The sequence below is a fragment of the Marinobacter sp. HL-58 genome (genome assembly GCF_001314605.1).
In the GTDB taxonomy this organism is placed as follows: Bacteria; Pseudomonadota; Gammaproteobacteria; order Pseudomonadales; family Oleiphilaceae; genus Marinobacter.
The window spans coordinates 1-57,671 of the sequence record NZ_LIHP01000002.1 but is presented as its reverse complement, the minus strand read 5'-3'; the positions used below and the strand labels follow the sequence as shown (position 1 = coordinate 57,671).

The 57,671-nt window shown below is 54.0% G+C and carries 50 protein-coding genes and 3 pseudogenes (1 of these 53 running past the window's edge); 13 read left to right on the top strand and 40 right to left on the bottom strand.

The window, feature by feature from the left end; all coding sequences use genetic code 11:
* From sodB to HLUCCO03_RS02400, 4 genes are all read left to right on the top strand, one after another.
* Positions 1–194, top strand: partial view of a superoxide dismutase [Fe] gene (gene sodB / locus HLUCCO03_RS02415; protein WP_027832589.1) — the final stretch only. The gene continues 385 nt to the left of window position 1, outside the view; the window shows 194 of its 579 coding nt (coding positions 386–579); its start codon lies off the left edge, out of view; it ends in the stop codon at positions 192–194.
* Positions 195–449: 255 nt separating this feature from the next.
* Complete coding sequence (locus tag HLUCCO03_RS02410) at positions 450–2,516, top strand: bifunctional diguanylate cyclase/phosphodiesterase (RefSeq protein WP_027832590.1); 2,067 nt, start codon at positions 450–452, stop codon at positions 2,514–2,516.
* Between the two features lie 44 nt (positions 2,517–2,560).
* A complete protein-coding gene (locus tag HLUCCO03_RS02405) occupies positions 2,561–3,148 on the top strand; it encodes a LemA family protein (RefSeq protein ID WP_027832591.1) in 588 nt (195 codons plus the stop codon).
* A gap of 11 nt (positions 3,149–3,159) precedes the next feature.
* Positions 3,160–5,112 carry a M48 family metallopeptidase gene (locus HLUCCO03_RS02400; RefSeq protein WP_027832592.1) on the top strand — a complete coding sequence of 651 codons (1,953 nt, stop codon included), beginning with the start codon at positions 3,160–3,162 and terminating at the stop codon, positions 5,110–5,112.
* A 20-nt stretch (positions 5,113–5,132) separates the two neighbouring features.
* Here the strand turns inward: HLUCCO03_RS02400 and gspD are convergent, their stop codons facing one another.
* From gspD to HLUCCO03_RS02370, 6 genes are all read right to left on the bottom strand, one after another.
* Entirely contained in the window at positions 5,133–7,085 is a 1,953-nt protein-coding gene (gspD, locus tag HLUCCO03_RS02395) for a type II secretion system secretin GspD (protein ID WP_027832593.1), read from the bottom strand.
* Positions 7,086–7,117: 32 nt separating this feature from the next.
* Positions 7,118–7,972 (bottom strand): type II secretion system protein N, encoded by an 855-nt coding sequence (locus HLUCCO03_RS02390; protein ID WP_367142332.1) that lies wholly within the window; start codon positions 7,970–7,972, stop codon positions 7,118–7,120.
* Positions 7,969–8,763, bottom strand: coding sequence for a polymer-forming cytoskeletal protein (locus tag HLUCCO03_RS02385; protein ID WP_027832595.1), 795 nt, complete (start codon positions 8,761–8,763; stop codon positions 7,969–7,971). The genes HLUCCO03_RS02390 and HLUCCO03_RS02385 overlap by 4 nt, the downstream gene beginning before the upstream one ends.
* A gap of 169 nt (positions 8,764–8,932) precedes the next feature.
* Positions 8,933–10,585, bottom strand: coding sequence for a chaperonin GroEL (groL, locus tag HLUCCO03_RS02380; protein ID WP_027832596.1), 1,653 nt, complete (start codon positions 10,583–10,585; stop codon positions 8,933–8,935).
* A gap of 65 nt (positions 10,586–10,650) precedes the next feature.
* Entirely contained in the window at positions 10,651–10,938 is a 288-nt protein-coding gene (gene groES, locus HLUCCO03_RS02375; protein WP_007155569.1) for a co-chaperone GroES, read from the bottom strand.
* A gap of 161 nt (positions 10,939–11,099) precedes the next feature.
* Positions 11,100–11,660 (bottom strand): FxsA family protein, encoded by a 561-nt coding sequence (locus tag HLUCCO03_RS02370; RefSeq protein ID WP_027832597.1) that lies wholly within the window; start codon positions 11,658–11,660, stop codon positions 11,100–11,102.
* Between the two features lie 96 nt (positions 11,661–11,756).
* Between HLUCCO03_RS02370 and HLUCCO03_RS02365 the strand changes: the two genes are divergently transcribed.
* Together HLUCCO03_RS02365 and HLUCCO03_RS02360 are read left to right on the top strand one after the other, a co-directional pair.
* Complete coding sequence (locus tag HLUCCO03_RS02365; protein WP_027832598.1) at positions 11,757–12,518, top strand: SDR family oxidoreductase; 762 nt, start codon at positions 11,757–11,759, stop codon at positions 12,516–12,518.
* Positions 12,519–12,582: 64 nt separating this feature from the next.
* Positions 12,583–12,894, top strand: a complete 312-nt coding sequence (locus HLUCCO03_RS02360; RefSeq protein WP_027832599.1) for an MGMT family protein — start codon at positions 12,583–12,585, stop codon at positions 12,892–12,894.
* A 135-nt stretch (positions 12,895–13,029) separates the two neighbouring features.
* Here the strand turns inward: HLUCCO03_RS02360 and HLUCCO03_RS02355 are convergent, their stop codons facing one another.
* From HLUCCO03_RS02355 to HLUCCO03_RS02345, 3 genes are all read right to left on the bottom strand, one after another.
* Positions 13,030–13,551 (bottom strand): transposase, encoded by a 522-nt coding sequence (locus HLUCCO03_RS02355; RefSeq protein WP_027832600.1) that lies wholly within the window; start codon positions 13,549–13,551, stop codon positions 13,030–13,032.
* A 248-nt stretch (positions 13,552–13,799) separates the two neighbouring features.
* The gene (locus HLUCCO03_RS02350) at positions 13,800–15,137 is read right to left on the bottom strand and encodes an MFS transporter (protein ID WP_027832601.1); all 1,338 of its coding nucleotides are present in this window, start codon (positions 15,135–15,137) and stop codon (positions 13,800–13,802) included.
* 139 nt (positions 15,138–15,276) lie between these two features.
* Complete coding sequence (locus HLUCCO03_RS02345; RefSeq protein WP_027832602.1) at positions 15,277–15,759, bottom strand: YajQ family cyclic di-GMP-binding protein; 483 nt, start codon at positions 15,757–15,759, stop codon at positions 15,277–15,279.
* 157 nt (positions 15,760–15,916) lie between these two features.
* Between HLUCCO03_RS02345 and HLUCCO03_RS02340 the strand changes: the two genes are divergently transcribed.
* Both HLUCCO03_RS02340 and HLUCCO03_RS02335 read left to right on the top strand, forming a co-directional pair.
* Positions 15,917–16,885, top strand: a complete 969-nt coding sequence (locus HLUCCO03_RS02340) for a response regulator (RefSeq protein ID WP_027832603.1) — start codon at positions 15,917–15,919, stop codon at positions 16,883–16,885.
* 465 nt (positions 16,886–17,350) lie between these two features.
* Positions 17,351–18,373 (top strand): AraC family transcriptional regulator, encoded by a 1,023-nt coding sequence (locus tag HLUCCO03_RS02335; RefSeq protein ID WP_027832604.1) that lies wholly within the window; start codon positions 17,351–17,353, stop codon positions 18,371–18,373.
* A gap of 260 nt (positions 18,374–18,633) precedes the next feature.
* Here the strand turns inward: HLUCCO03_RS02335 and HLUCCO03_RS02330 are convergent, their stop codons facing one another.
* The 6 genes from HLUCCO03_RS02330 to HLUCCO03_RS02305 form a co-directional block, all read right to left on the bottom strand.
* A complete protein-coding gene (locus tag HLUCCO03_RS02330; RefSeq protein WP_027832605.1) occupies positions 18,634–19,845 on the bottom strand; it encodes an argininosuccinate synthase in 1,212 nt (403 codons plus the stop codon).
* A 75-nt stretch (positions 19,846–19,920) separates the two neighbouring features.
* Positions 19,921–20,694 carry an ABC transporter substrate-binding protein gene (locus HLUCCO03_RS02325; protein WP_027832606.1) on the bottom strand — a complete coding sequence of 258 codons (774 nt, stop codon included), beginning with the start codon at positions 20,692–20,694 and terminating at the stop codon, positions 19,921–19,923.
* 104 nt (positions 20,695–20,798) lie between these two features.
* Positions 20,799–21,200 (bottom strand): flagellar export chaperone FliS, encoded by a 402-nt coding sequence (fliS, locus tag HLUCCO03_RS02320; protein WP_027832607.1) that lies wholly within the window; start codon positions 21,198–21,200, stop codon positions 20,799–20,801.
* A 40-nt stretch (positions 21,201–21,240) separates the two neighbouring features.
* A complete protein-coding gene (gene fliD, locus HLUCCO03_RS02315) occupies positions 21,241–23,223 on the bottom strand; it encodes a flagellar filament capping protein FliD (RefSeq protein ID WP_027832608.1) in 1,983 nt (660 codons plus the stop codon).
* 182 nt (positions 23,224–23,405) lie between these two features.
* On the bottom strand, positions 23,406–23,843 hold the full coding sequence (locus HLUCCO03_RS02310) for a flagellar protein FlaG (RefSeq protein ID WP_027832609.1): 438 nt from the start codon (positions 23,841–23,843) through the stop codon (positions 23,406–23,408).
* Between the two features lie 83 nt (positions 23,844–23,926).
* Entirely contained in the window at positions 23,927–25,318 is a 1,392-nt protein-coding gene (locus tag HLUCCO03_RS02305) for a flagellin (protein ID WP_027832610.1), read from the bottom strand.
* Positions 25,319–25,698: 380 nt separating this feature from the next.
* Here HLUCCO03_RS02305 and HLUCCO03_RS02300 point away from each other — a divergent pair, with 380 nt between their 5' ends.
* Together HLUCCO03_RS02300 and HLUCCO03_RS02295 are read left to right on the top strand one after the other, a co-directional pair.
* Entirely contained in the window at positions 25,699–27,255 is a 1,557-nt protein-coding gene (locus HLUCCO03_RS02300) for a flagellin (RefSeq protein ID WP_027832611.1), read from the top strand.
* A gap of 277 nt (positions 27,256–27,532) precedes the next feature.
* Entirely contained in the window at positions 27,533–29,530 is a 1,998-nt protein-coding gene (locus HLUCCO03_RS02295) for a hypothetical protein (RefSeq protein ID WP_027832612.1), read from the top strand.
* A 126-nt stretch (positions 29,531–29,656) separates the two neighbouring features.
* On the opposite strand, the gene sbcB is transcribed toward HLUCCO03_RS02295, so the two are convergent.
* The gene (gene sbcB / locus HLUCCO03_RS02290) at positions 29,657–31,102 is read right to left on the bottom strand and encodes an exodeoxyribonuclease I (RefSeq protein ID WP_027832613.1); all 1,446 of its coding nucleotides are present in this window, start codon (positions 31,100–31,102) and stop codon (positions 29,657–29,659) included.
* A 51-nt stretch (positions 31,103–31,153) separates the two neighbouring features.
* Positions 31,154–32,014: a hypothetical protein gene (locus tag HLUCCO03_RS02285; RefSeq protein WP_027832614.1), complete on the bottom strand. Its 861-nt coding sequence runs from the start codon at positions 32,012–32,014 to the stop codon at positions 31,154–31,156.
* Positions 32,015–32,163: 149 nt separating this feature from the next.
* On the opposite strand from HLUCCO03_RS02285, the gene HLUCCO03_RS02280 reads away from it, so the two are divergent.
* Both HLUCCO03_RS02280 and HLUCCO03_RS02275 read left to right on the top strand, forming a co-directional pair.
* Complete coding sequence (locus HLUCCO03_RS02280; RefSeq protein ID WP_027832615.1) at positions 32,164–33,180, top strand: response regulator; 1,017 nt, start codon at positions 32,164–32,166, stop codon at positions 33,178–33,180.
* Between the two features lie 2 nt (positions 33,181–33,182).
* A complete protein-coding gene (locus tag HLUCCO03_RS02275) occupies positions 33,183–34,148 on the top strand; it encodes a sensor domain-containing diguanylate cyclase (protein WP_027832616.1) in 966 nt (321 codons plus the stop codon).
* Between the two features lie 57 nt (positions 34,149–34,205).
* Here HLUCCO03_RS02275 and HLUCCO03_RS02270 read toward each other — a convergent pair whose 3' ends face one another.
* The 21 genes and pseudogenes from HLUCCO03_RS02270 to HLUCCO03_RS02180 form a co-directional block, all read right to left on the bottom strand.
* The gene (locus HLUCCO03_RS02270; protein WP_027832617.1) at positions 34,206–34,574 is read right to left on the bottom strand and encodes a histone-like nucleoid-structuring protein, MvaT/MvaU family; all 369 of its coding nucleotides are present in this window, start codon (positions 34,572–34,574) and stop codon (positions 34,206–34,208) included.
* A 164-nt stretch (positions 34,575–34,738) separates the two neighbouring features.
* A complete protein-coding gene (tviB, locus tag HLUCCO03_RS02265; RefSeq protein WP_027832618.1) occupies positions 34,739–36,001 on the bottom strand; it encodes a Vi polysaccharide biosynthesis UDP-N-acetylglucosamine C-6 dehydrogenase TviB in 1,263 nt (420 codons plus the stop codon).
* 34 nt (positions 36,002–36,035) lie between these two features.
* A complete protein-coding gene (locus tag HLUCCO03_RS02260; RefSeq protein WP_027832619.1) occupies positions 36,036–37,514 on the bottom strand; it encodes an MBL fold metallo-hydrolase in 1,479 nt (492 codons plus the stop codon).
* Between the two features lie 36 nt (positions 37,515–37,550).
* Positions 37,551–38,378, bottom strand: coding sequence for a nucleotidyl transferase AbiEii/AbiGii toxin family protein (locus tag HLUCCO03_RS02255; protein WP_036197608.1), 828 nt, complete (start codon positions 38,376–38,378; stop codon positions 37,551–37,553).
* Entirely contained in the window at positions 38,375–39,016 is a 642-nt protein-coding gene (locus tag HLUCCO03_RS02250) for a hypothetical protein (RefSeq protein WP_027832621.1), read from the bottom strand. The genes HLUCCO03_RS02255 and HLUCCO03_RS02250 overlap by 4 nt, the downstream gene beginning before the upstream one ends.
* Positions 39,017–39,335: 319 nt before the next feature.
* A complete protein-coding gene (locus HLUCCO03_RS02245; protein ID WP_027832622.1) occupies positions 39,336–41,105 on the bottom strand; it encodes an SLC13 family permease in 1,770 nt (589 codons plus the stop codon).
* A 6-nt stretch (positions 41,106–41,111) separates the two neighbouring features.
* On the bottom strand, positions 41,112–41,732 hold the full coding sequence (gene cysC / locus HLUCCO03_RS02240; protein WP_027832623.1) for an adenylyl-sulfate kinase: 621 nt from the start codon (positions 41,730–41,732) through the stop codon (positions 41,112–41,114).
* A gap of 228 nt (positions 41,733–41,960) precedes the next feature.
* Positions 41,961–42,212 carry a DUF2442 domain-containing protein gene (locus HLUCCO03_RS02235; RefSeq protein ID WP_027832624.1) on the bottom strand — a complete coding sequence of 84 codons (252 nt, stop codon included), beginning with the start codon at positions 42,210–42,212 and terminating at the stop codon, positions 41,961–41,963.
* Positions 42,196–42,438: a DUF4160 domain-containing protein gene (locus tag HLUCCO03_RS19375; RefSeq protein ID WP_081813570.1), complete on the bottom strand. Its 243-nt coding sequence runs from the start codon at positions 42,436–42,438 to the stop codon at positions 42,196–42,198. Before HLUCCO03_RS19375 ends, HLUCCO03_RS02235 begins: the two co-directional genes overlap by 17 nt.
* Before the next feature lie 186 nt (positions 42,439–42,624).
* On the bottom strand, positions 42,625–44,565 hold the full coding sequence (locus HLUCCO03_RS02230) for a nucleoside-diphosphate sugar epimerase/dehydratase (RefSeq protein WP_027832625.1): 1,941 nt from the start codon (positions 44,563–44,565) through the stop codon (positions 42,625–42,627).
* 2 nt (positions 44,566–44,567) lie between these two features.
* Positions 44,568–45,119 (bottom strand): sugar transferase, encoded by a 552-nt coding sequence (locus HLUCCO03_RS02225; protein WP_027832626.1) that lies wholly within the window; start codon positions 45,117–45,119, stop codon positions 44,568–44,570.
* 1 nt (position 45,120) lies between these two features.
* Positions 45,121–46,062: an NAD-dependent epimerase/dehydratase family protein gene (locus HLUCCO03_RS02220; RefSeq protein ID WP_027832627.1), complete on the bottom strand. Its 942-nt coding sequence runs from the start codon at positions 46,060–46,062 to the stop codon at positions 45,121–45,123.
* Positions 46,059–46,889, bottom strand: a complete 831-nt coding sequence (locus HLUCCO03_RS02215; protein WP_027832628.1) for a glycosyltransferase — start codon at positions 46,887–46,889, stop codon at positions 46,059–46,061. The genes HLUCCO03_RS02220 and HLUCCO03_RS02215 overlap by 4 nt, the downstream gene beginning before the upstream one ends.
* Positions 46,889–48,163: a hypothetical protein gene (locus HLUCCO03_RS02210; protein WP_292016602.1), complete on the bottom strand. Its 1,275-nt coding sequence runs from the start codon at positions 48,161–48,163 to the stop codon at positions 46,889–46,891. Before HLUCCO03_RS02210 ends, HLUCCO03_RS02215 begins: the two co-directional genes overlap by 1 nt.
* Positions 48,164–49,075, bottom strand: a complete 912-nt coding sequence (locus tag HLUCCO03_RS02205) for a glycosyltransferase family 2 protein (RefSeq protein ID WP_081813571.1) — start codon at positions 49,073–49,075, stop codon at positions 48,164–48,166.
* 51 nt (positions 49,076–49,126) lie between these two features.
* Positions 49,127–49,285 (bottom strand): annotated as a pseudogene (locus HLUCCO03_RS02200) (IS3 family transposase); the annotation flags it as partial.
* A gap of 221 nt (positions 49,286–49,506) precedes the next feature.
* Positions 49,507–50,649: a glycosyltransferase gene (locus HLUCCO03_RS02195; RefSeq protein ID WP_081813573.1), complete on the bottom strand. Its 1,143-nt coding sequence runs from the start codon at positions 50,647–50,649 to the stop codon at positions 49,507–49,509.
* The gene (locus tag HLUCCO03_RS19370; protein ID WP_197025685.1) at positions 50,612–51,397 is read right to left on the bottom strand and encodes an O-antigen ligase family protein; all 786 of its coding nucleotides are present in this window, start codon (positions 51,395–51,397) and stop codon (positions 50,612–50,614) included. The genes HLUCCO03_RS02195 and HLUCCO03_RS19370 overlap by 38 nt, the downstream gene beginning before the upstream one ends.
* 413 nt (positions 51,398–51,810) lie before the next feature.
* A complete protein-coding gene (locus HLUCCO03_RS02190; protein ID WP_027832633.1) occupies positions 51,811–53,007 on the bottom strand; it encodes a glycosyltransferase in 1,197 nt (398 codons plus the stop codon).
* Between the two features lie 189 nt (positions 53,008–53,196).
* Positions 53,197–53,354 (bottom strand): annotated as a pseudogene (locus HLUCCO03_RS02185) (IS30 family transposase); the annotation flags it as partial.
* A 134-nt stretch (positions 53,355–53,488) separates the two neighbouring features.
* The gene (locus HLUCCO03_RS02180) at positions 53,489–54,115 is read right to left on the bottom strand and encodes an IS30 family transposase (protein ID WP_081813574.1); all 627 of its coding nucleotides are present in this window, start codon (positions 54,113–54,115) and stop codon (positions 53,489–53,491) included.
* Between the two features lie 228 nt (positions 54,116–54,343).
* Here HLUCCO03_RS02180 and HLUCCO03_RS02175 point away from each other — a divergent pair.
* Positions 54,344–55,291 (top strand): annotated as a pseudogene (locus tag HLUCCO03_RS02175) (IS5 family transposase).
* A 65-nt stretch (positions 55,292–55,356) separates the two neighbouring features.
* On the opposite strand, the gene murB reads toward HLUCCO03_RS02175, so the two are convergent.
* Both murB and HLUCCO03_RS02165 read right to left on the bottom strand, forming a co-directional pair.
* Positions 55,357–56,301 (bottom strand): UDP-N-acetylmuramate dehydrogenase, encoded by a 945-nt coding sequence (gene murB, locus HLUCCO03_RS02170; protein ID WP_027832635.1) that lies wholly within the window; start codon positions 56,299–56,301, stop codon positions 55,357–55,359.
* Positions 56,289–57,548 carry a UDP-N-acetylglucosamine 1-carboxyvinyltransferase gene (locus HLUCCO03_RS02165; protein WP_027832636.1) on the bottom strand — a complete coding sequence of 420 codons (1,260 nt, stop codon included), beginning with the start codon at positions 57,546–57,548 and terminating at the stop codon, positions 56,289–56,291. Before HLUCCO03_RS02165 ends, murB begins: the two co-directional genes overlap by 13 nt.
* Positions 57,549–57,671: the final 123 nt, after the last annotated feature.

Sequence of the window (57,671 nt, the reverse complement as noted above, 5' to 3'; positions counted from 1 at the left end):
AAGCCGATGGCAGCGTAGCCATCGTGAACACCAGTAACGCCGAAACGCCGCTGACCACAGCAGACAAGCCGGTGCTGACGGTTGATGTCTGGGAGCATGCGTACTACATCGATTACCGCAATTCCCGCCCGAACTACCTGGATGCGTTCTGGAAGCTCGTTAACTGGGATTTTGTTAACGACAACCTGGCGTAACAGCGATTCGTAAGTAGCGCAGTATCACCTGCACCTGAACGCCCGCAAATTTGCGGGCGTTTTTGTATCCGGCATGCGCACCTGCATTACAAAATGATACACCTGAACCCTGAAATATCTGGAAAAATTGCCGATACTGAATGCAGTAACTGAAATCTGATCCATACTTGTAACACAACAACAGACCGGGAGTGCCCCCACCACAGGAATGCGGTGCCGGGTCTCATTCAGTTGAAATAAATCACACAGGCCTTCATGCAAAATTCCTTTGAGGTAGAACATCGCCTTGGATACCGAGTACTGCGATGGGTATTGGCTGTTGCGCTGATCAGCGGAATTGTCGTCAGCACCATTCAGGTAATCCTCGATGCAAGGCGCGTTTCTTCCTCGCTTGATGAGCAGGCAAAACAGACCATGGCACTGGTCAGGGACGCCTCTACCCAGGCCGTTTTCAGTATTGATTCCGACCTGGCCCAGCAGGTAGTCGACGGCCTGTTTGCCCAGGAAGCCATTCGCCTGGCACGGATTACCCATCCTGACGGTGAGGCCCTCGGCCGCCGTGACCGACCACTTCAGGAAAGCCCCTTCCGGCCCATTACCGACCCGATTTTCGGCGCCGAGCGTGATTATCGCCAGGAACTCTCCCGCAGCGGTAACGCCAGTGGCAGGAATGTGTATGGCTATCTTGAACTGCATTATGATACTGGCCCGGCCGCCGGCACCTGGCTTGAACGTGCCTCGGTCACTTTCGGCTCCGGTATCGCCATTGCGGTTATCCTCGGAATGGTGCTGTTCATTGTGTTTCATCTTCTGCTCACCCGCCCGCTGTTGCGGATTGTCCAGTCGGTAAAGCAGGTAAACCCGGAACATCCGGACGATAACCTTATCCATCTACCCCGGGGCCACCAGAACGACGAGCTGGGGCTCTGGGTAAATGCCACCAATAACCTGCTGGTAGCCATTGGGGACAGCCAGACCCGACATCGGGAAGCAGAGGACCGGGTCAACCGGCTTGCCAGGTACGACCAGCTCACCGGCCTGCCAAGCCGGGATACGTTTATGGAGCTTCTTCAGTCGGACATCGAGGAGGCCCGGGAAGACAAGTCCGTGCTGTCCCTGATCTGCTGTGGCATCGACGATTTCAAATCCATCAATGAGCAGTGTGGTTTCCGCACCGGTGACCTGATCCTTCAGACAGTTGCCGATCGCCTTACCCAGACGCTGGGTGGCACCCGTTTTACCATCGCCCGGCTTGGCAGTGACCAGTTCGTGATTGTGGAAAAAGGCCTGAGAGACGGTTTCCAGGCCGCCAACACCGCCGACCGGATTCTGGCAACTCTGAGCAGCCCGATGATCTTTGAAGACCAGACGGTTACCATGACGGCAACCCTGGGCATTGCCCTGTTTCCGGGCGATGCCGAAAAGGGCGACCGGTTACTGCAGAGCGCAGAGCAGACCATGGCGCTGGCCAAGGAAAGCGGACACAACTACTTCCAGTTCTACGTGGCCAGCGTTGACCAGGAGATCCGTGAGCGTAAACAGCTCGAGAAAGACCTCTCCGCAGCCCTGAACAGTCACCAGTTCCATCTGGTATACCAGCCCCAGATCAACCTGCAGACCCGTCGCATTATCGGTGCAGAAGCCCTGATCCGCTGGGAACACCCGGAAAAGGGCCTTGTTCCGCCCGATCATTTCATTCCCGTTGCCGAGATGAATGGCAGCATTGTAGAAATCGGCCAATGGGTCCTGGACCAGGCCTGCTGGCAGGCGGCCCGCTGGGCTACTGACGGAATGCCACTGAGGATTGCCGTCAACCTGTCGGCCGTGCAGCTTCGCCAGGACGCCATCGTGGACGACATCCTGGACACCCTGAAACGGCACAATATTCCCGCCGGCCGGCTTGAACTGGAAGTCACAGAAACCAGCTTCATGACCAACCTGGAAGATGCCGTGGACAAGCTGAAGCGCCTCCACAGGGCCGGTATCAGCATCGCCGTGGACGATTTCGGAACCGGCTACTCGTCTCTGACCTATCTCAAGCGTATGCCGGTGCAGCACCTCAAGATCGACAAGCAGTTCATCCGTGACCTGCTGATCAACGAAGAAGACACCCGGATTGCCAATACCATCATCGACCTCGGCAAGAGCCTGAACCTGACCGTTGTCGCTGAGGGCGTGGAAACCGCAGAGCAGGAATATTACCTCGCCCAGAGAGGCTGCCAGCTGGCGCAGGGGTATTTCTTCAGCAAGCCACTCAAACCCCACGATTTTGAGAGGTTCGTCGCCGGCTTTCACGATAAAATCGTGGAGAATAACGCCTGAGCACCAGGCACCCAACCTGATCCCCCAGCACGCAAGGAGTCGCCATGGGAACCACGCTGATTGGTCTGATCGTAATTGCGGTTTTCGTTGTCTATATCGTTTTTATCTACAACCGCCTGGTATCACTGCGCAACCAGTTCAAGAATGGCTTTGCCCAGATCGATGTGCAGTTACAGCGCCGCCATGACCTGATTCCCAATCTGGTGGAATCCGCCAAGGCCTACCTCTCCCACGAACGCAACACCCTCACTGAAGTGATGCAGGCCCGCAATAATGCCGTCAGTGCCCAGAAAGACGCCGCCGGCGACCCGGCCGATGGCGGCAAGATCCAGCGCCTGGGCAGCGCCGAAAACATGCTGTCCAAAGCCCTTGCCAATTTTTACGCGGTTGCGGAAAACTACCCGGAACTGAAAGCCAACGAGACCATCCAGCAGTTGATGGAAGAGCTGTCCAGTACGGAAAACCGCGTTTCGTTCGCACGCCAGGCCTACAACGATGGCGTCATGAGCTACAACATCTTCCGCGAGCAGTTCCCCAACAATATCGTGGCCGGGCTGTTCGCCTTCAAACCGTCCTCCCAGCTGGAACTGGAATCCCCTGAGGCCCGCCAGGCACCGAAAGTCGCCTTCTGAGGCCGGTTACCATGGCACATCAGGGATTTTTCCAGCGCCAGGCCAGCGCCCGCCGGAACACAGGGGTACTCGTTATCCTGTTTCTGGCGGCGGTCACTCTTATCACCCTTTGCGTCTGCCTCGTGGGCTATATGGTAACCCGCAGCGAATCCACGGGCCTGGCATTTGCGGACTGGCTCATCAGCCGGCACGGCCTGTATACGGCACTGGCAGTGGTTGGCCTTATAGGTGCCGGCTCGCTGATCCGCTGGGCTGACCTGGCCGGAGGTGGTGACCGGGTGGCTAAGATGGTCGGCGCCCGGCCCATCGCCCCGGATACCGGGGACGCGGACGAACGCAAATTGCGCAATATCGTCGAGGAAATGGCAATCGCCAGCGGCGTGAGCGTGCCGGAACTCTACGTAATGGACCACGAAACCGGCATAAACGCCTTTGTGGCCGGCTATACACCCGGCGAGGCGGTTATGGTGGTCACCCATGGCGCCCTCACCCAGTTAAGCCGTGACGAGCTTCAGGGCGTGGTAGGCCATGAATTCAGCCATGTTCTCAATGGCGACATGCGCCTTAACGTCCGCCTTATTGCGATTCTGGCCGGCATTCTCATGATCGGTCAGATTGGCGCCTTCCTGCTGCGAATTTCCTTCCACCGCACTGCCCTGTCCGCCAGAGCATCCCGGGACCGGCGTGGCCAGGCCATTTTCGGGCTGGTGGGGCTGGCGCTGCTGGTGATCGGCTATGTGGGCGTATTCTTCGGGCGGCTTATACAGTCTGCTGTCTCGCGCCAGCGGGAAATGCTGGCAGACGCCTCTTCGGTGCAGTTTACCCGCAATCCCGAAGGCATTGCCGGCGCCCTGTTCAAGATCGGCCTCAAAGGGGGTTACCTTGAAACCACCAGCCATGCCAGCGACATGAACCACATGTGTTTTGGCGAAAGCACGCGGATGAAATTGTCCGCCCTGCTGGCATCACACCCGCCGATACAGGAACGCATCGAGGCAATCCAGCCGGGTATGTTTGCGCGGCTTCGCAGCCGCCTGCGGGACACCGAGCCGGGGGCGGCGCTGCGATCCGCAGGCGCACCCTCTCCTGTTCCGGAGGCGGCAGCCGGTTTCAGCGCCGGAAGCACTGGCAGTACCTCGCCACTGGCCAGTCGGTCTCCGCAGAAGCTGTCAGACACGGTGGGCACGGTCAATCAGCGCAGTGAGGACTATGCTGTCACCCTTCTGAACAGCCTGCCATCCACCTTCCGCAACCTGCTTTACACCCGCGCGGGCGCTGTCCAGCTATGCTATGCGCTTCTGCTTTACCAGTTGCCACCCCGGACGCAGCAGCAACGTCTGGCGCTGGTTGAGGCCGGCTCGATCCTTGCCCCCAATCCGGAATTGCTGGGCAAGCTGCTACCGGCACTGGCATCAATGGGCACGGGTGTGCGATTCCCGGCACTGGAACTGGCCATGCCTGCCCTGCGCAAGCTGGACCCGGACGAGCGCAGCCTGCTGATTGCCGGCACCGAAACACTGATCAGGGCCGACAACCGCCTGAGCCTCTTTGAGCTGGCCATGCATACGTTTCTGCGCCGCCACCTGGCCGCGGACTCCGCGCGGGTGGTTCCGGTGCGTTACCGCAGCTACCGGCCGGTTACAGCCCAGTTGCAGGTGGTGTTCAGCCTGATGGCGAGAGCCGGTGCGGACGATGGCCGTAACAGGGAAGCCCTGTTTGACGAGGCCATGGCAGGATTCACAACGGGACGGGAAAAACCGGAGCTGCTTACGGAGGTGTCGGTAACACGTTTACGGCAGGCACTGATGACACTCAACAGCCTGTCACCGGTGCTCAAACCCGGCATTATCGATGCCTGTGGCCACTGTGTACTCGCAGACGGACAGGTTAAAACCACGGAGTATGAGCTGATCCGCCTGGTGGCGGACCAGCTGGATTGCCCGATGCCGCCACTTCAGGCCTGAAGTGGCGGACCCACCGGCGGTCAGTCAGTCCGCTGCTGGAACAGGGAGTCCTTGGTCGGCGGGTTTTCCGGGTCCGGAAGGCCCAGCTTCTTGCGCACACTCAGGTTGATATCCCAAAGGCTCTTGAACTTCTCATCCGTGGCAGCCACGGATTCAGCCTTGCCAAGCATAATGGTCGGGCGCAGGAACACCAGCAGATTGCGCTTTACCCGGCGCTCCGACTCTGAAGAGAACAACCGTCCCAGAACCGGAATATCCCCCAGAAACGGCACCTTGCTCTTGTTCACCTGAAGGTCATCCGTTGTCAGGCCACCGAGGACGATGGTTTCACCGTCGTCGGCCAGCACCGTGGTCTTGATCTCGCGCTTGTTGGTGATGATATCCGAAGCCGATTCCACGCTATCACCAATGTTCTCGGTGGTCTGCTCGACAACCAGACGCACAAGCCCGTCGGAGCTTATGGTCGGCGTAACCTTGAGAGTCAGGCCGATATCACGGCGCTCAATGGTGGTAAAGGGATTGGTTGCACCGTCACCCGTTACCGTGGACTCCCCTGTCCGGAAAGGCACGTTCTGGCCCACAATAATCTCGGATTCCTGATTGTCGAGGGTGATGATGCTGGGTGTCGACAACAGATTGGCCGCCGCGGATGTTGACAGCGCCTGCAACAGCACACCCCAGGAAACCCCGTTCTCATTGCGCTCGCCAGCACCGATCGTGATACCACCGGTTGCCGGTTCAATAATTGAATCCGACAGAATAGCGCCAAGGACATCCCCGAGGCTTCTACCCACATTATTGAAATTGGTCCCCGCTACAGGTGTTGACCCACCGGATTCATCACCGACAGCAAGCTGCACGCCCAGGTCCTGCCCCGCTTCATCGCTGATCTCGACAATTGCCGCCTCGATCATCACCTGGGCACGGCGCACGTCCAGGGCCTCTACGATCATTTCCGCTTCCTGCATCATCGAGGGCTCTCCACGTACAACAAGCGCATTCAGCCCTTCATCGGCGAACACCGAAAAACCGGTTTGATTTCCACTTCCCGAGCCGCCTCCGGAGCCGCCGCTTCCCCCGGACTCCTCCCTGGCAAGCTCACCCATCACGCCCTTGAGCAGTTCCGTCAGGTTCTCAGCATCCGCATGGCTGAGACGGATCACCTTGGTGGTACCGCCGGTGGCTGAAGGCTGATCAAGCTTGGAAATCAGGGCACGCATCTTGTCCCGGAAGGTTTCGTCACCGCGAAGAATCAACCGGTTGCTGCGCTCATCCGCGGTCACACTGTACTTGCGGGCGGCATTCTCACCGCCGCCATCACCCAATTCGTCCGGTGCAAGCTCCTGTAGCAGCTCCACCATGTCGCCAACCCAGGCTTCCTCCAGCTGAATCACTTCCACTTCATACTTGGAGGGGCTGTCCAGCTCCCTGACGATCTGTTCAATGCGGCGAATATTGGACGAATGATCACTGATAATCAGGGCATTGGCCGCCGCCACGCCGGCAAGGTGGCCATATTTGGCAACCAGCGGCCGGAGGATGGGAACCAGCTCAAGGGCATTGGCATTATCAATCTGGATGACACGGGTGATCAGTTGTTCCGAGGGCGTTTCCCGGAAACGCTCCAGCGATTCGGCAGATTGCTTGGCATCCACCTGCTGCACCACCTTGATCACCTCCTCCCCGGGGATGGCCGTAAAGCCGTGAACCTGCAACACCGACAGGAACAGATCGTAAATCTCGTCCTTGTTCATGGGAGCACTGGACAGAACCGTTACTTTCCCCTTGACCCTCGGGTCTACCACGAAGCTGTAGCCGGTGATATCCGCCACCTGGGTCACGAAAGCACGGATGTCAGCATCCTTCAGGTTCAGCCGCCAGGTTTCATCATCCTGGCCGTAAGCGACAGACATGAGGGGCAACAACAGGGCCACAACGAAAGCCCGGAATAGATTGGATCTGTGGTTCAGCATCTGGCGTTATTATCCTGTATCGATTGTTCCGTTCAGCGCCACTGTTCGGGTATGGCATAGTTGACGGTCAGAGTGGATCCGTCCCGTTCAATTTCAATTTCCAGCTGCGGCTCGGACCGCCAGCTTTCCAGAAGTGTCATGTCCTCATTCAGGTTCCCCAGGCGCTGTCCATTGACGGCAGTAATCACGTCACCAGACCTCAGGCCGACAGCGTTCAGCATCGAACTCGAACCATCGTAAACATAACCTTCGCTGCCGTCATCGCCCGCCGGGCTCAGACCATAGGGGGTGAGCGCCGCCACACCCTGGGAATCAAGCTGTTCGCGGGCCTCATTCAGGAACTGCTCGGGGGAGTCCGCGACCTGTTCGTCCTCTACGTCTTCAACCATATCGGCTGATGAGTCTTCATCAAATGTCAGGCTTTCATATTCCCCGTTCCGACGGATAAGGATACGGCCGGGTTCCACTTCCGACAGTTCGGCGTTACCAGGCAATACATCCCCCACCCGATAGTGCTCTGTTACACCATTGCTTCCCGCCACTATAGCACCGGAGTCTTCCGGGCGCTCTGCTACCAGCACCCCTTCAAGCCTGAGGTCAAGCCGGGTTTCCGGTGCTGATCGGCGAACCACCTCGGCCACTCTCTCCTGCTCCGCGGCCCTGCCGAAGACCTGATGGGCAGCCATGGACTGCAGGCGCCGGGATGCAGTATCCATTTCGCCGCTGTCAGCCGACGAAGCGATGGCGACTGGCCGGTCATCCCAGGCAATCAGCCAGGTAGTCTGCGCCAGTATCCAGGCAACATAAACCACCAGACCCACCAGCAACACATTGGCCAGCAGACGCGGCAGTCTCTGGCTGCCAGACAGTGATGCCGCAGCGATCAAAGGGCACCTCCGGGAATCAACGGTTGCCTGACCCTGAATACCACATCGTCGGGCCCGGCCGACTCCGACCATGGTTGATCGGCCAGGTCCACCATACGTTTATACACCCGCAAATCCATCATGCCATTCCAGCGAATTTCCGCATCGGCCGCAGGGCCGTCCCCTCCCTGCTCCTCGACCACCAGTGCAACACCGTTGGAGGTGCTGTCGAGGATGGCCCGCATCGGCGGAAAATCCGCACGCTCCATCCTATCGCCCATGGGCCAGCTAACCTCACCGCCGGCCCAGCGGCCCTCACCGTCGGCTCCGGTGATACGGCCCTCCTGCCAGGAAAGCAGTAACCTGTCGATGGTGACATCTCCTTCAATCACCGCACCGCCACTGCGCCGGATCAGATCCTCGAACTCCGCAACTGTGAGCCTTCCTTTTGCCTCCAGCGTGCCCGCTCCCTGCCAATCGAGGCTAACACGACCATCGACCGAGGATTGTGACGAGGTAAGGGAAAAACTCACCGGCAAAGACAGACCGGAAAACGAAGGGGTGCCCAGCTGCCATTCCATGCGAACCGGGTAACCGGCCACGACAGCGCCGGCAACGCCTGCCCAGGCCTTGCCGGACACCTGCCTGACCTGCACTTCCGGTGGCAGCTGTATATGAGCGGACGCCTGGTGCCACAACCATCCGGCCGGAACGAGAGCAACGAGCGCAACCAGATAAACCAGAACACCGGCAAGCGTCAACAGGAACACTTTGCCTGGTCTGAGGAAGGCTTTTGCAGGGGTTTCGCTCATAGAGTTTCACAAAGATAAATGACCGGTTGCCGAGTCTAGCAAAGCCATTTCGCAAGTTCATGACAAAAAAACAAAAAACCCCGCGTCAGTGTGAACCAACGCGGGGTTTTTTATGGATTGACGGGGCCATTTCTCAAAAAATGAGAAACAGTCCGGGTCAGGCCGGCATTTACATCATGCCGCCCATGCCACCCATTCCGCCCATGCCACCCATGTCCGGCATACCGCCGCCGGCGCCTTCTTCTTCCGGCTCATCCGCAACCATCGCCTCGGTGGTGATGATCAGGGAAGCCACGGAAGCGGCAGCCTGCAGTGCAGAGCGGGTGACTTTGGCCGGGTCCAGGATACCCATCTCCAGCATGTCACCGAACTTCTCGGTAGAGGCGTTGTAGCCATAGGCGCCTTCGCCTTCCATGATCTTGTTGACAACAACGGAGGCTTCACCACCGGCGTTGGTCACGATCTGGCGCAGCGGAGCTTCCATGGCACGGCGCAGGATGTTCACGCCAGCCTTCTGCTCTTCGTTGATGGCATCTACCTTGTCCAGCGCCGCGATGGCACGGATCAGGGTCACGCCGCCGCCCGGTACGATGCCCTCTTCAACCGCAGCGCGGGTAGAGTGCAGGGCGTCTTCAACGCGGGCTTTCTTCTCTTTCATTTCCACTTCGGAACCGGCGCCAACCTTGATAACGGCTACACCGCCAGCCAGCTTGGCAACGCGCTCCTGAAGCTTTTCCTTGTCGTAGTCGGAAGAGCTGTCTTCGATCTGCTTGCGAATCTGCTCAACGCGGGCTTCGATATCACCCTGGGCACCGGCACCATCAATAATGGTGGTGTTTTCCTTGGTGATGTTCACACGCTTGGCAGTACCCAGATCGTCCAGAGTGGTGTTCTCCAGGGTCAGGCCGACCTCTTCGGAAATCACGGTACCACCGCTCAGGATGGCGATGTCCTGCAGCATTTCCTTGCGACGGTCACCGAAGCCAGGCGCCTTCACGGCCGCTACCTTCACGATACCGCGCATGTTGTTCACAACCAGGGTGGCCAGTGCTTCGCCTTCGATGTCTTCGGCGATGATCATCAGCGGCTTGCCAGCCTTGGCAACGGATTCCAGCACCGGCAGCAGTTCGCGGATGTTGGAGATCTTCTTGTCAACCAGCAGGATGTACGGGTCATCCAGCTCGGTGGACATGTTTTCCTGGTTGTTGATGAAGTACGGGGACAGGAAGCCACGGTCGAACTGCATGCCTTCAACCACGTCCAGCTCGTCTTCCAGGCCACGGCCTTCTTCAACCGTGATGACGCCTTCCTTGCCAACTTTTTCCATCGCGTCTGCAATCAGCTGACCGATGGTTTCGTCACCGTTGGCGGAGATGGTGCCTACCTGGGCAATGTTACGGCTGTCGTCGCACGGCTTGGACAGGTCACGGATGGCCTGAACCGCTGCGATGGTTGCCTTGTCGATGCCACGCTTGAGGTCCATGGGGTTCATGCCGGCCGTAACCGCCTTGATACCCTCTTTAACAATAGCCTGCGCCAGAACGGTCGCGGTGGTGGTACCGTCACCGGCGGTATCGTTGGTCTGGGAAGCCACTTCCTTGACCATCTGGGCACCCATGTTCTCGAACTTGTCTTTCAGCTCGATTTCCTTGGCCACGGATACGCCGTCCTTGGTCACGGTAGGAGCACCGAAGGACTTGTCCAGAACCACGTTACGGCCTTTCGGGCCCAGGGTTACCTTAACTGCGTCTGCCAGAACGTTAACGCCCTGAACCATACGTTTACGGGCGTTGTCACCGAATCTAACGTCTTTTGCTGCCATGTCTTCTATTCCTGTTCGTTAAACCCAATTTGATCGTTCAATCGGATTGCTGCGTAACCGAGCGTTTACTCGAGAACGCCGAAAATGTCGTTTTCGCTCATGATGAGCAGGTCTTCGCCGTCAACTTTCACGGTATTACCGGCGTACTGGCCAAAGACCACGGTGTCACCCACCTTGACCGCCAGTGCACGGGTTTCGCCATTGTCGAGAATACGGCCATTACCTACGGCGATCACTTCGCCCTGGGACGGCTTCTCCTTGGCATTGCCCGGCAGCACGATGCCACCAGCTGTTTTCTCTTCTTCTTCCTTACGGCGCACGACAACACGATCGTGTAGCGGACGAATTTTCATTGCTCGATATCTCCAATGTCAGGTTAGGTTTGGCAATGATGGTTGCGTTAAAAGCCGGGGCTTTTAACCAACTGTTTTACAGCGGTTATTGGCCCGCAGCGAACTTGTGAAACCTATGTGGGGGTGGTGTATCGGTTTTCAATAGTTGGCGAAAAAAATTTTCACTTTTTTTCCTGTGAATCGTCATCCCGGCGGTCCAGGCGCTGATAATCACGCTCGGTTTCGTCCCTGTACTCCCCCTCAATGATGTCGTCATTGCGGTCAAACGGGTTCTGGCGCCCGAACGGACTGTCCCGGCCGCCAAATGGCCCCTGCCCGTCAAAGGGCCCACGCTGGCCGGCTGTGAAGGTGAAACTGCTGGTCTTGCCTGTAACCACCATGCGCTTGAGAGCCTGGGCCGCAAGCCAGTGGCGGGAGCCGGGAATCAGGCACAGAAAACCGATGGTGTCGGTCACAAACCCGGGAGTAAGCAACAGGGCCCCACCCACAGCCAGGATCAGCCCCTCGGCCACTTCTTTCGCCGGCAGTTCCCCACTGTTGAGCCGCTGGTTGGCCCTCAGCAACGTAGCGAGACCCTGCTGCCGCAGCAGAGCCGCCCCGATGACAGCCGTCAGCAATACCAGGCCGATGGTGTTCAGTGCGCCAATGACGGTTCCGACCTTGATCAGAATCGTCATCTCCACGATCGGCATGACAATGAATAAGAAAAGAAAAACGCCCAAAAGAGCCTCCCGGGATGTGCTGTGTCTGATTACGGCGGCGGCAAAAAGCTCTGGTATACTCGCGCCCCTTGTTCATTCATTACCTTAGGGCGAAACATGAAACTTCAAGATTCCGTGATTGCGATTACCGGTGGCGGCCAGGGCCTGGGCCGTGCCATGGCTGAATATCTCGCCACCAAAGGCGCCCGCCTGGCGCTGATCGACCTGATGCCGGAAAAACTGGAAGAAGCCGCGGCTGCATGCGACAAGGCCGGTGGCGACGTCAGAACCTACGTCTGCAATGTGGCAAAGGAAGAGGACGTAGAAAGGACTTTTGAAGCCATCGTATCCGATTTCGGCCAACTCAACGGGCTGATCAACAATGCCGGTATCCTGCGGGATGGCCTGATGGTCAAGGGAAAGGATGGCGAGGTAGAGAAGCGCATGGAGCTGTCCCAGTGGCAGGCGGTGATTGACGTGAATCTGACCGGAGTTTTCCTCTGTGGCCGTGAAGCGTCCACCCAGATGATCAAGAACGGCGACAAGGGTGTAATCATCAACATCGCCTCTATTTCCCGCGCCGGCAACATGGGCCAGAGCAACTACTCCGCAGCCAAGGCCGGTGTATCGGCACTGGTTCCGGTCTGGGCCAAGGAACTCGCCCGTTACGGCATCCGCTGCATGGGCATCGCCCCGGGCTTTATCGAAACGGAGATGACCGCCTCCATGAAACCGGAAGCCCTGGAGAAAATGACCGCCGGCATCCCCCTCAAGCGCATGGGCAAGCCGGAGGAGATTGCATCTGCTGCGGCGTTTATCTTTGAGAACGACTATATGTCGGGGCGGATCATCGAGGTTGACGGGGCGCTTCGGCTGTAGGTCGGATTAGGCAAAGCCGTAATCCGACAGTCAGGCTAAAACTGAACCCGAAAACTGAACCCCTATGACCGAACCCACCAAAGACCAGAGAATCTGGCAAGTCGTAGCCGCCATCCCCGCAGGCAAAGTCGCCAGCTACGGCCAGATTGCCGATATGGCGGGCCTTGGGCGACAGGCTCGATACATCGGCAAGGCCCTCGGCAAACTCCCCGAGGGGCATTCCATCCCGTGGTATCGCGTAATCAGAAGCAACGGCCAGATTGCCTTCCCCATCGGCAGCGAGGCGTTTGAGGTGCAGGCCCAGAGTCTGCGGGAGGAGGGGGTTGTGGTGGTTGATGGGAGGGTTTCCATGCGCCAGTTTGGATGGCGGCCGTAGGCTCGATGGGTATTGGTGGGTGGGTGTCGGATTACGGCTTCGCCTAATCCGACCTACCGCTATGGGTCTTTCTGGGTGTGTAATACACGTAGGTCGGATTAGGCTCAAAGAGCCGTAATCCGACAAATCCCACACCTACTCCCTCCCAATTCCCTCAAGCTCCTCCGGTCCTATCGCCCAATCCGCTGGCAAAATCCCCTCACGTACAAACCGGTGAAAACTGGAATACGGCCAGTCCAGGGCCCGGGCAACATAACCGTGTTTAACTGGATTGAAATGAATGTAATCAACATGCCGGTTGAAGTCGTTATCGCTCCTGATGGTGTGTTCCCAGTAGCGTTTCTGCCAGAGTGATTTGAGCTTGCCAGTTCTGTCCTGGGAATGCTGTTGAAAACGTTTGGTGAATCCGCCTTTAATCAGTCGCCAGCGGGTTGGGTAGTCGGTGTCATCGACGGGGAGGGTCCAGATGCAGTGGATGTGATCGGGGAGGACGACCATGGCGTTGATGGTGAATGGGTGGCGGTTCATTACCGATCGAAGGGTGGTTCGCAGGCGTTGGACGGCGGTGGGATTGCTGAAAATTGGGTTCCGGGCGGCGGTTACAACGGTGAAAAAGTAGGTGCCGCCGGGGAGGCGGTTTCTTCGGTAGTTCATCATACGTCCTTGTATGGTTTGGTTTTGGTTGTTTGGTTGGGGCTATTTGTCGGATTAGGCCAACCAGGCCGTAATCCGACAAATCCCGGTGTTGACGCCAAAGTCGGATCGGTCTGGGGGTGGGGGTATTTTTTCTGCCAGAAAAAGGTGTCTGAGCGAAGCGAGTTCTTTTTCCAAAGAAAAAATACCCCCACCCCCGGACCAGCCACAAAACCCGTAGGCAAATGTTGTCGGATTACGGCTCTTTGAGCCTAATCCGACCTACTGGGATCTTCCTCGATTTCTTCGTTTCGCGGCGCCAGGGCATCCAGGCGTTCGCCTTTCCGGATCATGAACCAGGCCAGCAGTATGGCGGGTATCCCCATCAGCCCGGCCACCAGGAAAAACTCTGCGTAACCAAACCCTCCCACCACAATTCCGGAAAAACCGCCCAGAAACTTGCCGGGCAGGGTCATCAGCGAGCTGAACAGCGCGTACTGGGTTGCCGTGAACGCCGCGCTGGTCATGCTGGAGAGCCAGGCAATAAGCGCCACATTGGCGATACCGCCGCTCAGGTTATCAGCACTCACCACCAGCGCCAGTGTCACGATATTGGGAGGATATTGGGCCAGCACCACGAACAGCAGGTTGGTAGCCGCGGTCATGATCGCACCGGTCAGCAGGATTTTACGCACCCCATAGCGCACCACCAGCACGCCACCCGCCAGTGAGCCTGCGATGGTCATGAAGAAGCCAAAGATTTTGGTCACGTCTGCCACCTGGGTTTTGGAGAAGCCCATGAAATCCAGGTAAAAAGGATTGGCCATCACGCCCATGGCTATGTCGGAGATGCGGTATACCGCCACCATCACCAGAATCAGAATCGCCAGTTCCCGGTAACGCCGGAAGAAGTCCAAGAACGGGCCGGCAACAGCGGCATAGAACCAGCCGACAAAGCGCGCCAGCCGGGGATTCAGGTGGGTGCGCTTGCTGGCTTCGTGTTTGACCTTGTCAGCAATGTCCTGGGCCGCGGCAAAATGGTTCACCGCCGGTTCCCGCACAATCAGCACCGTCGCCATACCGACACCGACCAGCAGTGCCATCACCTCGTACGACACCTGCCAGGACCAGAACTCCGCCAGGTACAGGGCGCCCGCGCCGGCGACCAGCAACGCCAACCGATAGCCAAAGATATAAGTGGCCGCCAGTGCCGCCTGCAGCCGTTCGTCGGCAATCTCTATACGGTAAGCGTCGATGGCCACATCCTGGGTAGCAGAGGAAAACGCCACCAGCAGCCCAAACAACGCCATCATTTCCGGTGCAAGAATGGCATCCACATGAGCCATCAGATAAAGGCCCGTGGCAATACCTGCCTGGGCCATCAGGATCCAGCTGCGGCGCTTACCCAAAAGCCTGTCGAGCACGGGCAGCTTTACCCGGTCCACCACCGGGGCCCAGAACACCTTGATGGAGTAGGTTATACCCAGCCAGCTGAAAAAGCCGATCGTGGCCGTTTCCACCCCCACATCCGCCAGCCGCGCATTCAGCGTGGAAAACACCAGCAGAAAAGGCAACCCGGCTGAAAACCCCAGGAAAAGAAGCGCAATCACCTGCCAACGGGTGTAGGTGTAAAGAGCATCCCCGATCAGCGCACGCCATTGACCAATGCTGATAACCCTGCCTCCCAATTTGGGGTCAGACCCCTGTGGATAACTTATTTTTATCCACAGGGGTCTGACCCCAATTCATTCAGTCGCGGAAATTGTTGTATTGCAGCGGTACGTCCAGCTCGGCTTCTTTCAGAAGCGCAATTGCTGTCTGCAGGTCGTCACGCTTTTTGCCTTTGACGCGCACCTTGTCGCCCTCGATGCTCGTCTGGACCTTCAGTTTCGCGTCCTTGATCATCTTGACGATCTTTTTGGCCATGTCGGTTTCGATACCCTGCTTCAGCTGCAAATGCTGCTTGACCAGTTTGCCGGATTTACTCTCGCCATTTTCAGACAGCGCCCTGCTGTCGATATTGCGCTTGGCAAAGGCCATCCGCAGCATGTCCATCAGTTGCTCCAGCTGGAATTCCTGCTCGGCACTGATGGTAATGCCCTTGTCGTCCAGCTCGATATCCGCTTCCACGTTCTTGAAGTCCCAGCGGTTACCCAGCTCACGTTTGGCCTGGTCCACGGCGTTGGTGACTTCGTGCATGTCGATTTCAGAAACTATGTCAAAAGAAGGCATGATGTGTTCTCACTTTTTACAATTATCCACGTCAGGGCAGGCACAAAACGCTATACTGATGCCCTTCTGGTTGCACTCTGGTTTCGCAAGGTGCCAAAGCATATCAAGACCGGGGCGGCACCGCATCTGACAATGGACTGGTGAGTAGTAGATAACAATGCCAAATCTTGACCTTCCCATCCTCGTGGTAGACGACGCAAAATTCAGCAGTATGGTGGTGGGCCGCACCCTCCGCAATGCAGGATACCGCGACGTGCGAATTGCTAACAATGCACCTGCCGCCCTCGAGTTTATCGACCAGCGGCCGGTGAGTGTACTGATCGCTGACTGGCTGATGCCGGAGATGGACGGGCTGGAGCTCACCGACCAGGTGCGCCAGCAGGACGAGCAGAACAATCACTACACCTATGTAATTCTGCTCACCGCCCGCGAGAGCGTGGAAGCGCTGTCGGAAGCCTTTGACCGTGGCGTGGACGATTTCATCTACAAATCGGACATGACCAAGCAACTGATCCCCCGGATTTTCGCTGCCGACCGCATGGCAGACCGCCAGAACACGCTTCTCAAAGCCAATTCCCTGCTGATCGAGAATAACCGGGAGCTGGAGAACAGCAGCATCATTGATCTGGAAACCGGCCTGTGCAACAACCGCTATTCCCGGGATAAACTCGGCAAGTGCCTGCGCCAGGCGGAATCCCGCGGCGGAGCCTCGGCCTATGTGCTGTGCGGTATCCGCAATTGGCAGGAGCTCAAGCGCAAGCATGCGCCCTCGGTGATGAGCGAACTGGCCGTGGGCATTGCTCGCCGCCTCAGCCACCTGATCCGCCCCATGGATTCCCTGTGCCGCGTGGGCGACAACCAGTACGCGATCATCGCCCACTTTCCCAACAGTGACCACTGCTCTACCACGGCGTTTCGTCGGGTGTTTGATGGCATCAACCACAAGGCCCTGAAAACCACGGCCGGCTACATTTCCGTTGAAGCCGGCATGGTGCTTTGCCGGGCGGATGCCCAGAACGGCACGCCTTCGGTCCAGGAGATGGAGCGTGCGGCGGTGCAGGGGCTGGTGGATGCCTATGAGACGCGGCGGTTTACCGAGACAACACCGGAGCTGGAGAAAGCCTGAATCACACTCCGTAACACTGCGACACACATCACAAACAGACTTCCCGGAGCGAAGGCCCTATTCTGACATTGTGGATTCAAGCAGTATCCCCCATGGCGGAGGAGCCGAGTAGTACCTCCGCCGCCATATGGGAAAAGTCCACTGAATTAACGAATTTTTCAGGCACTTTCGTTCTTTCCTTGTTTTTAAGCCAGCTTTTTAGCTGGCTTTTTTATTGTCTCGAATTTGTCTCTCCGGGCTTTGGAGTTCCGCGGCGTCGGCACTGGGGAGGCTTCTCCAGAAAACGCCCGTGAATACGTCCGTGTAGGGCTTGGTCGCGCCATCCATGACGCTCCACATTTCTGGAGAAGCCTCCCCAGTGCCAACACTGCTTGCCGAAGTTTGAAGTTGCCCCCGCGCTTCTCTTTTATTGCTCCGATTCCGTTATACTTCCGGCAACAATAATCCCAAGATGTTGCCGTAGCCATGAAAACCCTCGGAACCGCCTCTGTTGCTGCCCTGCGCCAGTACGTTCGTGCCGCCCAAGCCGCCGGTATTGATACCCGTGCGCTGTTCGAAAAAGCCGGCCTCGATGCCGGCATTCTGGAGACCGACGACGGACGCATCAACGGCGAGCAATTCCAGGACTTCATCCGCCATCTCAGCGAACAATCCAGCAACCCCATCCTCGGGCTGGAAACCGGGGACTTTGTGCAACCGGGTTCGTGGAGTGTGCTGGGCTACATCACCATGAGCTGCGCCACCCTGGGCGAAGCGGTGGCGAGAATTGCGCCGTTCGAGAAGCTGGTGGGTGACATGGGCACAACGCACCTGACCACCAGCGGCGACCATATCAAGCTGGCCTGGGCCTGCAACTACACCGACCCGGTGGTCCGGCCCCACATGGTCGATAATGTGTTCGCGTCCTGGATCAACTACGCCCGCTGGTTGGCGGACGACAACACCTCTTCCCCGCTGGAAATATGTCTGGAGCGCCCATCACCCGGCCAGCAACTGGAAAACGCCTACACCGAACGCTGGGACTGCCCGGTCCGTTTCGGCGCCGGCGAAGATGCCATCGTGCTGCACAAAGGCCTGCTGAACAGCCCACTCCGCCAGCCAGACCCCCTGCTCCGCAAAACCCTGGAGGCCCACGCCCTCAGCCAGTTGGCATCCCTGGATACGGACACACCACTGACTACCCGGGTCAAACACAGCATCCGTAAACAGCTCATGCACGGCATCACCCGGCAGGACATGGTGGCAGACAACCTGGGAATGACCAGCCGGACACTGCAGCGAAAACTCAGCCAGGAAGGGGTTTCCTATCAGAAGTTACTGGACGAGGTCAGGCAGGCAATGGCGGAAGATTTTCTGGCAAACAGCAACCTGGGAATACCGGAGATTGCGTTGAGGTTGGGATATAGCGAAACAACGTCGTTCCACAGGAAATTCAAGGCAGAAACGGGAAAGACCCCGGGTGAGTTTCGTCAGTTAAAAGCGGTATAAACCTGGCTGCTACAGCTTTCAGGACTGCCGTCACCCAAGGCCAGAACGAGCAAGGCCGGTGCAGGCTTTCAGAAACGTGGAGCGCCTTGGCTGGCTGGGCAACACCGAGCTTAAAAGAGCCAGGCAGGAACCGCTTTTCAGGACTGTCGTTGGCCAAGGATGGCCAACGTCAAGCGCACATGGATGTGCTCGTAGCGTGTCCTGAAAAGCGGTTCCTGCCTGGCGACTACTCCGAAACCATCAGGCACGGAATGAAAGCTTTAAAGCTTGCGCCCCTTTCCTGCAGCAATCCGCAACCGAAGGGCATTCAACTTGATAAAACCTTCCGCGTCTTTCTGGTCATACGCCCCCTGATCTTCCTCAAAGGTCGCAATCTTCTCATCAAACAGCGAATCTTCGGATTTACGGCCAACCACATCCACATTGCCCTTGTAGAGCTTCAGCCGCACCGTACCGTTCACATAAGTCTGGGTCTGGTCGATCAGCGCCTGCAGCGCCTCACGCTCCGGCGACCACCAGTAACCGTTGTAGATCACCTCCGCATAACGCGGCATGATGCTGTCTTTCAGGTGCGCCACCTCACGGTCCAGAGTAATGGACTCAATGGCACGGTGGGCACGCAGCATCACGGTACCGCCCGGTGTTTCGTAACAGCCGCGGGACTTCATGCCCACATAGCGGTTCTCAACGATATCCAGTCGACCAATGCCATTCGCGCCGGCAACCTTGTTCAGATGCTCCAGCACCTCGTGGGGCTTCATGGCCTGGCCATCGATCGCGACGATATCACCCTTCTCGTAAGTCACCTCAATGTAGGTCGCAGTTTCAGGCGCCGCTTCCGGAGACACACTCCAGCGCCACATGTCTTCCTCGGCTTCCGCCCAGGGATCTTCCAGGTTCATGCCTTCATAGGAAATGTGCAGCAGGTTCGCATCCATGGAATATGGGGACTTGCCCTTCTTCATCTCCACAGGAATATTGCGCTCGTCGCAGTAGGCCAGCAGCTTCTCGCGGGAATTCAGATCCCACTCGCGCCAGGGGGCAATCACCTTCACACCCGGCTTCAGGGCATAGGCACCCAGCTCGAAACGCACCTGGTCGTTACCTTTACCGGTAGCGCCATGGGAAATGGCATCCGCGCCGGTTTCGTTGGCAATCTCGATCAGGCGGCGGGAGATCAACGGACGTGCGATGGAGGTACCCAGCAGGTACTCACCTTCATATATGGTATTGGCACGGAACATCGGGAACACGTAATCGCGCACAAATTCCTCGCGCAGGTCCTCGATGTAGATTTCCTTCACCCCCAGCGCCTTGGCTTTTGTGCGCGCCGGTTCCACTTCCTCGCCCTGGCCGATGTCGGCGGTAAAGGTCACCACCTCACATTCATAGGTATCCTGCAACCAGCGTACGATTACCGAGGTATCCAGGCCACCGGAATAGGCCAGCACCACCTTTTTAATATCAGACATGCCCTTGCTCCAGACTGAACAGAATGGATGTATCGAAAATAAGGCGCATATTGTACGGGACAGCGCGGGGAATGGCTATTGGACAGGGGCAGGCTCAATATCCCGGGCCTCACCGTAGAAGATCTCGTCCAGCTCTCCTTCGGCATCCATTTGTTCAATAGCAGCGCTGAACTTGCGGGCCACCTCGGGCCGCCTGGATTCCCGGGACATGTAAAGGGCTCCTTGCTGACCCGGCACATGCTGGCGGTACCTCAGCATATCCTGGGGCTGGCTCCGGGATGACAAAGTACGGTAAATATTGTGGTCACTGGCCAGTATGGCCGAAATTCTACCCAGGGAGAGCAGTTCCACAGCCTGACCGATGGCATTCACGGGCACTTTTAAAACCTCGGTATCGTCTTCAAAAGCCTGTCCGAGATAAGTCCCGCGAATGTAGGCCACTCGCTTCCCTTTCAGGTCCTCTAGCGTAAGCGGGTAATCAGAATAAGCCATGGCGGCCAGCAGGATGTTCACCCGGGTAACAGGCGAAACATTGATCGCCTCAACGTCCAGCTCCGGGCTTTGAAACAGGATAGTGAAATTTACGGCGCCGGAGCGCAGCTCCACAATGGCCCTGCGCAGCGGCCGCAGATGAGGCTCTACCGGAATGCCGGTTATCTCGGAGAGGCGCTCGGCAACTTCGATCAGGCTGCCCCGCAACTCGCCGCTGTCAGCTTCGTAAGCCCAGGGCCACACATCGGGAATGGCAAAAGTAACAGATTCGTCGGCAAACGCGGAGGTAATCAGTAAACTAACGGCAAGAACACACCTGGCCATAAAAACCAGAAACCGGGAGGCGACATACTGCATTGGCGAAAAGTTCCAGACGTTAGGTCAGTCTTGTTTTACAGAGCATAACCGATCAACCAAAAAAATGGCCCGCAACCGGGCCACTTCTGGAAACGGGCTCTGGGTCAGACCGCCTGCTGTTGCTGGGCAGTTGCCTGCTCCCGGATGCCGTCCCAGCCTTCCTTGATGGAACGAAGCAGGTCCGCCACTTCATCAAGCTTGGCCACATCGTTCTTCAAGTTGGCTTCGAACAGCGTGCGCTCCATATAGTCATAGAGCGACTCCAGACGCACAGCCAGATCACCGCCCTTCTCGAAATCCAGGAAACCGCGCAGGCCACCGATGATTTCAATGGCCTTGGAAATCAGCTTACCCTTGCCCTCATAGTCCTTTGCCTGCATCCGGGCCTTGGCCATGTTGATGCGCTCCAGGGCTCCGTTGTAAAGCAGCTGGATCAGCTTGTGGGGGTCTGCATCGGTGATGCTGGTCTGGGCATTGACCCGTTGATAAGCCTGTAAACCGTTCATAATTGACCTCGTTTCCCGTTATATCCTGTTCCGTACGGCCTTACTGACCCTGCTGGCTGTTACCGCTCATTCCGGCAAGCTGTTGTGTCAAGTAATCCCCAGTCTGGTTGAACTGCCCCACCAGCGAGTCTGCAGCACTGAACTGCTTGACCAGTCTTTCCTGATACGACTCGATCCGCAGATCCAGTCTTTCCCGTTGTTCGTCGATGCGGTCCAGCTCACGATTCAGGGAGTTGGTGCGGGCATCAAACTGACCACTGGCCCCCAATATCCCGGTGATCGCATCCACCGTCCGGTCACTGACCCCCTTGATAAAGTCAACGGAACCCCGGGCGCCGGTTTCACCACCAGCTATACGCACCTGCAGACCAGAAGCCGGGCCACTATCCTCGCCGAGGTATAGTACCTGGCCATCACCACGGGCCTGTTGCCCATTGATGGTCCCGGCCACGTCGGTGCCGGCGGTGCCGTCCTGGGTGCTCAGCCCCAGATCATTGGTGGTCTGGTCATCCACTGCAATCAGGTCCACCGACGATTCGCTGGCATAACGGCCAGAGGTGAACGTCAGCGCACCGGTATCGGGATCCACCCCCACAGACACGGAGCGGTCTGCGGAATTCAGCGCGGGGTTGTCCTTCAGTTGCTTCTCAATTTCGGCCGCCAGGTCTTCACGGGTGTCGTAAGTGCCGGCGGTGAGTGTGATGTCAGCGCGGGTTTCACCATCTATCAGAAAACTCAGCTGGTCGTTGCTGTCGTCAATTGTGGCCCCGTCAGCCAGCGGAGACGCGGTCTGCAGCGCTCCCCGTGTGGCCATCTCGGTCACGTTGATAGCGTACTCGCCGGCTTCGGTGTTATTTCCGCTGCGGACAAACTCCACCTGGGAATCCGACGCCCTGCCCTGCTCCGCGAACAGCGCCGTCACATCATCAGGGTTCTCCAGCAGCTGCTGTTGGAATTTCTGGCTGTCGAACTGCAGCTCACCACTTTGCCAGTCGGTGGTGATACCCACATCCGCCAGGCTGCGCACATTGGCGTCTTCCAGGCCAGGCACCATGTCAGTGAGCACGCGCTTGAGCTGGTTCTGGATGCTGCGCACCGTGGAATCGCCGGTCAGGATACTGGCCTGACCTTCTTCGGCATCAAAATCGGTCAGCTCACCGATCGTGCTCTGCACCGCGTTGAACTTGTCGACGAATTCCTGAACACGCTCGGCAACCTTTCCCGTGTCCTGATCCACCGCCACGCTGGACGAGCCGGTGTCCTTGATGTTGAACGTCAGCCCGTCAACCACATCTTCCACGGTATTGCTGGCACTGGTCACTTCAATACCGTTGATAGAAAGCAGCGCATCCTGAGCAGGCGTGGTTTCATCAAGGTTCTGCACATCATCGTTCATCACGAACTGCGACAGACCACCGGCATCGGTATTGTTGCCATCGGAATCGGTGGCAGTGATGTTGATGCGATTGGCCTCGCCGGTTTCGTTCGCTGACATCACCAGGCGGTAACCATCACCCGTATTGATGATGGATGCCGACACACCCGCATCGGAATCGTTAATGGCGTTGGCCAGGCCCTGAAGCGTGTCGTTGTTTTCATCGATCTCGATGTTGGTGGTTTTGTCCCCAACCGCGAACGAGAGGGTGCCACGGCCAACGCTGGTTGAATCCCTGTCGTCAAAGGTACCTGAGGCCAGCGCCTGCGCCGAGGCCTTGCGGTCCACCTCAATATTATAGGTGCCACGGCTTGCCTGGCTGCTGTCCACAGAGACATCCACACTGCTGCCGGAGACATCCGCAGAGAACGACCGCATAGCATCTGCGGAGCCCAATTGGCGCATGGGCAGACGCAGCTCCGTTACCGCGCTTTTTAACTGCCCGTATGCGGACAGCTTGGCCTCGGCCTGCTCTGTTTTAAGGTCAAACTGCTGAACCTTGGGATCCCGCTCAGCAGAAACCAGCTTGTCCACCAGATCCTGGTTGAGAACGCCCGAGCCAATACCCAACGATGAAATACTTGCCATAACCATGCCTCCTCAAGGGGGCGAAAATCGCTACTGATCAGTTTATCGGCAAAAGGCGGCAAAACTTTGCCTTTTTAACCAACCGATTTGTAACACTCTGTAAACAGAAACACCGCCTGCCCCTCTCGGGTGCGGCGGTGCTGAAAACCCGTTATCTGTATCAGGCCAAAAGCGGCAAACCTTTACACCTTGATATTGAATAACGTCAGCGGTTCATCCTGTTGCAAGTTTTCTGCCAACCTCAATGCAACCTCATCCGGAATCTGGCGAATGACTTCCTGGGTAGACTGGTCAACCACTTTCACAATCGTCTGCCCCAGATCATCATTCACCTCGAACTGCAGATCCCGCTGGACCGTCTGAACAAAATCGTTCAGTTTTGATACTGCGTCGTCCAGCTGCTCCCTCTGGTCCTCACTTCGCCTTTCAAGCCGTTCAGCTTTCGAAGGCTCCTGAGCCCGTTCGGAAGACGGTACCGCATTCCCGCCAGCGGCTGAAGATGCAACCTGGGCTGAGGCATTCCTGCCTTCGGCCTGAGATGACGACATTGCCCTTGCCGGAGCTTGCTCAGTGGAGCGAACCAGCTTCAAGTCCGGGCTGTTCAGGTTAACGTCATTCATAGCTCACCTCGCTATCCTCAAACGGCGTTAAACCGGGGCTTCTCTTTATCAGACAAGCCCCGGCTTGTACCGCTATGCCCCAATTACTGCAGGAGGGACAGAACCTGCTGAGGGCGGGCGTTCGCCTGCGCCAGTACAGAGATACCAGCCTGCTGCAGTACCTGGGACTTGGACAGGTTCGCGGTTTCCGCTGCGAAGTCCGCGTCCAGGATACGGCTGTTGGCGGCGCTCAGGTTCTCGGTTGAGGACGCCAGGTTGGAGATGGTGGACTCGAAGCGACTTTGCACCGCACCCAACTCTGCGCGAAGCGAGTTAACTTGATCAAGCGCCTGGTCAATAGTTCCAATAGCTTTTGACGCTCCATCGCGGTCGCTGATATCGACATTAGTTAAAGTATTTGAATCAGTAGCCAGACCTCCAGAGTTACCAGTGCCCAAAACTGCTTCCACCAGGTCCGTATCGGTACTACTTACATTTATGGTTCCATCAACGTCCGTGCGAAGCTCAATGCCAGCATCGTATTTTTCTTCGGAAGTATCGAGGCCTGTAAGCTCGGTAGCATCACTCACCTTGATACTAATTGTTCCGCCAGTGGAGTCCGTTAACTCCAGCTCGTCAGCATCATTGATACGCGCTTCGACACCTGTCTGAGTCGAAAATTCGTTAATCCGGTCTGCAATGGCCTGATCATCCGCGCCACTTGTGATGTCAATTTCAACATCATTGAGAGTCAAAGTACGGTCGGCGCCCAAGTCGGCGCCGACTGCCGTCGTCACCACTGTTTCGTTCGACTTTACTGCCTCAACGCCCGTAGTACCGGACTCAGCATTAATCGCCTTGACCATGCTGTCCATGTCGGTTACATCGGTATCATCAATAGCGACGCCGTTGATAGTAAGATCATCCCCAGCCATTGCCACGATGTCTGCTTGGGTGGCTCCAGTTTCCATTGAGAAAGTTTCTGAGCCGAGCTGTGAACCCCTGGTGTCAACGCCGGACACTCCAATAGTCTGACCGGCATTCGCACCGACCTGAAACTGCAGATCTTCCAGAGAACCGTCCAGAATGTTCTGGCCATTGAACTGGGTAGAGTCAGCAATCCGGTTGACTTCGCTGATCAGCGCCTCGGTTTCCTGGTTCAGAGCTTCACGATCTGAGGCGGAGTTAGTATCGTTGGCAGACTGAACGGCCAGGTCACGAATCCGCGACAGGGCGTTGGTGATTTCGCCGAGTGCGCCTTCTGCGGTCTGAGCGTATGAAATACCGTCGTTGGCATTGCGCTGGGCGACGTTCTGGCCCGAGATCTGGGCCGAGAAGCGAGTGGAGATGGCGAGGCCTGCAGCATCGTCCTTTGCGGAGTTGATGCGAAGACCGGAAGACAGACGCTCCAGCGCTGAATCGTTCTGTTGCTGAGACTTATTCAACTGATTCTGTGCGCTCAATGAAGCTACGTTAGTGTTAATACCGAGAGCCATATTGCTTCTCCTTCGACTGGTGTCGTTATTTCATGGAAAAGGTGTGGCGCCCGTTTCTGGTTTGGGAGCGCCTCCCTGTTGCAATGCTTAACGGCGCTTGATTTGGTTCCTTTAGAAAAAATTATCAAAAGTTTGTAATGGAATGTAAAAGCGGCAACGTTATTCCTGTTTTCACGCCATAAAAATGCCAAAAACTATTCATCAGACGCTTAATAGCGAAACTTATTCCCATATTTTCAAGCTGTTAAATCATATTTTTAAGAACTGGCACACCCTTCGCTTCTCTCCCTGCAAAACGGCAATTTAACGAATTACAGCCGGCAAGGCGTCCAATTGATCGGGCACCGGGTTACCGGCATCTCTGAGCAGGGAGAAAAGATATGCCTCAGGTCATCAACACAAACATTGCGTCGCTGAATGCTCAGCGGAACCTGAATACCTCACAGGGCGACGCCAACACCGCATTGGAAAGATTGTCTTCTGGTCTGCGGATCAACTCTGCAAAAGATGATGCCGCGGGCCTGGCCATCTCTACTCGATTTCAGGCGCAGATCAGTGGTCTGAATATGGCTCAACGCAATGCCAACGACGGCATCTCACTGGCTCAAACAGCCGAAGGCGCGTTGGATGAGGTCACCAACAACCTTCAGCGGATTCGCGAGCTGGCAGTGCAATCAGCCAACGCCACGAACAGCACGTCTGACAGGCAGGCCCTGAATCAGGAAGTACAACAGCGGATTGCGGAGATCAACAGGGTCGCAAGCCAGACCAGCTTTAATGGACTGAAGATTCTGGATGGTACGTTTGGAGAGCAGACGTTTCAGGTAGGCGCTAACTCGGGTGAGACGATTGGCGTTAGTGGTCTGGATTCCCGAGGGCAAAATATAGGTGCTGTAATTTCTGAGACAGGCGGGCTGTCCGATCAAGTTGCAGGGTATGAGCCTGTCAATCAAAACAGTAACTCGATTTCAGCGGCAGTAGCTGATGGCGGCCTCGGTGACTTCCCTATCACGCTCGCAAACACTAACACGATCACTCTTGATGTAGGCACTGAAACTGACGCAGTTGAGTTGACGATTGATAATGGTTCCTATTCCTCAATTGAAGAACTAGCCGCAAATGTACAAGAGAAGCTGCAGGCTGAACTGGATGCTGATAATCAGTACGCAACAGATATAACAGTTAGTGGCGACCCCGAAACAGGGTCGTTGGTTTTCTCCAACGCCAGGAATGAAGATCTGAGTATCGATATTGCTCTAGATGACGGCACAGACGACTTCACTCAGAATGGTCTTGCAGTAACAGCCGCGAGTGAAGAAATCTCCCTGGCTGAACGTTTCGAAAACGGCGACCGTGCTACCTTCGACGTAGACATCAACGGCACCGAAATTACGGTTGAAGATGCCAGCTCCCTCAACGACATCGTCGCACAGGTCAACGCCCGCTCTGTGGACACCGGTATTCGAGCCAACCTGAATTCGGAGAACGACGAAATCATCTTCTCCTCTCAGTTTGGTGAGGCTTACACTGTTGAGATAAACAGCTCCGGCCTGCTGGATGAAGCGGGGGATGAGCGTATCCAGACGGGTGTTATTGATGCGACCCTGGAAGACAACACGGTGTCCGTTAACGACCTCGCTATAGACACCCGCGAAGGCGCCGAACAAGCCCTCGTCGCCGTCGACTACGCCTTCGACAAAATCAACGGCTTCCGCGCCGAACTCGGTGCGGTCCAGAACCGCTTCGAATCCACCATCGCCAACCTGAGCACCACCTCCGAAAACCTCTCGGCCTCCAACAGCCGAATCCGCGATGCCGACTTCGCGGCGGAAACCGCCGAGCTGGCCCGCACCCAGGTGCTGCAGCAGGCTGGCCTGTCGGTCCTCTCCCAGGCCAACGCACGGCCGCAGCAGGTGCTGCAGCTACTGCAGGGCTAATCGCCAACATCCGTCAAGTAACCAGAACAGCCGGGCTCAAAACCCGGCTGTTTTCTTTTGGGGTCAGACCCCAAGACATTTCGCCCCACCAAATGCACTGGGGTCTGACCCCAGGCCCACAGAGCCATAAGGCTACCTGGTGTTGGATTACGCCTTTGGCTAATCCAACCTACATTGGCACGGCTTTCGCTTCGTCACCTACAAAGCACTGCAAAACGTCAAAAAACTGCAGACCATTGCCGCTCAGGTTGCCGCGGCTGGTTTTATGAGGTGTCCCATGCAAGCACAGCACAACGTTCACGCCACCGACGCACAAAAGGCTCACATCGCACGGCTTCTGCTGCAGGCGAACCTGGCCTATAGCGAGTCCAACACCCCGGTGTCACTGGTTCAGCGGGTCAAAGCGAGGTACGAATGCCGTGGCTACCTGAACAAGATTCTGGCACAGGAGCCGGGCAATGCAGGGGCACTGGGCCTGCTGGGCCGCTTGGAGATGGACGACGGGGCGCTAGAGAAGGCACACACCCTGTTCACCGACAGCCTCAGCCAGGATCCAACACAGCCGCAGCAATACACCAACCTGGGCTACTGGGCCATGAAATCAGAGCGCCCCGCCCTGGCGGAGCAGTATTTCATCCAGGCCTTGGAGATGGACCGGCAATCCGCCGCCGCTTTCTGCGGAGTAGCCCATGCCAAGCGCCTGCAGGGCCAGTTCGATGTGGCCTACCTGCATTACCGCAAACTGCTGGAAACCGGCCTGGAATGGCCTTCCATCTACAGCGGTATGCTCACCTGTGCCGAACACCTGGACGTCAAGAAGGCGGATACCAGACTGGCCCGGGACGCTATCCTGCTCCTGCGCCACAACGGCCTGCCGCACCAGGAAATCGGCCGCTTCGTGGCAGCCATCATCCGCCAGCAGTACGACCTGGATGACCCCAACGCACAGGTTGCCCTGGACGCGGCCAGCGAGGACGAACTGCTGATCCTGGCACTGGAGAAAACCCTGATGCCAGACCCGGCGGTGGAAGAACTGGTCACCCTGCTGCGCCGCGCCATCATTTCCGAAGTGGCACAAACCGTGGAACTGCGGGACGAACTCCAGCCACTGGCCCTGGCGCTGGCCGTGTACGCAGACCGCACCGGCTACGCCCTGACAGCCGAAGACGACGAGGAACGCCTGGTCTCCGCCATCAACGACAGCATCTGCGCACAACTGGCCATGGGCGAAGAACAGGACGGCATGATTGGCTCGCTGATCATCAGCGCCTTGTACGGCGCTATGTTCCACCAGCAATTCGCCGTGCAACTTGGCCGCTGGAACCTGGTGGATTGGCCCGTAGCCCTGCAGCCGGTCATGGCTGCCAGCTACTACAATCACGCCACCGAAGAAGCCATCAAACAGAATTTTGACGAAAAAGCCGAAGAGCTTTGTCTGGATAAGACCGACGTACCCCAGGCCTGGCCCAGCTGGTCAAAACTTGCCTATCATTCCGAAACCAGCCTCAAAAACATGATGGCCACGGAACTGGGCATGGACACCGGGCTGCTCCCCGACACCCTGCGCATCATGGTATGCGGTACCCAGTCCGGCCAACGTGCCATGGAACTGGCCCACTACCTGAAAGACGTGGAAGTCATCGCCGTGGACGAGTCCCTGGCCAATATCGCCAAGGCAACCCGCCTGGCCGGCGAAATGGGCATCAGCAACATCGTCTTCTGGCCCTGGTCCATCGCCCAGCGGTTTGTGGCGGATGACCACAAGGTTCACTGGATCGAAATCGGCCGCCTGCCCTCGGCAAAAATGACCAACGTGTCTCTCGCGGCCCTGGTCAGCTCCGCCACCGGCAACGGCGCCGTGGTGCACATGCACACCGCCGTCAATGAACAGACCGACGGCGACCAGCAGATCCGCCGCCTGATTGCACAACACAACCTCAAACCCACCCGCACCACCCTGCGCCAGCTTCGCAAAATGGCGCTGACCAACCGGGACGACCCGAAGTGGCATTCTCTGGTGTCAGAAACAGACTTCTTCAGCCTTGGGGGCTGCCGGGACCGCTGGTTCTGCCCGCAGGATTCCGGCCAGTTGAAAGAACTGATGGCACTGGTGAGCAATGAAGTGGAATGGAAACTGGTCAAAGCGCGGGATACGGATGGCCACAGCCTTGGGACAAAGCCCGTTCAGAAGCAGATTCAGGCGGAGGCACTGGGGAGTGAAGTACAGAGTTTGATGGGGCAAGGGCTGAGCGTTTATTTTCAGCGGCGGCGGTGATTGGGGTCAGACCCCCGGACATTTGGCACCTTGAAATGTCTTGGGGTCTGACCCCATTGTTAGGGTTAGCCCCCATTGTTATGGGTGTCGGATTAGCGAAGCGTAATCCGACAAACCCCGGCAAGGCTAAACGTACGGAATCAAAGATTCCCCATACAAATGCAGCTCCTCCAGAACATGCCGCTTCTCCGGCGTCAGTTCCGGGTCTGCTGCAAGCCGCTGTAGCTCATTCGCAAAGGCCTCGAGCGACCGCCAGCCCTTTTTCGGGTTCATCAGGCGCTGGCTGCGAAACTCTTCCCAGCGCTCCATTTCTTCGCCAATCAGCGTGTTGGGATAATTCCTGGCCCGGTAGCGGAAAAGCAATTCGTCCAGCCGGCCATCTTCGAACCGCACCTCCTGCTCTCCCAGCGTTTCCACCGGCTGCTGCAACAGCCAGTTCAGTTTTTCCCGGTCGGTTTTGCCGATAAAACCACCGGCATAGAGCTGCTCGTCCGGGTCCGTCAGGTCACTCTCGTGGGGATGGTCGAAGGCCTGGGCAATGCGGGCCGGCAGGTCCGGGGCTTTGCGGAGGATGGCCAGGTGCTCACGTAACTTGTCTCCGTCCAGTTCCAGCTCCGCCAGCCGGTCTCCAGACAGGGATTTGAGCATGGTGGCCGGGGCCAGTACCGGGCATTTGTTAAGCTGCACACCCTTCAGGGGAAACCGGCTCACGCCCTCCCCCAGTTCCGCCTGGGAAGTGAACACCCGCTCACGAATCTGGTCAGCGGTGGCGTGGATCAGCTCGCTGGGGTCTTCACGCAGGTCGTAAACAATCACCAGGTTCTTGTTGGTGGGGTGCTCCGCCACCGGTGCTACCATGGCACAGCAGCCACGGGTGGCCGGGTACTTGGCGGAGATGTGGAACACCGGCTTCATACTGGCGGTATCCAGCATGGCACGGGCGGAGTGCTTGTCCTTGTTCTGCAGCACAAAGTCGAACAGTTTGGGCTGCTTTTCCTTGATCAGCTTTGCCACGGCAATCGTCGCTTCCACATCCGACATGGCATCGTGGGCCGCTTCATGGGCAATGCCGTTGGCGACGGTAAGCTCTTCCAGTTTGAAGCTGGGGCTGCCGTCTTCCTTCTTCGGCCAGTTGATGCCCTCCGGCCGCAGGGCGTAGGTCAGCCGCACCATGTCGATGATGTCCCAGCGGGAGTTTCCGTTCTGCCATTCCCGGGCGTAGGGGTCGCGCAGGTTGCGGTAGAGGGTGTGGCGGGTCACTTCGTCGTCGAAGCGCAGGCTGTTGTAGCCCACGGCACAGGTGCCGGGCTGGCTGAAGGCTTCGTTGATCTGCGCGATAAACTCCGCCTCGGGGTACCCGTCCTCCAGTGCTTTCTGGGGCGTGATACCGGTAATCAGGCAGGCTTCCGGCGAGGGCAGGTAATCATCCGCTGGCGCACAGTAGATAACCAGCGGATCTTCGATGATGTTCAGATCCGTGTCGGTACGTACACCGGCAAACTGGGAGGGGCGATCGTGAATGGGGTCGACACCGAAGGTTTCGTAATCATGCCAGTAGAAAGAACGGATCACCAAAGGGACTCCTGCATTGGGTTAACGTGGACCGAATGCAGGGTAGTGTAATCAAAACATCCCGGTACCGCGATCCACATAATGCGTCCGCTCTCGCGGCACCCCGTCCTGCAATGTCTGCATCTTCAGGGTCATGCTGGTAGGCAGATTCAGGAATGCCCCCTCCGGCCCCTGGATTACGTTGGAACCATCCAGGTCCTGCCAGTCTACCGACTCGCGCTGGAATGCCAGGAACAGGTCCTTGGTGAAGCCGACAGCGTCGTCCCCTTCGTCCACGCCAATATCCATGGACAGAAGATTGGTCAGCGACACGCATTTGCTGCAGGTACCGTCCTCACCAGCCAGGCCAATCCTGGTGGCGCGGTGATTGGTGGGATCTCCGTCATCGTTGAAAAGACCGGCGTCAACGATATTGCCGTCTCCGTCGTCAACCTTCAGGTCCAGGTTACCGCTGAAGCTGTTCATCTCACCCGAGAGCGTTCCCCGCGCCTGGTTAAAGCCGAACCGGAAACCGGAAAGCTTGTCTTCCCGCTCAGCAAGTTCCAGATAGGGCTCAATACCCACGAAGGGCACCACCTCGTCTTCGTTGTAGGTGTTGCCGTCAATCTGAACCCGGGTGTCGTCCCGCACGTAATGGCCGAGCGCAAAATTCGTAATATCGATATCGGCGCCGGTGTCGTCCCCGCCCAATATCACACCGTCGGCATTCAGCCGGGTTTCGGCGTCTATGCCCAGTGTTACACGGGTAAACCTATGGTTGGTTCCGTCCACATGATCTACCGACATCATTGCCTGCCCTTGCACCTGGCTCATTTCCTTTTCGGAAATAGGCTCCAGCTCTGCCAGGGCAACAGGTGAAATACCCAGGCAGATGGTGAGAGGGACAGCATACCAACAAGCATCCTGTCTCATAGTGTTGTGTCTCTGAAAACATTCTTATTATGACCGCAGAAACACTATATCCCAGGCGCCCGGGCCAATAGAGTGAGATAGTTCACAGGGAATAGAATTGACGGCTGTCACTGCTATATACTGAAAAAAAATAACAAAACGGAGCCTCCATGGCCGCCCGCGTTCTGATCTGTGACGACTCCTCCCTCGCCCGAAAACAGATGGCCCGGGCATTACCCGAAAACTGGAATGCCAGGGTCACCTTCGCCATCGATGGCCGCGACGCCCTGGAACAACTCCGGGCCGGTGCAGCGGAACTGATGTTCCTGGATCTCAACATGCCGGAAATGGACGGCTACCAGGTACTGGAAGCCATCCGGAAAGAAGACTTGCCAGTGCTGACCATTGTTGTCTCCGGCGACATTCAGCCGGAAGCAAGGGCCCGGGTGCGAAAACTCGGTGCCATCGACTTCATCAAAAAACCCACAGACACCAACCTGGTGATCAAATTGCTGCAGGACTATGGCTTCCTGCGGGCGGAAGACCTGGCTGCGGAAACTGGCAAACCTGAAGAAACATCCCCCACGGATGAAACGCCCATATGCCTGAACGACTATCTGCAGGAAGTTGCCAACGTGGCCATGGGCCGCTCTTCAGACCTGCTGGCAAGGCTGCTCAAGGTTTTCGTGAGACAGCCCATACCCCGGGTGGAGATGATCGCCCGGTCCGAACTCAGCATGGCCATCTCCGCCGCCGAAGACGACAGCAACTACTCCGCGGTTTGCCAGGGGTTTACCGGTTCCGGCATTGCCGGTGAGGCGCTGTTACTGTTTGCCGATGCCAGCGTCAGCGACATGGCCGAACTGCTGCAATACGACGACATGGATACAGAAAGCCTGGAAGTGGAGGTACTGATGGATATGTCCAGCATCCTGTTCGGCGCCTTCCTTAAAGGCATTGGCGACCAGCTGGACCTCAAGCTCGGCCTGGGCCACCCTACGGTTCTGGGCCGGCACCGGCATATCGGGGATCTGCTGGAACACCACAGCCGGCACCAGGAAAAGCTGCTGTGCATTGAGATCAGCTACGAGCTGGAAGACAGGGATATCAGTTGCGACATGCTGGTACTGCTTACGGAAGACTCAGTACCCTTCCTTGAACAACGACTGCAGTACCTGGTGGATTGACCATGGCAATGAAAGAGATAGAAGCAAGCACCTTCCACTGGCTGGTGGACATGCTCGAATCCGTCGAAGTGGGCCTTGTTGTGCTGGGCCTGGATTTCCGCGTGCAGGCCTGGAACGGGTTTATGGAACATCACAGCGGCATCACCGCCAGCAGAATCCGTGATCAGCTGCTGTTCGACGTATTTCCGGACATCCCCAAGGCCTGGCTGACCCGCAAAGTGGATTCCGTTGCCACATTGAACACGCGGGCCTTCACCTCCTGGGAGCAACGCCCTTACCTGTTCCGCTTCCGCAACACCCGGCCAATCACCGGCACCGAAGACTATATGTTCCAGAACCTCACCATCAGCCCGCTCTCGGGCCCGACAGGCCAGGTGGAGAAAATCTGCCTGATGATCTACGACGTCACCGACATTGCCACCAGCAAACGAGCACTGGAAAAAGCCAATGAGCAGCTTGCAAAACTAAGCATGACCGACCGCCTCACCGGCCTGCTCAACCGCGGCACCTGGGAAAACCTCATCGACGCCGAGTTCGAACGCTACCGTCGTTATGGCAACCCCACCTGCCTGGTGATGTTCGACATTGACCACTTCAAATCGGTGAACGACACCTACGGCCATCTGGCCGGCGACGAAGTCATCAAATACACCGCGAAAGTCATGAAAGACAGCCTCCGCCAGTCCGACAGCCCCGGCCGCTATGGCGGCGAGGAATTCGGCATCATCCTGCCGGAAACCGATGCCGAAGGCGCCCGCATCATCTGCGAACGCATCCGCGAAACCATCCAGAACAGCACCGTACAAACCACAGCAGCCTCGATCCAATACACTGTCAGCATCGGTATAGCACCACTAACCGACGAACCGGAGAATCACATGCAGTGGTTGCAGCAGGCGGATGAGGCGTTGTATGCGGCGAAGGAAGGAGGGAGAAATCGAGTGGTGGTATACAGTAGGTCGGATTAGCACCGCCCTGCGGTGCGTAATCCGACAACGGGCTATCTTCTTACATCAATCAACCAATCAATCCTGCTGCCACCCCTGCACAGTTTCCTTCCCATGCTTCTTCCGCCACTCATTCAGAACCTTGTGGTTACCACCACGGGTCTTGACTACTTCACCGGTGTGAGGGTTCTTGTAGGTTTTCATGGGGCGCTTGGGACGGCTGCCGGTAGCCGTATCAGCCTTGGCGCCGCCAATGGACGGATCGATCGCACCCAGAATCTGAAGAACGTCTTTCGGCGACTTGTCATATTGCTTCATCAGATCGCGAACCTTGTTTTCAAACTCCAGTTCGCTCTTCAGTGCCTGGTCCTGCTCCAGCTTTGCCAGTTCTTCAGAGAGCTTTTCCATAAGCTGTTTTTTCTGGTAGTAATCGTTAATCTTTGCCATGGATATGAACCCTTATTTAATTCACTGCAAATAAAATGACCGAAAAGTCAAAACCGATAATAATGGATAAATGCAAACATGGCAAAATAATTCATTTACAAAACATTCATCCAGAAAAAAACCAGCCCGAGAGCTGGTTTTTCTTATTTAAAGAGCAGCCAGATTTATAATCGCAAATCTGCCTCACCCAATGGCAACACCCCTTTCAGATCAAACAATACACCATTGTCTTTCAGATATTCACGCAATTCGCCGGAAGAACGCGCGGCATATTCACGGTGCGGCACCGCCAGCAATACGGCATCATATTGGGCCTTCTCAGGGTTCTGATGCAATGAAATACCATATTCATGTTCAGCTTCATCAGCATCCGCCCAACAATCCGTTACATCAACCTTGCAACCGAATTCAGCCAACTCTTTAACCACATCAATAACGCGGGTATTACGCAAATCAGGACAATTTTCTTTAAACGTAAAGCCCATAATCAGCACGCGGGCATTGGCCACCGTATGCCCCGCCTTGATCATCGCTTTCACCAGCTCAGAAGCGGCATAAGGGCCCATATTGTCATTGACGCGGCGGCCAGCCAGGATAATTTCCGGATGATAACCAATAGCCTGGGCCTTGTGGGTCAGGTAATACGGGTCCACACCAATACAGTGCCCGCCAACCAGCCCGGGTTTGAAGGGCAGAAAGTTCCACTTGGTGGCGGCGGCAGCAATGACTTCGTGGGTATCAATCTTGAGTTTCGAAAAGATCATCGACAACTCATTCATCAACGCAATATTCAGATCACGCTGGGTGTTTTCAATCACCTTGGCCGCTTCTGCCACTTTGATAGAACTTGCTTTATGAGTGCCGGCGGTAATAACACTGGCATAAAGTTCATCCACTTCTGTGGCAATGTCCGGCGTCGAACCCGACGTAACCTTTTTGATAGACGTTACCCGGTGCTCCTTATCACCCGGATTAATCCGCTCCGGGCTGTAACCGGCATGGAAATCCTTGTTGAACACAAGGCCGGATACCTTTTCAAGTATGGGCACACATACTTCTTCCGTGGCACCGGGATACACCGTGGACTCATAAATAACAATATCACCACGCTTGAGCACCTGCCCCACACTCTCACTGGCTTTAACCAGCGGTGTTAAATCCGGTGATTTGAATTCATCAATCGGCGTGGGCACTGTCACAATATAAATCTGGCAATCGCGAATGCCCTCCAGGGAATCTGTAAATGACAACCCCTTTGAAGCGGCCAGCTCCTCCCTGGAAACCTCACGGGTAAAGTCCACCCCGTCTTTTAACTCAGCAATCCGCTTTTTATTAATATCGAAGCCGACAATCTCGCGCTTTTCCCCAAACGCTGCCGCCAGGGGCAGGCCGACATATCCAAGGCCGACTACGGCGATTTTCTTCATGGTCCAATAATCCTTTGACAAAACATAAGCGGTTTCAGGCCAGATCGGGAATCATTATCCCCGTAAGGCCAACAGAATGAAATTGGGATTTCAGTGATTCTTTTGCGGCTGCATCCCCGTGCACAATCCGGATTTCCGAAGGGGCCGGCTCGATACCAGTAACAAATCGCACCAGGTCCGATTGCCCCGCGTGGGCTGAGTAGCCACCCACCTGATGAATCCGGGCGCGGATATCGTAACGCTCGCCATCCAGTTCCACCCAGCCACCACGGGGCCCGTACGTCAGAATATCTCGCCCGGGGGTGCCTTTGGCCTGGTAGCCGACAAATAGAACATCATTGCGCTCATCCGCCAGCATCGCCTTCAGATAATTCACCACCCGGCCGCCGGCGCACATACCAGAACCGGCCAACACCACACAGGGGCGGTGGGATCCGGCCAGGTAGTCCACAGCGTTTAGGTGATCTTCGTGGCTGTTGATGACGGTGAGCTGCTCAAAAGACAAGGGATGCCGACCCTGCCTGACCAGTTCCTTGGCTTCTGCATCCCAGAAGGGTTTCAGATCACGGTAGATGCGGGTGAACGTGGCAGCCAGTGGTGAGTCGACAACGATTTCCAGGGAGTTCCAGGTTAGCTTGTTTGTCGGATTACGGCTTTGCCTAATCCGACCTACGTAGGTCGGATTAGCATCGCCCCGCGGTGCGTAATCCGACACCGCCGAACTCCCAAACTCCGCAATCAACCCCTCAATCTCATACAACAACTCCTGCGTCCGCCCGATACTGAACGCCGGCACCAACACCGTCCCGCCATCGGCAAGCGCATGCTCCAAAACCGTCTTCAGGCGGTAACGCCGGTCCTCCCGGCTCTCATGGTCCTTGTCGCCGTAGGTACTCTCGATCACCAGCCGGTCCGCACGCTCCGGTGGCCGGGGTTCCGGCAACAGCGGTGCATGGGGCGCGCCCAGATCCCCGCTGAACACAATCCTTTCCAACTCTCCGTCGCACTCCGCCTCGCATTCCACATAGGCCGACCCCAGAATGTGCCCTGCCCTCTGCAACCGCACGGAAAGCGACGCCCCCTCCCCGTCACCGTCTCCACCGAAGACCGAATGCCACTGCCCATAAGGCACCGGCACAAGGCGGGACCGGATAAGCCCCAGCACCCGCTCAATCAGCGCCCGGTCCCGGGTGAAGCCAATCTTCAGGGCATCCTCAAGAATCTCCGGTAACATGATCGCCGAAGGCTCCGAACAGATAATTGGCCCCTCAAAACCGGCCGCAAGCAGATAGGGAATCCGGCCCACATGGTCAATGTGCACATGGGTGACCACCAGCGCACGGATGTGACTGATGGGAAAATCAATGGCAATATCCGAGGCGCCTGCGCCGTTGCCGGCTTCCTCGCCCTGGAAAAGGCCGCAATCAATCAGAATTCCGGAGCTGCCAACAACCAGTTCGTGGCAGGAACCGGTTACGCCTGTCACCGCTCCGTGGTGTTTTATGTCTATCATCAAAACCTTCCTTGTTTTTTTAAAGACTATTCTCGGTCAAGCAAACCGAACCATGCCAGCAATCTGATGGAAGTAATCCCTTGACCAGATATCCACTACAGCCGGTTCAGGAATGAAACGAATTACATCCTGACGGGCCGAGCGAACATTCAGAGAATCAATTTTTTTATGCAACAGGTCCTGAAACTCACTGGTTGATAGTTTCCTGTCAGCCAGGTCGCCACTTTGAAAACCACGTTCGGCAAAATGTTTCAGGCCGAGAGGAACCCCCTGGCGAACGTACCACTCGAAATCGAACCAGTCTCGCCCCTTTACGCGGTTATTCCATTGCCGAAACAGCAACGCATGCATCTTACCCGCGAACAGGTCTGACAAGCCAAAGCACTTTGTGTAGAAAGAGTATGGCTGGATAAGCAGCCGTTCCTCGGTTGCAAAACCCAGCGGAGGATCCTTGTCAACCTCCAACTTGATTTTAACGGTTTTACGCCCAGTGATGTTCAGGTCGTATAGGCTGGAGGTTTTCTTCAGGAAAGCGGACTCAACTTCACTCTGCACGCTCTTTTTCTTGGCGGACAACGTCACTTCAAAACCGAAAGCGGAAAATTCATCATGGATCGCCCGAAAATAGGGCTCGAGAGAAAAGCTGGAGTCGGGCTTCAGCAGTGAAAAATCTAGGTCTTCGGAAAACCTGGACAATCCATAAAAAATTCGCAGGCAGGTGCCCCCGTAAAATGCCGCCTTGTCAAAGAAACCTCCGCGATACAGGCCCGCCAGCGCAATTTCCTGCATCACCTCGCGAAGCGCAAGATTCCGTGAAGCCTCATCGTCAGGATAGCGAGCCAGCATCTGGTCAACCACCGTCATGACCAATCCTCCAGCACGTCTGCCAATAGCTCCAACAACGCGGTCTTTGGGCCAGCCTTTACATAGAACTTAATAACATCCATATCAATATCCTCAAAACTATCCTTGTCGATACGCAAATCCTCCTCCAGAAACTCCCTCATAGCCGCCGCAGAAAACAAACGCAGGTTTCTCGTGAGCAGCACTTTGTCACACAGTGCCTTGGTAGGCCCCGCTAACAGGCAGTAGGCTCGCTCGTCGACCCTCTCAAGCTTTGCCCCCACATACAGCAAAGATTCATCGATATGCTGATAAGAAAACTGCCCAACCGGGGTTTCGTAACGCTTTCCTCGGCGTGAAGTCACCGAAGTGACGCCAAAAACCCCCTCAGGTATCAAACCATGCCACGCAAGTGCCCACTCCAGCGAAACGCAGGATGGCCCATACAGGTTGTTCGCAATCAACGGCAGGCTGAGAGGTGACCGGCGCCACTCCGGCCCCAGCACATACATACCCTTCTTCAGTGGTACCAACACACCCGCCCCAGCCAGCTTGGCTATCTTATCGTTTGGACGGCTATAGTCATGAAGTACCGACAACAGTGAAGAACGGCTAAAAGGGATGTTATTGAACTGCTGAAGCTGCTGCTCGATTCTCATGCGTAAATTTTACACACAAAATCGCCATTTTGTCGATTATCTGCGTAAAAACGTCGACCTCACCCAGGGTACCCCACAACCTTCACGCAGCATGATTATAGGATTACGACCCGATGGACCTAATTCGAATTACAGGAGATGCCCTCAAAAGTTCGATCGGCCCGGGGGTGGGGGTACCTTTTCTGCCAGAAAAAGGTGTCTGAGCGAAGCGAGTTCTTTTTCCAAAGAAAAGGTATCCCTGCCGCCGGGCCAGCCCTATAGCCATCAGGCTTCGGTTGTCGGATTACGGCTTCGCCTAATCCGACCTACGAGGTTAACTTCAAAAAGCCCAGACGAAGGGAATCAAGCCAATGGCCGTTGACCCCACCAGCAGGCTGAGCGGGAACCCCAGACGCACGTAGTCCATAAACCGATACCGCCCCGGCCCGTAGACCATCAGGTTGGTCTGGTAGCCCAATGGGGTAATAAACGAAGCCGACGCCGCAAACATCACCGCCACCGCAAAAGGCAGGAAGTTAATCCCCAGTTGCTCGGATACCGCCAACGCAATGGGAAACATCAGCACCGCCGCCGCGTTATTGGTAATCACCTCCGTAAAGGCCGCCGTGAGAATATAAACCAGCGCCAACGCCAGCCAAGGCGTCAGCGGCCCGAACAGCCCCAACAGCCCGCCGGCCACCCACTCGGCCCCGCCGGTCTCAGTCATGGCATTGCCCAGGGCAAAAGACGCCGCAATCACCACCAGCACCGGTAAATCCACGCTCCGGCGGGCACGGCTGGCGGTGATACAACCACTCACAATCATCCCGCCAGCCGCGAGAAAAGCCGCTTCAATAATCTGCAGCAACCCCGACGCACTGGCCAGAACCATCAACAACAGAATGCCAAGGGCCCGGGGTGCCTTGTGAAAATCCGGCGGCGTGGAATCGTTCAGCGCACTGACCAGCAGAAAATCCCGGCGGAAACGGTATTGCTCCACAAACTGGTGGCTGGCCTCTAGCAAAAGGGTGTCCCCCATTTTGAAGGTGATATCCCCCAGCTTGCCCGGCACCCGGTTACCTTCACGGGAAACCGACAGAATCGCGGCGTTGAACCGGGTACGAAAGCGGCTTTCCCGCACCGTCTTGCCTAATGCCGGGAATTCCTGCCCCAGAACCACCTCCACCAGGCAGCGCTGATGGTTCGCCAGGTCCAGCTTCTGGATGCTGGCCTGGGCCGGTTTCAGGCCCTGGATCCGCCGCAATTCACTGGCACACTCCGGTGCTCCCACAAAATACAACTTGTCGCCGGGCTGCAACATCCGGTCCGGCTCTACCGCTGTAATCAGCCGGCCGCCCCGGTCGATCTCCGTCAGGTAGCCATAATTCAGCGCTCGCAAGCCGGCCTGGGCCACCGTCTTACCCACCAGGGGCCCGGTGGCATCCACTTCCACCTCCACCCCGTATTCCCGAACCTGCTCCAGTTCCTCCTTCATGCCGCCTCTGTCCGGCAGCAAACGGGAAGACACCAGCACCAGGTAGCACCCACCCACCAGCAACAGGGGCACACCCACCCAGGCCAGCTCAAACAACCCCAGATGAACTCCCTGCCGCGCCTGCAGCATGCCATCAATCACCAGGTTGGTGCTGGTGCCAATGAGCGTGCAGGTGCCGCCCAGAATGGCAGCGTAACTCAGGGGTAGAAGAAGACGGGAGGCAGGAATCCCCAGGCGCTGGGCCCAGTCCTGAATGGCGGGAATGAACATGGCCACAACAGCGGTATTGTTCATGAAACTGCTGAGAATACCGGTAGGCGCCAGCATCCGAAACTGGGCGCCCTTTTCGGTTTTCGGGTGCCCCAGCAGCAACCGGGCAATCCACTGCACGGCGCCGGTTTCCTTCAGGCCGGCAGCCACCACATACAACGTCGCAATGGTAATCACACCCGGGTTGCCAAACCCCGCCAACGCCTCAGCCGGCCCCAGAATGCCCGTAATCAGCAAAAACGCCAGGGCCGCCATCAACACCAGGTCCGCAGACACCCGGGTAATAATCAGGGCGCCAAGGACGGTAAACAGGGTAAGCAGCGTAACAATGGCTTCCCATGCCATGGAAAATTACGCTCCGGTGGTTTGCGGCGAGGTAAAAATCAGCTGTCGCTCAAGCAGGTAATCAATCAACCGGTTCACGCAATCATCCACGGACATCCGGGAAGTATCCAGGCGAACCTCCGCCCGCTCCGGCACTTCGTAGGGGGAATCGATACCCGTAAAATGCTTGATCTTGCCGGCTCGGGCTTTTTCATAAAGCCCCTTGGGATCTCTTTGCTCACAGGTCTCAAGCGGGGTATCCATGAAAACCTCAATGTACTCCCCCGCCGGGAAAAGATTACGCACCAGGCGCCTGTCGCTGGTGAACGGCGAAATAAACGCACTGAGCACAATCATACCCGCATCGGTAAACAACTTGCTCACCTCGCCAATGCGGCGGATATTTTCAATCCGGTCCTCATCAGAAAAGCCAAGATCCCTGTTCAGACCATGCCGCACATTGTCACCGTCCAGCAAAAAGGTGTGGTACCCCCGCTCAAACAACGCCACATCCAGCGCATTGGCAATGGTGGACTTGCCGGAACCGCTCAGCCCGGTAAACCACAAAAGGCACGGGCTCTGATTCTTGATAGAAGCCCGATCCGCACGGGTGACTTTCTGGTGATGCCAGACAACGTTTTCAGACATTAAACAGCTACCTTGCTTGTGGAACTTCTGTGTCTCCAGATCTCCAAAACACAGTCTATTTGGTTATCTGACCCTATACGAGAGCCTGATCGGACCGGCGGTGGGGTACCTTTTCTGCCAGAAAAAGGTGTCTGAGCGAAGCGAGTTCTTTTTCCAAAGAAAAAGTACCCCACCGCCGGGCCAGCCACCAAACTTATCAGGCTATGAGATCTTGAATTAAACAGGAAATCAGGCAGCGTGGCCCTGTTTTGAGTGAGTTTGGTCACCCTGCCCGGCAAGTAAGCCCTGAACGCTGATATCCTCATCCAGCGAATCCCAGTGAATACCATGGACGCTTAACTCAAAATCCCCCCGGGCACTATAATCCGCGTGCAGCAGGCGCGGAAACCAGGCCAGCGGAGCACCAATTGTCCGGCCATCTGAAAGCATGACCCAAAGATTGTCTTCATCAAACCAGGCTTTTTCAGGCGAAATAGTCATGCCATGCATCCTCGAACAATGTCTGATTTTGTTCCGTCAACTCCAACAATACCCGAATCGTTCGAGCATCAAAACCATCATTCCGTGCCAACGATACCGCGGGAGACAGCCAAAACTTTGCTTCCTTTCCTGCTGAACGCACATGAATATGAGCTGGTTCTAACGGATTACCTTCGTTCGAATAAAAAAAGAACTTAAAACCCTGATACCTGAGAATTACCGGCATGTTTTCCTCAAAAGTCCGATCGGACCGGGGGTGGGGGTGCCTTTTCTGCCAGAAAAAGGTGTCTGAGCGTAGCGAGTTCTTTTTCCAAAGAAAAGGCACCCCCACCCCCGGGCCAGCCACCAAACTTATCAGGCTACGGCAACGCCAGGCTCCGAGTTGTCGGATTACGGCTTCGCCTAATTCGACCTACACTGACAACCTGTGCACCTTCTCACCCTGCCGCTCGTCTGCCGCTACATCCGAAGCCCCATTACACCAAACCAGGTCCTCCACCCCACCATTCGGCGCGTAACCAGTTTTCGCATTCTTCAGCACATCAATAATGGCACCACAGTCAAACGCCTGGCTGGCACGCTGCAGCTGGCTGATAAAGTCCTCCACCTGCTCCCAGGGCAACGACACCTCCCGCGCCATCATAATACGCGGGTGCGATGTCCCTTGCGGATCATCCCCAATCAGCAGCTCCTCGTACAGCTTCTCTCCAGGGCGCAGGCCGGTGAACACCACCTCAATATCACCATCCGGATCGTCCTCGGTTTTCTCTTCCAGGCCCATCAGGTGAATCATCTTCCGGGCCAGATCCGCAATTTTGACCGGCTCGCCCATGTCCAGCACAAACACCTCACCGCCCAGGCCAATACTGCCGGCCTGAAGAACCAGTTGACTGGCCTCCGGGATGGTCATGAAATACCGGATGATATCCGGATGGGTCACCGTAACCGGACCGCCGTCGCGAATCTGGTCCCGGAACAGAGGCACCACGGAACCGGATGAGCCCAGCACATTCCCGAACCGAACCATGGAGAAAACCGTCTTCTGCTGCCGCTGCGCCAGCGCCTGCAGCACTAGCTCCGCCAACCGCTTGCTGGCGCCCATCACGTTGGTAGGGCGAACTGCCTTGTCCGTGGAGATCAGCACAAACCGCTCAACCCCGGCCGCAATCGCCGCTTCCGCCGTGTGCCAGGTGCCGAATACGTTGTTCTGGATACCCTCAATCACATTGTGTTCAACCAGCGGCACGTGCTTGTAGGCGGCTGCGTGGTACACCGTCTGGACACCAAAGGCCTTCATCACCGTTTCACACCGGCGGCGGTGGCACACATTGCCAAGCAGCGGGTGCAGCTCTACCCCAAGCCCTTCGATCTGATTAATGGAGCGCAGCTCACGCTCAATGGCATACAGCGAAAATTCCGACTGCTCAAACAACACCAACGTGCTTGGGCGATGGCGAATAATCTGGCGACACAGCTCCGAGCCAATCGAACCACCCGCGCCGGTTACCATCACAGACTTCTGATACAGGCTCTTGGCGACAACGGCGGAATCCGGCCGAACCGGATCCCGCCCCAGCAGATCCTCAATTTCCAGATCCCGGATATCATTAATCCGAGCCTGGCCAGCCACCAGCTCCGACATGGAGGGAACCGTCTGAACCGGAATCGAAAGCGGCTCCAGTTGTTTCAGCAGCTTCTTACGGTCAATCTGAGTATCTTCATCCAGGGCCAGCAGTATCCGCCGTGCCCGGTACTTCGGCAGGTGCTTCTCAATGTGGTTGATGCTGACCACCGGCAGGCCATTAATCATGGACTTGTGATTCGATCGTTCAAATGTCACGAACACAACCGGGCGATATTCCGTACCCTGCTCCAGTGCAGAAGCCAGCTGCATACCCGTTTGACCGGCACCGACAATGGCGACAGGTTCTTTGGCTCGCTGCTTGGGGTGGTTTACGATTATCCGGACGCCTAAGCGAGTACCGCTGACAAACAGGAAAGCCAGTGCGCCATAAATAATGGGTACGGAGCGGGGGATGAATACCTGCAGGAGATAACCGAGAACAATCAGCGATAAGGCTGACAAGGTAACGCCGTATATTATGGTAAGAAATGCTTTGTCGCCCAGGTACCGAATAACCGCCCGATAAAGGCCCAACCGAATGAATACCGCGATGGTAAACACGACCGTGATGGCGGCTACTATGAGCTGATCACGGTTTGGCACCCATAGCTGTTGCTCCAACCGCAAGGCATAAGCCGCCCAGATGGCAAAAAACAGCACTACCATATCCGAGGCAACGGATATGATTCGCTTCTGCACACGCGGTAGATTGAGAAAGGTTTTTATCACGTTCAGTCCTTTACGCGGTCGCCGGCACCCTTGCCGAGTAATGTATGAACAATATAGAGAAAGTAATTTTTCAGATTCAGGCTGTCTAGCATCTTAGCATCTGTTTCCGCCAATAAACGTGGGGTGGACATGTCGATATTGTTAATCTGCGCCAACCCGGTGATGCCGGGACGAGCCTGAAGCACCCCTCTGGACTCCCTTTCCTCAATTAATTCTTCCTGGTTGAACAAACAAGGCCGAGGCCCAACAAGACTCATTTCTCCTTTCAACACGTTCCAGAGTTGGGGAAGTTCATCTAACTTGGTTCGGCGGAGAAAACGGCCAAATTTCGTAATGGAAGCCGTGTTTGCGAGATGACTCGCTACCGAAGCGGTATCCACCTTCATAGTTCGAAATTTGATGAGCGTGAATGGCTTTTTGTTGCTACCCACCCGCTCCTGCCTAAAAATGGGCTCTCCCGTATCAAATAATCCGATCATCATAATAATCAAAAAGATCGGAAAGCCTAAAACTAAACCAACTGTGGCAAAAACCAAATCAAATGCGCGAATCATCTTAAAAACATTTCCTGAGAGACTCCTCAAGGGTAAGGGGAGGTGTCCATCCAAGAACTTCCCTTGTATAGCTATCGTCCACCAGCAATGAATCAAAGAGCCTGTCGTAACTTGCCTTTTTTCCAAGACACGCGGCTGCAAGCTTCAAGAATGAGTGTGAAACTCGGAACAATCGAACCCCATACCCAGAGGCATCGCCTATCAATCGCAGAAAGTCAGAGGTAGAAACGTCTTGGCCATCACGGACCAAAAACGTCTTTCCTTTCGAAGCATCATCCTTCAAACAGCGAATAAGTAAGTCGACCAAATTCCATACTGAAACAAACGAGCGCCTATTCTGAATACCAGCAAGAGGAAGAGGCAACGGCTTCTTAACAATAGAACACAATAGCCCAAAATTGCCGGGCGCATTCGGACCATAAACCAACGGCGGACGAACAATCGTCAGGGCCATGGAAGAGTCTACAAGCTGCGATTTTAGCTGTTGTTCCGCATGCATTTTGGACTCTGCATAAAGCTCTTTGGGTGCTGGAGTATCCGAAACGGTGAACGGCTGATGATTTGAATTACCATTTACCCCAATAGAACTCATGAACAGAAAGTGCGTGACTCCTGCACCCTCAGCTTGATTCGCCAGGTTCAATGTTCCTTGCACATTCACCTGATGAAACTGTTGAGCAGCGGAACTCGCCCGCTTGTTCAGATGTGCCAGACCAGCCAAGTGAATAACTGCTTGCACCCCATGAAGGCTTTCTCTCCAGTCAGATCCACCATTGATCTCTCCCACGTCGAAAAACTCTAACCCACTTTCTGATGGCAATTCGGGACACCGCCGTCCCGCAACAACCACGTCAAAATCGTTGCCGGCCAACAGAGCTTCAACGAGATATCGGCCAATAAATCCGGTCGCTCCCGTAATCAGAACCTTCTTCCGTGCAGTCATTTGCTTTTCCGCCTCGGATCCATTGGTGTGAGCAACTTGTACACCAGGTGCTGAACCTGCGCTGGCAGCAACGAACGAATAAATGGAATAAAACACGCAGCCCTCTGGTAAAAGGGCATCCCCAGCCTGCCGGCACCACGGTAGCCTATCAGCGCCTGCTCCAGCGCCAGTCTGGGCAACTGCTTTTTATGAGTGTGAGCGCCAAACCGGTAATGAAGCAATGGCAGAGCCAAGTTATGAAACCGGAGCCCGTTTGCCGCACAACGAAACCATAGCTCATAATCCTGCCGGCGCCGACAGGCCGGATCATAATTGCCCGATGAGAGAACCCTTGAGCGGCGCATCATGACCGTCGGGTGAATAATTGGTGATGCCCAAAGATTCGCCACAATCGAGTGGTGCTCTGAGGGCATTGTCCTGAGCCCAAGAGGTTTCCCGTCGAAGGAGATCTCCTGCACAAAGCTACCGAGGATATCGATATCCTCCCGCTCTTCAAGCATCGCAAGTTGAATGGCGAACCGCTCACTCGAGGCAATATCATCCGCATCCATCCGTGCAACCAACTCATTGCCAGCAAGTGACAGGCCACGATGTAACGCGGCCCCAAGGCCCTGATTAACCTCAAAGCGCTCTGTTATCAGAACCGGGCCTAAGGTAGCTTTCCATTGGTCTACAACCCTCTCCAACTCTGTGGGCACTGGCCCATCAAAAACCAATACGATTTCAGAAGGCCGAACTGATTGATCATCCCATATACTTCGCAACGCTTCGGTAAGGTGCTGGGGATCATCACCCTGGTATACAGACATCAATACTGAGAAGCCCATCAGTCGAGATCCATTTTGTAGAGCTGACGCTTGCCTGAGAAAACAGAGTCGAAGAAAACCGATTTACCGTCTAGCGAGAATCTCGGATGCAAATCGCAACGGCTCTCACCGTCGTACTCAAACCCATGGAAAAACTCACCAATCTCCCTCACCTCACCGGTTTTAAAGTTACCCAGAATCAGGTGTTGCATCCGGGATTTGTCCGGATACGTATCCGTAACAAACCAGTCCCCCCAGACATGTGGATGGCCATCTCCGTACCGGTCCAGTTTTCCGGCACCAAAAGAGGTAAAATCCCCGGTATCGACATTGACCAACCAGTAGCCCTCTTTATTTCCAGGGCCCCGCAAATAACCAAAAACACTCTCCTCGTTAGCCCAAAAACAATGACTTACCATGCCGAAATCAGCCAAAAGTCTCAGCTGGCCATTCTCAACATCGGCAAGAAACAACCGGTCAGTACGGGCCCCTCCGTTGCGAAATCGATGCATGAAGATAAACTGACGCCCACTTGGAGAAATCATCACGTGATTCACTTTATGATGGGCATTCTCCATCTCCGGCTTGAACTGGAAGGACTTAAGGTCAGAAAGGGATATGAACAATCTTGAAGAACCTGTTGCGAAATCAACAAGCCACAACCCATCATTTTCTAGCTTTTCGAGCTCTGCCTGATTCATAGGAGGCAGATTCTGGTACCCATAATCCGGCCTTAATGCCTGTAGGCGTTGATAATCCAAAGAAATAAAATATTCAACCCCAAACGAATCCTGAACTGGCAACGTGAACGTTTTTACCTGTTTTTCGCCCTTCAACGACCAAACTTTTGCAACGTAGCTCGCGGAAGCTTCGTCAAAATCATTGAAAATAAACAGATCATCATCCAACCAATGTGCTCTGGAACCCTGTTGCCAATTAAAAGCTCTTACAGTGATCGATAAAACAACTTCCTGATTCTTCGAATCATGCACATTCAAAACCACCTCACCTTGGGGCAACGGAGCCTTCGACGTATCTTCTTCAGTAGTGTAAACCAACACATAGCCATTTTGGTTGACTGGCGATTTATCAAAATAACCGAAAAAGGTCTCCTTAGCTCCACTCCGGTAAGGGAAAGGTTCACGAACGGCTCTTTTACGATAATTTTTTCTGTGACGAAGGAAAGCCAACCTCGAATAGAATAGCTTGAGACTCTTCTTTAGCCCAGGTGTTCTAGACAGAAGCTTGGCAACTTGTCTTTCAAATACATTAAAATTGCTCAAAATAACCGCCAACTATCGATTTCTGATACTTAACACTCTGAAAAACATTTTTCGGCCAAGGCACAATGAAAAACCAGCAAGCAACGATGAAATAGATCGAAACCTGACCCCACTCTTGAATAACATAGCTATGGCGGAAATCACATTTCCCGATATGAGCATTTTATGGGCGAGAAAGTTATTATTTGCCAATGCACGAGACCTTCTCTCAGAGGGTGTAAGTTGCTTTAGTTCTTCATGATATTTTTGCTCAATATAATTGATTGCCTTAACATTTTTATCAACCGATTTAGATATACTTTTTTCTGAAAGTTCAACATTTATATTCACTAGAACCTCAGGAATACAAACCGTTTTTTGACAAATCTGAAGAAGCCTTATGCCAAACTCGTAGTCTTGCCTTGCAGCGAGCAGCTCATCAAAACCTTCAGCTTTACTAAATACACTTCGTCTAATACACATCATTGAAGTTGTTCCGATAACGTTTTTCTCTAGCTGGTTACGAAGGTTTGGATTGGCATTCGGCTTGATGCGATAAGCTATACCAAGATCCTTAATAAATACTTGAGAGTAGGAGGTAACCAAGCCCACTTCTTCATCCTCAAACTCTTTAATTACTTTCTCTATTTTATCCACCGAAAAAAAGTCGTCATCATCAAGAAACAACACTATATCGGTAGAGCAATTTTTTACGCCTAAGTTACGGGAAAAAGGAGCACCCATTGATTGCGCATTCCTAATCAATCTTAGACTTACATTATCTGGAATCGAAATTTTGTCATTTAATTCTAATTCGGGATCGGAGCCATCATCAACGACTATCACCTCGGTGGGTAAAACCGACTGAGAAAATACACTTTCCAAGCTCTTAATCACTGAATAAGGCCTATCTTTAGAGGGAATAACAACACAACAGCTAATCATAAGTAATCTCTATGAACCGCCCCGGGTATCGCGGAGGCCCGTTGGTTTTAGTCACGCTGCCATAACAGCCTGACTGTTAAGTTGCCGATAGTAGTTTGCCTCAGCTTCTGCTGGCGGGAAATACCCCAGTGCTTCCATCAGCTGTTGGTGCTTGAACCAGGACATCCATTCCAGCGTTGCCAGCTCAAAGGATCTCATGGATTTCCAGGGGCCGTGCCAGTGGCGAAAACGCAAAGCGCACCATAAAACAGGCTACGCCTCTGCTCCGGTTCGACAATCAGCGCAAGGCAACTGGTCTGATTGCGGAAGTCGATCGGTTGTCGATACAGATAAATCCTGCTGTGCGTATTGCTGTGGCCCCCGCAACTGGATTAAAAATCACCGCGCATCGGCCGGTGAAAATTGTTAACGAAATTAAAGAGAGAACAATTTTATTGGCACTCGTTAAACACCTCCGTAAGATAACGCACATTACTCTTCCAGTTAAATTTTTCAACCACAGTAACGGAAGCTTTATCAGAGATACGTGACAGGTGGTCAGGTGACATCAAAAGAACCTCTTTTATTACATCTCTAGACGCATTTAAATCTATGTCGGAGATATGAAAGCCGTTCACCCCATGGAAGACAACTTCAGGGACCCCCCCCACAGGTGTACTAAAAACGATCATGCCTGATGCCAGGGCCTCCAATACAACATTTGGCAACCCCTCGCTTTTAGAGAGGAAAATAAAATAATTACACTCCCTCATTAACAGCGCCACCTTATCAGCCTTCTGTGAGCCAACGAAATTTACATCCAGCTTCCTCTCTACACTAAAAGACTTTAATTTACTTTCAAGTGCGCCTTTGCCAACAACAGTAAGCGTTGCAATCGGAAAACAGGCTTTAATAAGCTCAAAAAGCCTCAGAAGCTCAAAAACACCCTTTTCTTTTTTTAAATTTCCTACAAAGAGAAATGAAGGAGTGCTGAACGGTCTTAATAATGGAGGAAAAAAAACCTCAGAATCGACACCATTATAATTAACACTGACTAAATCATCACGAAGACCTGCACATTTCTTCGCCTCTTTCATCAGTAACTCACTAACGGAAAAGACATGGGAAGATGAGCTCAATGCAGCTCTATTTATGATCCGAGCCAAAAAATCATTTTTAGAAAAACAATTTATATCGCTACCTCTCACACAAACAAAACTTTTTACCCTCTTTAACTTAGAGATACAAAACCCGACAAATCCCCCTGGCAGCGACCACTGGCTATAAACTAGATCTACATTATTAATAGAACGAACACGACTATCAATCAAACATACAACGCCTGCGATTAGCGTGCTTAATGAATAAAAGTATCTAGATGGGATCTTAAAATACTTTACACACGTTACCTTCACACCCTCGTGAATATAGTCCCTTTCTTTTTTACTATACCTTAGAAAAAAAGAAGGAACCAACCTTATTACCTGAGCATTGTGCCCTAACCTTTCTAGCTCTTTAACCTGACGATGAACAAAAATTCCGGCTTGCGCATCTGCCTTATCTGGATAAACGTGTGTTACTATTATGATATTCATAACGGCCACCAATATAAATTATAAAATATAGCAAAACTCCAATCCAATAATACTTATAACCAATAGTATCGTTACCAAACCCTATAATGAAAAGATATACCGAAATCAATGAAACCAAGAAACTTCTCCGAGAGCGCCAGAATATTGCTTTAAAAATTATATGTACAGAAAAAAAGAGATACACAGCTGATCCGATAACGCCCAGCTCTTTAAAGATTAGCAAGTAGTTGTTGTGCGGCATCCTATGTGAATCACAAGCATAGTACTCACAATATTGATAAGGCGTCATTCCGTATCCCCAGCCCAATAATGGATCACTGGGCATCTGAAGATACTCGAAGAAGAGTAAGTTGCGCCCCGCGGTCATAGCTTTGAGGTCCCCCGACATTAAACTATTTAGTCGCATTAGACCAAGATTTTCAGTACCAATAACCAAAACCAATCCAACCAACACAATCAAGGCTACTCCGACAAAAAACACCCACTTAAAATTTACAGTCTGTAATCGAAGTGTCTTTATTGATCTCACAAGATCTCTCGCAGAGAAAATTAGTAAGCAGAAGATAAGAGACCCTAGAATCGCACCCATAGAAGTTCGACTTTGCGTTAATACTAGAAAGGCACTTAGAATAATTAATATCCCAAAATACAAAAAGCTAACAGACGATCTTAACCTATCAAAACAAATTAATATTGCCAAAGATATATATGCTCCAAGCCACGTTGGGTTGAGGGAGCCTAAAGTCATTCTGTCACCGGCATAAACACTCCCATATATTAGATAATAGATGAACGCCAAGATAGCAACAAACAGCACAGAAAAAACATAACACACGAGCAAATCATCGACCCTCAAATTGTTTTTATAAAAGACGATGCTCGGGATGACCAATACATAGGCTATTGACAAAACTAATGGAAGCACAGACCTTATCCAGTACGATATTTCTTTGCTCCAAAAGTACGACATTAAGACCAGCATGACAAAAAATATAAAACCAATATGAGACGAAGTTAACCTCAACCTTAAGGCCAAAACACCATATAAAAAAAGAATTAGACCGACAAAATTCGAACTCAAATACCAAAGATCAAGTTCTTTGAAGACAAGGTCTAAAGGGAGAAGGACAATAAATAATAACGTTAAGACTTTTGCCACTTCTAAAACCTTCTCAACCAACCAAAGGAGTGACTTTTGCCTCTGAATTTAAAAAACTGAAAATATAAATTCAATAAACGCAAAAATGCCTTTGCTTTTCTTGACTTACCATCATTTTCATTAAAAGCATGACGATATACTTTTTCTAACTTGCACGCTGAATACTCAGAATTATAAAGTCGACTGAGGGTTAAACGCACATTTTTAGCATCTTTTATTATCTCGCGATGGTTGCAAATCCCCTTTATTAAAGAGTCAAACTCGGCCGAATCATCTTGAAGATTTCCTCTCCCTGAGAAGTTATAATGATACAAATCCTCAACCGTTTCTTCTCTTATCCTTGTCAATCTACCTTTTTCCGATATTACGTATCCAACATTTCCTAGCATACAAGGTTCAATTATACTACGCCCTTTACCAACAAAAATAGAAAATTCTTCTGTAAGATTAGAAAAATCATTCACCCAGCCGCGGTACTCAATAGATTTCCGACCCAGTTTATTGTTAATATCAAAAATATAAGAGTTTAGAATCTTTGAATACTCCTCATCTTCAGATTTGTCCGCTCCAGCTATACACAAATAAAAGCGATCTCCTTTATTCGCGGCATCGCTTATGCGTTGAAGCAAGCTCACAATCCCACCTATTGTCTGGCGCTTAATATTCCCCAACACAAGAATTTTGTCCCCGGTTATTGAAGAATAACCTTTTCCCCTATAATTTAGTTTGATTCTATTTGAAACCAAAAAAATTGACTTAGGATCAAAACCTAAATCCAGCATATCGCAAACATTTTCCTTAGAATAGCATATGGCGACTTTCCCTTTTACAACCTTGATGATGTGAGGCTCTACCTTACCGCCAGCCTGACTAAAAACTAGCGGAATTCCCGTAATGTCAGACACCACTGCCAGAAATGAATAATGCGAAGGGCGGCATGAATGTATCAAGTCCGGCTTCTCCAGCCTTACTACCCTCACCCATGTCATAACCAACCACAGATTTTTAAAGATATTTTTAAAATCAAAGGGTGGGACATTTAAAATCCTCAAATATGGAGCAAGGTGGGATAATTGTTGGGAATCTTTACCTATGACTGCCACCACTTCATGGCCACTATTGTACATCGCTTTAAGGTGCTCCAAGTGAGAGCGAGGCGCTCCACCACTCATATCTTGAAAGTCATATAATATTTTCATTTAGATGACACTTTTTTCTCGCGCAAACAATAAATTATAATAAATGTTTTAGTTAATGCCTGACTAACGCTCAACTTTTCGATAAACCGCTTTTAAAAATGGAAGAAAGCTACTCAAACGCAATAGTGGATTCAACCAATAACCACAGCACCGCTCATTTATAGTGCCCCAGTATATTCCCCCCCAAAACACCTCTGCCGGTGTCCGGTAGCCCAGCCGTTTTCCGGGTCGGTTATTCAATTGCTCAACCACGCGGTTGATGTGCGTTTGAGACAGCCTGACAAAGTTCGTCCCTTTTGGGTAGTTCTGGCGCAGCAAGCCGTTCCTGTTCTTATTCATGCCCGTTGACCGGAGCAGCATGGACCATAAAAATAGGCGGCCAGATCCAACTCTTTGTTCGCCTGTTCGTGTTCCGCAAACTCGCTACCGTTTTCCAGTGCCGCCGTTTTCACAAGACCTCGGATTGGCTTCAAAAGCCTGATCAAGATGCGCGGCCGTAAAATGCTTTAGACCACCTGCGAGCAAGTAGCCGCCGACGCTCCACCAATGCCACCAAACTGGATTGTTTGTGGCCTTGGAGCACCGTGTCGCCTTGCCAGAGGCCAAGCGTGACCCACCTTTCAGTTTCTTTGGGGCGGCACAGAATTTCGACCCGATTCGGGGTTGTGCCGAGGCCCGCTTCCTTCGCTCTGCGTTTGCGATCACGATTGTTCCGATGTCGACAGAAGCGCCAAAGGCGACCACCCAAAAGGCGATCACGATGAGTCAAGGCATAGGCCCACTCGTGACTGATTTGCACTGAAGTGTTCATGCGGCGCGTAAAGGCTGCGATCTGCTCGGGGCTCCAGTGTCCCTTCAGCCGTTCAGTCACCCAGTCCGTCAGCCACTGAACTCGTTTGTCGCGCTTGAAGGCGTTTCTACGCCAGATATTCGCCTTATGCTGCGCCGTCTCAGGTTCATAGCTGCGAACGCTATTACGCTGCAACTCGCGGCTGATCGTACTGTTGTGGCAGCTAAGTATTGCTACGATCTGTCGCTTGCTTTCGCCAGCCGCACGCAGGGCCGAAATTTGGTATCGTTGAGTCTGGGTTAGTTGTCGGTATTTCATCACTGCTTCACTTTGGTCGGTAAGGCCCGTGGGGATACCGGCGTCGGCCCTCCCGCCTCTACCTGGTTACGCCAAAATGCTGCAGTTATCATCTGAATTCTCTACCTAAGGAGATTCTGAATAAGTCTTCAAAATCAGCGATAATACGGCCATCACCAACCGCACAGGATTCACTGGCACATGGATCAGATGACCTTGTCCGAAGCCGAGTAAGAGAACAAGAAACGCATCATCCGCCGCGAGATCTTTCTCAAACGGATGGACAAACTGGTTCCCTGGAAGCAGTTGGAGAAAAAGGTAGCCCGTTATTACCCCAAGGAGCGGAACGGCCGGTCTCCCTATCCGCTGCCTGCCATCCTGCGAGTTCACAGCATTCAGTTGTTCTATAACCTTGGCGATCCGGCCATGGAAGATGCTTTGTACGAGATTGAATCCATGCACCACTTCGCCGGTCTAAAGCTGGACCGCTTGCCGGACGTGACCACCATTCTTAGCTTCCGGCATCTCCTGGAGCAACACGGTCTTGGCAAGGTGCTGTTTAAAGAGGTGAACAAACAACTGGAGAAAAAAGGCCTGATGTTGCGTGAAGGAAGCATCGTCGACGCTACCATTATCTCTGGTCCCAGCTCTACCAAGAACCAAGGCGGCAAACGCGATCCGGAAATGCACCAGACCAGAAAGGGCAATGAATGGCACTTCGGTATGAAGGTGCAAATTGGCGTCGACGATACGCTGGGCCTGATTTATACCACCGCTACCACCGTTCACGACATCGTGCCCGCCGGTAAACTGCTGCACGGAGAAGAGCAGCGAGTCTTCGGCGATGCCGGGTATCTTGGCAATCAAAAGCGGGATGAGTATAAGCGCCGCGAAGATGTCGCCTGGTTCATTGCCAAACGGCCTGGTACCCGGAAGAAGCTAGATGCCGAAAAGCTGAACGCCGAGAAAATGAAAGCCAGTGTTCGCATCAAAGTTGAGCATCCCTTCCGGTACACAAAGCAGGCCTTTGAATAAGGCAGGGTCCGCTATCGCGGCCTTGCAAAGAAAAATAACCGGCTGCATTTGCTAGCCGCGTTCAGCAACCTGCTAATTGGTGGAAAAATCCCTACTGGCGCAGGGCCAGTGCGCCTGTTTTCCGCCAAAATGGCAGAAAATCTACAAAAACCACACAAATAAAGGGTAATTAGTGACTGAACTTTTGATTTTTGCCGACTTAAACCAAGATCAGCAAAAATCAACGGTTATTCAGACTTTCCTAACTCATCAAAAAAGATTGCCTCTCGCTCCAGATAAAACCCAGTTTTCTGAAAAACTGCATCATTTATATTTTTTATCAGCCGTTTAACGTCTTTTGCTTTAGCTTCGCCTGTATTAACAATAAAGTTAGCATGCTGATCAGAAACCTGTGCGCCACCAATTTTCATTCCTTTAAAACCCAACTCTTCAATAACCTTACCAGGTGGGCCAAATTCCGAATACATGGCTGGATTACTTTTAAAAACCGAGCCGCAGTTAGGTTTTTTTCTGGGGAATTTTTTACGGCGATCTCGGAGAATATTCAACATATCTCTTCGTATGCCATTTCTGTCTGAGTGAGAAAACTTTAGCTTGGCACCTACGACGATTTCATTATTATTCTGAAAAATAGATCTTCTATAGGCAAAGTCACAGTCTTCCACACTTCTCCGGTAAAGTCTGCCGCTTCGATCAACGCTCTCAACCCAAACAATATTATCGGCAATTCCTTTTTGTTTGCTACCGCCGTTCATACAGATCAGTCCACCCAGCGTACCTGGAATACCACTAACATGCTCGCCTCCTGTAAGACTATGCTGCATTAGCTTACGCGCAAGACTTGGTACCCAGACACCTGCTTCAGCAACAACTTCTGTACCCATTATTTGGATAGCATTCAGGTTCGTGCCTACCTGTATTATGGGTACTCTGATTCCTTCATCTGAAAAAAGAAGGTTGCTGGTCAGGCCTATGATAACTGGCTTAATATCTCTATTATAAAACCATTGGAGCAATTCAATGATTTCTGCCTGGCTGGTTGGCTGGATTAAAAGATCTGCTATACCGCCAATTTGCCACTGGCTAATTTCTGCAAGCGATATATTGCAAATTACCCCTCCTGGTGATATTTCTTGAAGTTGAGCAATATCGCCACCTGTTAACCCATCCATTTTATATCAGCACCTAAAGATTTAAGCTTTTTATCAAAGTCTGCATAGCCTCTGGCTATTTGCCAAGCATCTTCGATCACGGTCTCACCTTCAGCAACAAGACCGCACAAAGCCAGAGCGGCGCCAGCGCGTAAATCTAATGCTTTAACGTGTGCCCCTATAATGCTTCCCTGATTGCCATGGACCTTCAGAAGATTACCCTTGATCTCATACCCCAACCCCATTTTAGCCATTTCTTCTGCGTATCCGTAACGCCCTGGAAACCGAAGATCTATGATTCGAGACTCGCCTTGGGCACAAGCGGCATACGCTGCCAATATAGGCTGAACATCGGAGTTGATCCCTGGGTGAGGACCAGTGCTTATCTCCAGTGGGTAACAGCGGCCCCCACGAACAATCAAACTACCCTCGCCTCTGTAAAACTTTGCACCACTCTCACGCAAATGGATCATCGCCACCTCTAGGTCGGCATAGGGGAAATTCTTAATTTCTAAATCCCCACCTGTCATAACTGACGCAACAAGCCAAGTGATTGCCTCCATATTATCAGGCATCACGGTGTAGCGAGTTCCATGAAGGCCCTCCACACCTGTCACCTCAATATGCTCTTGACCAAACATGCGTATTTTTGCGCCCATTGTCTGAAGGAAATTGATCAGATCGATAATTTCAGGTCGAATATGCGGGTTCCAGATGCGAGTAGTGCCTTTGGCTAGTGAGCCAGAAATAATAGCATTTTCGGTTGCGCCAGTTGACCGGATCGGCAAGTGTATCTCCGCGCCCAATAATCCCCCACTCGGGGCTTTAGCACAGAGCATATTACCTTCCTGCCATATTTCGGCTCCCATCGATCGCAATACCATCTCATGCAGATCAAAAGTCCGATCACCTAACTGGCAGCCACCAGGAAGGGGAACAGCACCAGCACCGGTTCGTGCAGTTAATGCGCCCAAGATAAGCAAAGTGTTCCTAATCGATCGATCATCCCATTCCAGTCTATTTGAAAGTCGATTAGCTCCCTCGATGGTGACAGTTGTAGCATCAAGCAGCTTGCAACTCTTTCCTAACTTTTCCAGCATACCAATGTGTATCCTTGCATCCAGCAAGGAACTTGGATAGTTATTCAATATTATCTTATCATCAGATAATATTGAAGCTGTCAAAAGTTTTAATACGCTGTTTTTAGCCCCGGAGACTTCTATCACCCCTTCCAAGCTACTTTTTTTTACAATTAACCCTTTATTCATTTAATTACCTTTTATAACTAGCTTAGGAGACTCTGAATAAGTCTCGAAATCAGCGATAATACGGCCATCGCCAACCGCATAGGATTCGTTGCCACCATGGATCAGATCACTTTCTCCGAAGCC

Bases quoted from the DNA above. Each gene is read 5' to 3' on its own strand.
- HLUCCO03_RS02410 (WP_027832590.1), top strand. From the start codon at position 450: ATGCAAAATTCCTTTGAGGTAGAACATCGCCTTGGATACCGAGTACTG.
- HLUCCO03_RS02405 (WP_027832591.1), top strand. From the start codon at position 2,561: ATGGGAACCACGCTGATTGGTCTGATCGTAATTGCGGTTTTCGTTGTC.
- HLUCCO03_RS02400 (WP_027832592.1), top strand. From the start codon at position 3,160: ATGGCACATCAGGGATTTTTCCAGCGCCAGGCCAGCGCCCGCCGGAAC.
- gspD (WP_027832593.1), bottom strand. From the start codon at position 7,085: ATGCTGAACCACAGATCCAATCTATTCCGGGCTTTCGTTGTGGCCCTG.
- HLUCCO03_RS02385 (WP_027832595.1), bottom strand. From the start codon at position 8,763: ATGAGCGAAACCCCTGCAAAAGCCTTCCTCAGACCAGGCAAAGTGTTC.
- groL (WP_027832596.1), bottom strand. From the start codon at position 10,585: ATGGCAGCAAAAGACGTTAGATTCGGTGACAACGCCCGTAAACGTATG.
- groES (WP_007155569.1), bottom strand. From the start codon at position 10,938: ATGAAAATTCGTCCGCTACACGATCGTGTTGTCGTGCGCCGTAAGGAA.
- HLUCCO03_RS02365 (WP_027832598.1), top strand. From the start codon at position 11,757: ATGAAACTTCAAGATTCCGTGATTGCGATTACCGGTGGCGGCCAGGGC.
- HLUCCO03_RS02360 (WP_027832599.1), top strand. From the start codon at position 12,583: ATGACCGAACCCACCAAAGACCAGAGAATCTGGCAAGTCGTAGCCGCC.
- HLUCCO03_RS02355 (WP_027832600.1), bottom strand. From the start codon at position 13,551: ATGATGAACTACCGAAGAAACCGCCTCCCCGGCGGCACCTACTTTTTC.
- HLUCCO03_RS02345 (WP_027832602.1), bottom strand. From the start codon at position 15,759: ATGCCTTCTTTTGACATAGTTTCTGAAATCGACATGCACGAAGTCACC.
- HLUCCO03_RS02340 (WP_027832603.1), top strand. From the start codon at position 15,917: ATGCCAAATCTTGACCTTCCCATCCTCGTGGTAGACGACGCAAAATTC.
- HLUCCO03_RS02335 (WP_027832604.1), top strand. From the start codon at position 17,351: ATGAAAACCCTCGGAACCGCCTCTGTTGCTGCCCTGCGCCAGTACGTT.
- HLUCCO03_RS02330 (WP_027832605.1), bottom strand. From the start codon at position 19,845: ATGTCTGATATTAAAAAGGTGGTGCTGGCCTATTCCGGTGGCCTGGAT.
- HLUCCO03_RS02325 (WP_027832606.1), bottom strand. From the start codon at position 20,694: ATGCAGTATGTCGCCTCCCGGTTTCTGGTTTTTATGGCCAGGTGTGTT.
- fliS (WP_027832607.1), bottom strand. From the start codon at position 21,200: ATGAACGGTTTACAGGCTTATCAACGGGTCAATGCCCAGACCAGCATC.
- fliD (WP_027832608.1), bottom strand. From the start codon at position 23,223: ATGGCAAGTATTTCATCGTTGGGTATTGGCTCGGGCGTTCTCAACCAG.
- HLUCCO03_RS02310 (WP_027832609.1), bottom strand. From the start codon at position 23,843: ATGAATGACGTTAACCTGAACAGCCCGGACTTGAAGCTGGTTCGCTCC.
- HLUCCO03_RS02305 (WP_027832610.1), bottom strand. From the start codon at position 25,318: ATGGCTCTCGGTATTAACACTAACGTAGCTTCATTGAGCGCACAGAAT.
- HLUCCO03_RS02300 (WP_027832611.1), top strand. From the start codon at position 25,699: ATGCCTCAGGTCATCAACACAAACATTGCGTCGCTGAATGCTCAGCGG.
- HLUCCO03_RS02295 (WP_027832612.1), top strand. From the start codon at position 27,533: ATGCAAGCACAGCACAACGTTCACGCCACCGACGCACAAAAGGCTCAC.
- HLUCCO03_RS02285 (WP_027832614.1), bottom strand. From the start codon at position 32,014: ATGAGACAGGATGCTTGTTGGTATGCTGTCCCTCTCACCATCTGCCTG.
- HLUCCO03_RS02280 (WP_027832615.1), top strand. From the start codon at position 32,164: ATGGCCGCCCGCGTTCTGATCTGTGACGACTCCTCCCTCGCCCGAAAA.
- HLUCCO03_RS02275 (WP_027832616.1), top strand. From the start codon at position 33,183: ATGGCAATGAAAGAGATAGAAGCAAGCACCTTCCACTGGCTGGTGGAC.
- HLUCCO03_RS02270 (WP_027832617.1), bottom strand. From the start codon at position 34,574: ATGGCAAAGATTAACGATTACTACCAGAAAAAACAGCTTATGGAAAAG.
- tviB (WP_027832618.1), bottom strand. From the start codon at position 36,001: ATGAAGAAAATCGCCGTAGTCGGCCTTGGATATGTCGGCCTGCCCCTG.
- HLUCCO03_RS02260 (WP_027832619.1), bottom strand. From the start codon at position 37,514: ATGATAGACATAAAACACCACGGAGCGGTGACAGGCGTAACCGGTTCC.
- HLUCCO03_RS02255 (WP_036197608.1), bottom strand. From the start codon at position 38,378: ATGACGGTGGTTGACCAGATGCTGGCTCGCTATCCTGACGATGAGGCT.
- HLUCCO03_RS02250 (WP_027832621.1), bottom strand. From the start codon at position 39,016: ATGAGAATCGAGCAGCAGCTTCAGCAGTTCAATAACATCCCTTTTAGC.
- HLUCCO03_RS02245 (WP_027832622.1), bottom strand. From the start codon at position 41,105: ATGGCATGGGAAGCCATTGTTACGCTGCTTACCCTGTTTACCGTCCTT.
- cysC (WP_027832623.1), bottom strand. From the start codon at position 41,732: ATGTCTGAAAACGTTGTCTGGCATCACCAGAAAGTCACCCGTGCGGAT.
- HLUCCO03_RS02235 (WP_027832624.1), bottom strand. From the start codon at position 42,212: ATGACTATTTCGCCTGAAAAAGCCTGGTTTGATGAAGACAATCTTTGG.
- HLUCCO03_RS19375 (WP_081813570.1), bottom strand. From the start codon at position 42,438: ATGCCGGTAATTCTCAGGTATCAGGGTTTTAAGTTCTTTTTTTATTCG.
- HLUCCO03_RS02225 (WP_027832626.1), bottom strand. From the start codon at position 45,119: ATGATTCGCGCATTTGATTTGGTTTTTGCCACAGTTGGTTTAGTTTTA.
- HLUCCO03_RS02220 (WP_027832627.1), bottom strand. From the start codon at position 46,062: ATGACTGCACGGAAGAAGGTTCTGATTACGGGAGCGACCGGATTTATT.
- HLUCCO03_RS02215 (WP_027832628.1), bottom strand. From the start codon at position 46,889: ATGGGCTTCTCAGTATTGATGTCTGTATACCAGGGTGATGATCCCCAG.
- HLUCCO03_RS02205 (WP_081813571.1), bottom strand. From the start codon at position 49,075: ATGATTAGCTGTTGTGTTGTTATTCCCTCTAAAGATAGGCCTTATTCA.
- HLUCCO03_RS02195 (WP_081813573.1), bottom strand. From the start codon at position 50,649: ATGAATATCATAATAGTAACACACGTTTATCCAGATAAGGCAGATGCG.
- HLUCCO03_RS19370 (WP_197025685.1), bottom strand. From the start codon at position 51,397: ATGACTTTAGGCTCCCTCAACCCAACGTGGCTTGGAGCATATATATCT.
- HLUCCO03_RS02190 (WP_027832633.1), bottom strand. From the start codon at position 53,007: ATGAAAATATTATATGACTTTCAAGATATGAGTGGTGGAGCGCCTCGC.
- HLUCCO03_RS02180 (WP_081813574.1), bottom strand. From the start codon at position 54,115: ATGAAATACCGACAACTAACCCAGACTCAACGATACCAAATTTCGGCC.
- murB (WP_027832635.1), bottom strand. From the start codon at position 56,301: ATGGATGGGTTAACAGGTGGCGATATTGCTCAACTTCAAGAAATATCA.
- HLUCCO03_RS02165 (WP_027832636.1), bottom strand. From the start codon at position 57,548: ATGAATAAAGGGTTAATTGTAAAAAAAAGTAGCTTGGAAGGGGTGATA.